This window comes from Paenibacillus sp. FSL L8-0340 (genome assembly GCF_038593145.1).
In the GTDB taxonomy this organism is placed as follows: Bacteria; Bacillota; Bacilli; order Paenibacillales; family Paenibacillaceae; genus Paenibacillus_AQ.
On the sequence record NZ_CP151967.1, the window covers coordinates 5,353,537 to 5,411,207 of the forward strand.

Sequence of the window (57,671 nt, forward strand, 5' to 3'; positions counted from 1 at the left end):
GAGTCCTTCCGGACCGCTGTCAGGGATATTGGGGAGCTGTGCTTGAGGCTTCAGTGTAACATCATAGGGGGTAGCAATGGCCTTCTTTACCTCACTGTTGAACAGCACATTACTATTATCCATACCTAAGGGTTCGAACAAGCCCTTTTTCATATAACTTTCAAAGGATGAGCCGCTTACCTGTTCGATAATGTAGCCCAGCAGAGAAAATCCATAATTGTTATATCTGTAGGCTTCACCAGGTGTATGGGTAACAGTGGGCACTGTTGCTTTTACATAGTCCTCCAAGCTGTAGGCTTTACCAGGCTCAGGGGAGCCCCCTAAATCAAAACCCGAAGTATTGGTCATCAAATGCTTAAGGGTAAGCGGGGACCCAGTTGGATTCGGAATTTGCAGATGAGGCAAATAGCCCTGGATATCCTTATTCAAATCAACCTTACCCGCCTCAGCTAACTGCATGATCCCCACAGAGGTAAGCAGCTTGGAGACGGAAGCCAGACGAAATACGGTCTTATCTGCATCGAAAGGTTTCTTGGCGGCAACATCAGCGTAACCGTAGCCTTGGTTAAGCAATACCTTGCCATCTTTAACCACAACAACTGCAGATCCAACAAGCAGTTCTTGAACTTCTTTTTGTTTAAAAAATTGATTGGTGAATTCCTTTACATCTGCCTGGTCCAATTTTACACCTTGGCGCTGAACGGGATCCGTTTTCGCCAGTGCTGTTGAGGGCAGTATAAGCAAGGTGGCAAGGGCCAGCCCGAGGATTTTTTTCATCATAAATCTCCTAATCATAGAATTGGTTAGCACTCCATAAGCAAAAGGGTCTAAATAGTTTGTCCGTAGGTTTCAACTATGATGTCATCTGGTAACTCCCTCCTTTGTCTGCATCGGTATCCTATACCCTTTTTAGTTTACGCAATCAATTCTTAACAATCTTTATCTGATTCTTAACTGTTTCTTAAAAACTCAGCTCAAAGCATTTTATGGTAGTATTTAGGGTATAGGAGGGGGGATGGATTATATTCTTTAAAAAATTCAGTTTCTGGTTGCCGCTGCTTTCTTTGATCTGTTGCTTCATTAATTTATCTGGAAATGATGATAAAAACTTGCTACTGGCTTTTACCAGTCCGTTACTTTTATGGTTTGAACCTCAGTTGACGGATTTGCATCAATCTATGAAAAGCGAGCTCCTTTGGAAGTTTGTTCTGTGTGGAATCCATTTTTTCTCATGGCTATTTATAGCGCTTATTATAGATTGGGGAATCTCACGTTACAGAGCGGCTAAAAATAACAATTAACCGAAGGTTTTTGGAGTTCGTGATGCGATATTTGGAATGTAAAAAAACCGCCGGGCACTTTGGTAAGTACCTGGCGGGTTATGTTGTCTATTCCAGAGGGATCATGGATCGAGCCGAGGCTTCATACTCTTGGGGGATGAATGGTTTGCTGGTTACTTCAGGTAGGTACCCGTGACTCCAATTCCACCGCTGCCGTTTAACACATACACTCTCGCATTTCCTTTACCGGAGCATGTCAGTGTAATTGTGCCGTTAGTAACGGTTTTGGAATCTCCGGTCACCGCATCCACGTAAGTTCCGTTCGGAATTCCGGTAAAAGTGGCATTTCCCGAAATCGTAACCAATGCAAAGCTGTCAATGCCTTTGGCGTTGTCGGTATATCTTCGCTTAAACGCCAGGTTGCCCGTTACATTCTCTGTAGAATACTGACCTTTCTGCAAAGCAGGAACCGCTCTTCTGATTAGATTGAGCTGTCTGATATGTTTGGCCAGAGGATAGTTGAGCGAGTCCGCAAGTGTGCCGGTAGCATTGGTATATCTGCCGTAATCTTGTACCGTAACACTGCCTTCAATGTGGTCGCCGTAGTAAGCGCGGCCTGTTGTGCTGAGCGGTGCGTTTGGACCTACATCGATAACAGACCCCTTTTTAAATTCGATTTCAGAGCCATAGAAAATGGCGGGGATTCCCCGGAAAGTGAACATCAGAGCGAGATTCTCAGCCCAAGTGTCCTGTGTACCGGCAAAGCGCTGATTTTCCGGAGCCTGGTCAGGAGCATAGTCATGAGAGTCGATGTAGGTTACATTCCAGGTTGCATCGTTATAGAATTGGTCGCCGCTTTTCATGCTGAATGCTTCCTGTGCTGACTTGAAGGCCCAATGCATAGGAAAATCAATTACATCCATACCCGATTTCATCGAATAGTCAGGCGCATGATAGGTATTGCCGATCAGGAAAGCATTGTTCGAGGTAGGCTGTCCTGCTGTAGTCGAGTTGTCTGCCCACTCCTGTTCAACCGACGCTTTATTGGAAGCGTAGTCATTTGTGTTATCGCCCGGATACGATTTCGAAGATTTCCAGGTATAAAATGGTGTCGAAATTGCCGGAATCCCGCTGTTCCATACATCTCTGTAGCGGGTGGCCACTTCACCAAAGATAAAGAAGTCCGAGCCGCCTCTTGTCTTCCAGGCAGGAATAAAGTATTTATTAAAAATATAGCGGCTCACATGCTTCACTGTATCGAGACGGAAAGCATCTACACCCATATCAATATATTGGTTATAGGAGTCTATCAAATACTGGTCAACTACAGGATTTTCCGTGTTGAGGTCGACGCAGTCTCCGGCAATCTGCCCTGTCTGTACGGTATAGGATTCCCAGGAAAGACTTTTCTCCGTATGGTAAATGTTATTGTTCTGCCCCTCTGTCTTCATCAAGGCAAGTCTTGCCTGATATTGCTGATCGGGTGTCATGGAATCATAGTTTGCCGGCAGCTTATCCGTTATTTTGAGCATGTTGTTAACAGTGTCCGGCTTGGTCTCATCTTTCTTGAACATGGGGAACAGATTCTCTTCACCGAAGTTACCGGTATGATTGACGACAATATCCTGAATAACCTTCAACCCTTTGGCATGGGCCGCATGGATCAGCTCCTGATAGGAAGCGCCTGCCGATTCATACCTTGGATCTACTTTGGCAAAATTGATCGGGTGATAACCATGATAATCATAACCGCTCGCATTCTCTACAACAGGTGTAATCCAGATGGCACTGAATCCGAGAGCTTTGATGTAATCGAGCTTTTGAATCAGCCCCTTGAAATCGCCTCTCCAAGCCGGGTCCGAATCCGGATTATTCGCCTTGGCATCATCCCATGCGTGCACGTTGTTGCTCGGATCGCCATCATAGAACCGCGAAGTGATCACGAAATAAATGCTGTCTTCCCGGAAATCTCCCGACTTTCCAATGTTGTAGACGAAGCTTTGCGTGGTTTGATTACCGGCGCCGTCTATCACAAGAAACTTCAAAGTAGTGGTTTTGGAGATAAGTATGGAAGGTCCAGTCAAGCCGGTCAGTGCATTGCCTGAAATATAGGCTTTAGAACTTGCGGATGGTTCCGTACCATCATCTGTGTAGTATGCCCTCGTCGTTGCTGCCTTGTTATCTTTTATCGTGAAGGATACAGTGACCTGGGACTCAGAATGCCCAACAGGCAAATTTGCTGTGATTGCCGGGGCTTGAAAATCGGCATTTAAGTCAATCACATAAGCGAAAGAGACTACATTTCCTGCTTGACCCAATGAGTTCACACCAAAAGCCTTGATGGTCAAAGAGGAAGCCACCTGAATTGGCGAGGTATACAAGGCCGATGCTGTCGTAGGTGTTGAGCCGTCTGTTGTATAGTAAATTTTATCGCCGCTATTGGTACTGGAAAGTTTCACTGTCTGGGCAGAATCATATGTTTTCGGCGCAGGAGAGACTGAAACCACTGGAATTTTGGGGATTTCCGGGTTGGCTTCATACCACACGTTATCCGTGTAATACCAGGACTCCTTCACACTGCGGGACAAATCGCCCGTCTGTTTGCCGCTGCCGTCATTAAAAATCAGACTCGCGCCCGCAGCATCAGCAATCGTATAGCTGTACCAGTCGTTCCCATCCGGCTTCATCAGAATTCCCGGCCATGCCCCGCTTGTTGGAACGGTTGCCGGGCTCAGATTCCAATAATGGATTCGCATCGCTGAATTCCAGCTTGAAGGTTTCTTAATGTGAACCGTTACCCCGGCTGCGGTAGCTGTGGGTGTCGGCGTTACGGTTGCTGTAGGTGTTGCAGTTGCTGTAGGTGTCGCAGTTGCTGTAGGTGTCGCAGTTGCTGTAGGTGTTGCAGTTGCTGTAGGTGTTGCGGTAGCTGTAGGTGTCGCAGTTGCTGTAGGTGTTACGGTAGCTGTCGGTGTTACGGTAGCTGTCGGTGTTGCTGTCGGTGTTGCTGTTGCTGTCGGTGTTACGGTAGCCGAAGGAGTAGCTCCAGGCGAGACAGTCACATAGTCGATATTAATGTTTCCAGTGTCAGTGGAGTCGTATTTGTAAGCAACGGTATTATTTCCGGCCTGCAAGGAGAGCGTTTCTGTCTGGTCGCCCCATGTATCCCAATTGGCCAAGCTTGGTAACGTTGTCTGTTTTACTTTTATTCCATTGACATAAATGGAGAGGTTTTTGGCGCTGCCCGTTGCATTCGCATAGCGGAGAGTGGTATTATAGGCGGCCTGACTGGAAGTCTGGACGCTGAAAGTTGCAACTGCTCCGGGGGCGGTGTATCCATCCAAAAACCCGGTCCCGGAATATCCGGCGTGGTTTGTATTTACTTTTGCACCTCCTGATAAGCCTGCGTTCTCTGCTTCGTATTTCCCGGTAACCGGAATGGTGACCGTCCAGTTTTTCCCGCCATTGCTATCCCAGTAATCTGTCGGGGCCGTAATATGATAACAATAAATTAGTGTGGCACCCTCCGGCACATTGATGTTCGCCGTAAATGTGGTCCCATTCCTGGCCATAGCCGTGTCCACAGTATTCGTCCAGTTATTGGTAGTCCAGTGCAATGTCACAGCTGTCGCTGTAGAGCTTGTATAGGTGACCGTATAATCGGTATCGCTGGCCGAAGCCCCTCCTGATAAGCCGAATAAGCTGAAGCAAAGCGAAAAAATAACCAACCATGAAACTAATTTCCGAGCTGTTTTTCGTGCCAAATAAACAACCTCCTGATTAATTTTAATGGGATAGGGCGCGCAAACGTTTGCATCAAAGAGAAAAAAAAGAATAGCTTTTAATTTGACAACATTGGTCCATTGATCTCCTCCTCCGCTGGTACTTTTGGAAAGATCCATCATGTGTATACGCTTACAATTAGAGTCTTCAAGAAGTATCCGCTACGCTGTTACACAGAGTTTCATATCTCCAATGAATTTTCCTGTTATGATTATAGTCTCCATACATTTCCAGGTCAATGAATCTCTTTGCCTATTAAGCTGTAGCTATAGCTACAGAATTTTCCGATATATTCGTCCTGATTGTCGATTATTAAGCTACACTGTCAACAATTGTTGGGTCAGCAGTCCCCCCTTTCCACATGCGCAAATAAAAAAACGCAAGACCACCGCCTTTGCGGGTATCTTGCGTTTTAGAGCTAGCATTACCCTCCTAATCAGCAGACGGCCGGAACTGAAACCACTGGAAGTCAAACCGGCTGCCTGGCAGGAACAAGAAGGTTACAGTCCGGCTGCCGCTTACAGGCTCAAGGATAAATTCCCGCTCTGTGTAGCCGTCTGAACCGGCAAACTCCACAAGCTGCTTGGATTCAACCCCGGGACCGCTGAACAGCAGATGAAGCGTATTGTTCTCAAGTGCAGATCGCCCGCAGATTGCAATCCGTGTACAAACCTGCTCTCCAAAGTCCATCCCGTCAAACACGAGAGAAACATTGTTCCCGATGCCTTCGATAGCTGTCTCCGTGACGTTGAAGGTATCTCCGTAAATCCGGCTGTTATCAAGAGCGGCGAGCCGTTCATAGGCTTTGTGCTTGTGGACAAACCGGAACCCCTTCAGATGTATCTTCCGCCGCAGGACAAAGGAGAGGGAAGTGATGCCCGTCAAACGTTTGGGCAGCTTGTAGGTTTCCTCCTGATATACATTCCATTGTGACGGCTTCTGGTAGGTTACGATAGACAGCAGCCCGGCCCCCGGCTCTCCGGGAATGCCTTCCCAAATTTCAACCGGGAACTCTTCGCCGTCCAGGGAGAAAATAGGAAGAATGATTTCATCCGCCCCATAGTCGCCGAAATCAATCCGTTCGAAACAGATCCGGCTCTCCCCTTCCCGTGCCGTTGCAACGCCGCGATCATTGCCGTTGGTCAGGTTAAGGCTGGCCCCGCTGTGATAGCCGGCGGAAATAAATTCATAGGGGTCCAGATAAGCTTGGCCTAGCCCGGTGAGCTTGAATTCCATATGCGAATAGAGCCGAATCCCATCAGCACCGTTGGCAGTGCCGCAGCGAATGTACACATCCCCATCTCCAAGACCGGTAATGACCGCTGCATGACCATCCGCCTTAATAGCCGCTATATTGGCATCTATCCCTCCGGCATTGGTAATGCGCCACTCTACATCCTGAAAGGTAGCATTCTCCGGATGGAGCTTCACACGAACCGGAAGCGCGGGATGCTCCGCAGTAAGGACATTGCCCTCAGGACAGATCAGTTCCAGCTTGCGCACAGGAATTTCCGCAGCCGCCCTGCTCTGAATTTCTCCCGGTTCTTCCCTTGCCTCCAAAGGACAGTCCGCATAGAGGTATAACCCGTCTTCCGCAGCAGTTCCGGGCTCCGGTGCTGCGGACTGCAGCACAAGCCCGGCGGAAGGCATTTCCGGCGAAGAAGCACGCAGGATGATTGTGCCCGTCTCCCGGGTGCCGGCAATCACAGCGAGCAGCTTGCCGCTGAACATCTTGCGGCTTACACCTTTGTATGGATCGTAGTCCGTGCTGTCGCCATTATCCAGACCAACCAAACGCCCGGGGCCTTCTATACTAAGGCTAACCCGGTTATTGGCGTTTGCCACCGGAAGACCTTCCTTGTCAGCTGCGGTAATCGTAACAAAGATCAGGTCCTCACCATCAGCCGTAATTTGCTGCTTATCGGGAGTCAGGACCAGCGAGGCGGCATCGCCAAAGGAGGATTGCTGCTCCGTAGCAATCACATTGCCCAGATCATCATAGGCAACTGCACGAAGAACACCAGGAGAATAAGGCAGCTGCCATTCTCCAAGCAGCTTGTGGCCATTGACATGATCGATGTCATAGGTGCCTTGGGATACATCATTGAAGAACAGCTCAATCCGCGGAGCATTCGAGCAAACCCGGACATCAATGAGCTGCCCCTCCGAGAAGTCCCAGTACGGGAAAATGTGGATCATCGGATGGGTTCTGTAATCCGTCCATTCCGCCTGGTAAATGTAATAAGCATCCTTCGGAAACCCTGCCGTGTCCAATTGTCCGAAGTAGGAGTTTTTGGTGAAGTACGGAGTCGGCTCTCCGATATAATCGAAGCCGGTCCACAGAAACTGTCCGAGTGAATAGGTGGCATCGCGGTCGGCCGTGATGCAGGCCTCCGTGCTTTTGGCTCCCCAGCTGGTTGAGCTGTTGCCGAGGGAGGAGCACTGCTGATCATCGTCGGCCAGCACTGGCTGGGCCAGCGGGAAATGATAAACGCCCCGGCTTTGCACCGTTGAACAGGTCTCACTGCCATAGATGATCCAGTCGGGATGCTCCTGATGCTGGCGGTCATAATATTTCTCCCCGTAGTTGTATCCCGCCACCTTGACAATATCGGCGCATTTCTGCGCGTTCTCCCAAGGCATGTAGTTGGAGCCAATCGTTACGAAGGCATTACCCCTGGGATCGTGGGCGAGCACCTCATCCTGCAGCTGCCTTGTGACCTCCTGGCCGCGGGCATCAGCATGGGTGTCGTAGATCTCATTGCCGATGCTCCACATGATGAGGCTGGGATGGTTGCGGTCCCGCCGCACCCAGCTGGCCACATCCTTCTTCCACCACTCCGGGAAGAAACGGGCGTAATCATAGGGAGTTTTGCTGCGCTCCCACATGTCGAAGGCTTCCGAGACGATAAGCATGCCCATTTCGTCCGCCAGTTCCATCAATTCAACCGCAGGCATATTATGCGCGGTGCGTATGGCGTTCACACCCATTTCCTGCAGCAGGACGAACTGCCGCCGCAGTGCAGCCTTGTTGACGGCAGCGCCCAGACAGCCAAGGTCATGGTGCTGGCACACACCGTAAATTTTGACGTGGTTTCCGTTCAGGAAGAAACCTCTCTCACTGTCCAATTCCACCCGGCGGAATCCGAAGTTTTGCCGTTCTTCTTCAGCAACTTCATCCTGATCCAGCAGCTCCGTCTGGAGTGTATACAGACAGGGATTGCCGATATCCCAGAGCACCGGCCGGTCTACGGTCAGACGGCTGTGGGCATGAACGATAAGACGGCTGCCCTGCGCCGGAAGCGCAGATTCCCCATGTGCGATTGCCGTTCCGGCGTCGTCCAAAATGGTGTGGCTGAGCTTCAGGCCCGATGTTTCTGCTCCTTCTTCCACCTGCAGCTCACAGTCCACATCGACTGTCCAGGCTTCGCCGCCCGCATGCCGGGCGGCAATATAAATGCCATCGGGTGCTATATGAGTCTTCGGATAAGTCTTCAGCCACACAGAGCGGTAGATCCCGGCACCTGAGTACCAGCGGGAATTGGGTGATTCATGAATGACACGCATATTAATCGTATTGTCTCCCTCAATCAGATATGGGGTAATATCGAATTCAAAGGTCGAGTATCCGTATTTCCATTCGCCCGCCACATGTCCGTTCACATAAAGCGTAGAATTCATATACACTCCCTCAAAACGCAGGGACAGGCGGCTGTGGGCTGGCACTTCGTCCAGGGTGAGGATTTTGCGGTACCAGCCCTCTCCGTTTTCATAGAGCCCTTGAGTGTTGTAGATCAGCCAATCATGAGGCAGCGAAACCGGCATCCAGTCCGCATCGGCGGCTACCTTCGCCAGCTCCGAATGAAGCGGCTGTTTACTGAAATGCCAGCCAGCATTCAGTTTTCTTTTGATACTCATATGGATAAGATTCCCCCCGTTTGTGGATTCGATCTCTATACGATTTGAAACACCGGCTGGTCTTTAACAAAGTGGACCGGAAGCTGTGGAAACTGCGATGACAGCCGCTCTGCCAGATAACTCATGCCGGGCGCTTCACTCTCTGCATGGCCCAGCATAATTAAGGCTTTACCCCGCCCTTGATGGGCTGCATCTCTTATATACTCTGGAGTCTCCCACTCCGGACCTTCTCCGGCTATGATTAAATCGAGGGACTCTTGTTCAAATAAAGGGATCACCGTGGCACCGTTGCCTCTGTAACCGACCAGTATTCCCACTTTGCGGCATGAAGTAGAGAGGCTGCCTGCTACACGCAAGTAAGGAATTTGAAGCTGCCGTTTCAGATATTCTGCAACCTCCGCAACCTTCATAGCAGGAATAGTCAGAATGGATGCAGAGGGCTGAAGTGACGAAACATATTTCTGCCAATCAAGCGCCAGGAGAAGGCCTTCCATGATCCCATCCGGTGTATAGCGGTGCAGGTAATCATGAAACCGGTAAATTCCCAGTCCCGAGCCTGCGATCAGATCAGCTTTTTGCTTATATACAGGGTCATGCATGAGCCAATCCCGGTGATTCTGATGGCTGAAAAAGACGCCTTCGTGCGTAATGATCAAATTGGCGCCCAAGGCAATAGCCTGTTCTATGACATACTGTGAAGCGGAGAAGGCTGTAACGATTCCCTGCACCTTCGTCTCCAGGCACCCTGGCTCCAGCTTGTCTACAGTTTCGTCCGGCGTAGCAATTCCTGCCGTTAATTTATCTATAATGCATCCGAAAGTAGGTATCATTATGTCCTCCTAATGTTTTGTGAGCATAAGCTCTATCAAGACTCAGGTCTATTCATTGGGATGTACAATAACCTTCAGGCTGCCGCTTTTGTTATGAATGGCCCGTTCGAGCGCTTCGCGGGTTTCTGCCAGCGGGTAACAGTCTGTAATTAACACACCTGCGTCCACGTCTCCCGAAGCCAAAAATTCGATTCCTTTGGGGTACGTATTGGCAAATCGGAAGATGCCGTAAATGTCTATTTCGTTATCCGCAATAAAGGGCACATTAAGCGGTATCTCATCCTGTGCAGGCAGACCTACGATAGCCAGCCTTCCCCCGCGCCGTATGGAATATAGTGCCAACTGCAGCGCCTTCGGATTACCGGCAGTCTCCCAGGCCACATCTACGCCGACTCCATCCGTTAATTGCTTGATGGTCTCTACCGCGTCCTCTTTCCTGATATTGATTGCATGCGTCGCTCCAAGGCGCAGCGCCGCCTCCAGTCTGACCTCCTCCAGATCGGTCACAATGATCCGGGAGGCCCCATGCGATTTGGCTGCCGCAACTGCCATCAGCCCGACAAGCCCCATCCCCATGATCGCCACCGTCTCACCTGCCTGCAGCCGGCTTCGTTTGGCCGCGTGGATGCCTACCGAGAAGGGTTAATTTATGCTGCTTTCATGGTCAAGGGCAGCTTATCTTGTCTTGTGACTTGTGAATGCTTGCTCATGTCCGTTCCCCCTCAGTAAATGACCCGTTTGCTGTTATCTTCGATGCCGCTCTTCCGGTAAAAGTACGTATTGATCTGGTCGCACCATTCCTTGGCATGACCGGCCTGCTCCTTCAGGCGGTCCTCCACCTGCAGGTAAAGACCTTCTGCAACCTTGTCCTTCAGACTGGTCCACATCGACAACAGCTCTGCTGCACGCTCCGCACCTTCGAAGTGGGCATCATAAATATGCTGGATCACGGTTTTCCCGGAATGAAGTATATGGGTATACGGAACATGGTGGAAGAACAGCAGCAATTCATCGGGACATTCCTCCAGAGAATCATAGCGCTCAGCATTGCTGCCTAGATATTGGGCACTGTAACCAGTGCCCGTCTTAACTGTCCGGTCTACGCCGATTCCCCGATGGTCAGCATAATGATAGGTGCCCCACTGCGAATACTCATAGCCGTCGACATTCGGTCCATAATGATGCTCCGGATTGATCATCCAGCCTACGCCCAGCGGTGCCGTGTAGGATTCATAAATCTCCCACGATTCCAGCAAAATCCGGCTAATGACGCCTGATACTACCGGGTCTGTGCCAAAGGTCAGCAAGATCCATTCACTGGCGATTTGCTCTGCCGTCAGCTCCGGATTCCAGGCCAGACGTCCGTATCCGTACAGATTCGCCTGTGCCAGCAGATGGCCGGTCCAATTCTTGTCATTGCCCACATTGGAAACTGCTGCAATTCCACTGTAACGGTTGCCCCATAGTGATCCATCCACGATATGCTTTACAGGGGAAGCCTCTCCTTTGGCATAGGTGTTGAATTCCATGATCTCTTTCCATTGGGGGACCAGATAACAAACATGGCGCTGCTGGCCGGTATATTCCTGGGCAATCTGGAATTCAATCACCTGATTGGTCCGCTCCAGAGCCCCAAACAGTGGCGATACAGGCTCTCTGACCTGGAAATCCATCGGGCCGTTCTTGATCTGCAGGATTACGTTATCGTTAAATTTGCCGTCGAGCGGTTTGAAATGGTCATAGGCTGCTCTGGCCCGGTCGGTCTTGCGGTCCCGCCAATCCTGCTTGCAGTTATAGACAAAGCAGCGCCAGATCACGATTCCGCCAAACGGTTCAAGCGCTTCGGCCAGCATGTTGGCCCCGTCGGCATGGTCCCGGCCATAGGTGAACGGACCCGGGCGGTTCTCCGAATCTGCCTTGACCACAAATCCGCCAAAATCGGGAATGGCTGTATAGATTTCGGCTGTTTTACTCTGCCACCACTTGCGTACTTCAGGGTCCAAGGGATCGGCTGTCCCTACTTCTCCTTCATGCATCGGACCGGCAAAATTAACGCTCAGGAATAGCTTGATCCCATACAGCCTGAACACATCCGCAATTCTTGAAACATCGGACAGGTACTTCGAAATAAACAGCGTTTCAAGTGCATGGACATTCACATTATTGATCGCAATGGCGTTGATACCTGCCGAGGACATCAACCGCGCATAATCGCGGATACGCTCCAGGTCGTCCGTAAAACGGTTGTTTTCATACAAAAACGATCTTCCCGAATATCCCCGCTCCACACTGCCGTCAAAATTATCCCAATGGTTAATCATCCGCAGCCCGTTTATTGGATTGACTACCTCGTCCAACCCTTCAATGCTCTGCAGGCTGCCGATCAGGCGCAGCAGGTGAAATACACCATAGAGAACACCAGCCGGTGATGAAGCGCCTACTGCAATGCAGTCATGTTCTTCACTGGACCGGATCGCAAAGCCTTCGGGGCCCACCTTTGCAAGGGTATCTTCAGCAAACACACTGGAAATCAATTCATTTCCTCCCTGGAAGGTGCCGATGGCAATACACAGCCCATCCGGTTCGGATGATACCTTTATGCCCAGCATTGATTCAATACCTCTTTGCCATTCCTGAAGCGCAGCCTGAACCGTATTGTTCATTTCGGCAACCTTCACGGCCCTGCACCATTTCACGTATTGATTATATGCGCTCCCTTGCGGCAGCACCGGATAACTTAACCAGGCATTGTATCCACTGTCAGCAAGAGTATGTTTATTATCGTTGGATGCTTTCATATGCAGATTCCTCCTTGTTCTGGCCTGAAGTAATTTGTCTTAGTGTACTGCTTCCCGGACGACGAATCCTTTTCTTGTAAAGGTGCCTTTCGTATTATCGAGGGTCAATTCAGTAAATACGGCTGGCACAATGTCATCTTTAATCGGAGCGATCTTCCACATGCTCGAAAAAGGGCAACACCTCATAACATTCTCCATCTCCCGGACTCGCGAGTGCTGAACATTATAGAATACATAGGCTTTTGTCATAAAGACTCCTTTCCGAAGCTCTGCTTAAGCTCCCTTGTTCTGCTTGTTCTAGTTCATCCTATCATGGGTCCGGCAGCCGGGAACATTGTCAAATCGAGCATTTATTTACCCAAATCAAGCAGAACTCAGATATACTGATATAGACAAACTGCATCCATTTTGATATCGATGATAAGATCCTGATTTCCCTGCTGAGCCGCCTGAATTATGTTCTCTTTGAATCCGACAGCACCATTGCCCATAAATTAGGTCCGGTTCTCTCTAAGCTGGTGGAGATTTCAAAGTCAATTGCCGGAGATATTACGATGTCCCAGCGAATGCGGCTGCAGTCCGCAGTCTTCGATCTGTTCGCCCAGCTGTGGGAGGCCTTTTCCATTGATGCTCATTTATCTTCGTCCACTCATGAAGCAAAGGTACTTTATGCAATCTTTAAAAAACGCAAAAAAAGAAATCGCCCTTTTTGGTAAAATGGAAGTTCCACCAACCATCTCAAAAAGGATCGATTTCTTTGTATATTCAATATAGGATGAGCTCGGGAAATTCAGTCTACCTTTTCTTCCTTAAATTTTCTTCTTCCGCGGCGCTGCTTTCTTGCGGGCTTTACTCTTTGCTGCAAGCTTTTCCTCAGCCAGCTTATGGATTTCTTCTATACGAAGCTGCTCTTGGCGGATCTTTTCTGCCGCCACCTGCTCCCTTTTCAGCTGTAAATCTGCCGCAGCTTGTTCCTGAAAAGAAGGATTGGCTGTTTTCAAATAGCGCTCAAAGGCTTCCGGATACAGAAAGCTTTTTTCACCAATGGCTTCCGAGAATAACACGCTTATCCGTCCGTCGATATGGCTGACGACAATTCCAGGGCCATACCCGGTATGATAGATTTGTTCATTTACCCAGTTCATTGCGGCAATGCTCCTTTCATCCACTCTACACACAACTTTTATCCAGCTCTTTTTTCAAATATTGGCCTGTATAGCTCGTTTCAACAGAAGCTACCTGCTCCGGTGTGCCTGTGCATACAATCGTTCCGCCCTCCGCTCCACCTTCAGGTCCCAGATCAATAATGTAATCTGCATTTTTGATCAAATCCAGATTATGTTCAATAACGACTACGGTATTGCCCGCATCGGTTAACGAATGCAGCACATCAATCAATTGATGCACATCTGAAAAATGCAGCCCGGTCGTCGGCTCATCCATGACATAAATAGTAGACCCGGTAGCCGGCTTCAGCAGCTCTGCTGCCAGCTTTACCCGCTGCGCTTCCCCTCCGGATAATGTGGTGGACGATTGCCCGAGCTTAATATAACCGAGTCCCACGCTGCAGAGCGCTTCGATCTTTTTGCGGATTTTTGGAATATTCTCAAAAAACTGAACTGCTTCCTGAGCCGTCATTTCCAGTACATCTGCAATACTCTTGCCTTTATAGTGGACCTCAAGCGTTTCACGGCTGTATCTTCGCCCTTTGCAAATGCTGCAGGGCACATAGACATCCGGGAGAAAGTGCATTTCCACCCTAATCAGTCCTTCGCCCGCACAAGCCTCACAGCGGCCCCCTTTTATATTGAAGGAAAACCGTCCCGGGCCATAAGCTCGAATCTTCGCTTCATTGGTGAGCGAGAACAGCGTGCGGATATTATCAAACAATCCTGTATAGGTGGCCGGATTGGATCGCGGGGTGCGTCCGATCGGTTGTTGGTCGATATTGATGATCTTGTCCAGATGCTCCATTCCTTCTATGCTCAGGTGGGCTCCGGGAACGGTATGAGCCCTGTTGAGTGATGCTGCCAGCTTTTTGTACAGGATTTCGTTGACCAGACTAGACTTACCTGAGCCTGAAACCCCTGTGACACAAGTGAATGTACCGAGTGGAATCGAAACATGAATCCCCTGCAAATTGTTGGCGGCTGCCCCTGTAATAGTTAGCTGTTGCCCAGTTCCGGCACGGCGCGTTTCAGGTACGGGGATCAGCTTTTGCCGGGAAAGATACTGGCCCGTAATGGAGCGGGACTCCGCCAGGATGTCTTCAAGTCCCCCCTGCACAACCACTTCACCGCCATTCGTACCGGCATAAGGTCCAATGTCCACGATCCAGTCCGCCTGCCGTATGGTATCCTCATCGTGTTCCACGACGATTAAGGTGTTGCCGAGATCACGCATTTTTTTCAAAGCCAGCAGCAGGCGGTCATTATCCCGTTGATGCAGCCCAATCGAAGGCTCGTCCAAAATATACAGTACACCCATCAGCCCGGAACCGAGCTGCGTCGCCAGACGAATGCGCTGGCTTTCACCGCCTGATAAAGTTCCGGCAGCTCTGGAAAGCGTTAAATAGTTCAACCCTACGTTGTTCAGGAACTGATATCTGGAATCAATCTCCTGAAGAATAGAACCGGCAATCTTGGAATGTTCCTTCGACAAGCTCAGATTTCTAATCAATTGCAGTTCCGCGTCAATGGATAACCTGCAGAATTCCGATATATTCAATCCATTAATAGTGACTGCAAGAATAACTGGAGACAGGCGGTCACCGTGACAATCCGGACAGGGCAATACGGACATGTACTCTTCAATTTCTTTCTGCATCGCCTCAGACTGTGTCTCGCGGTAACGCCGCTCCAGATTGTTCATAATGCCTTCAAAGGATTCTTTCACATACTTTCTTAGCACTTCACTGGGATGGTACACTTCAAGCTTCTCTCCACGGGTTCCATACAGCAGCCCATCCAGTGCTTCTTCCGTAAGCTCTCCTAGCGGAGTGTCGAAATTGAAGCCATACCTTGCACTTAGCGCTTCATAGTACATTTTGCAAAAAGAATTACTTTTGACATTGTTCCAGCCGTTGGCCACAATCCCGCCTGAGTTGATCGAGCGGCTTTTATCAGGAATAACCTTACCCGGATCGACCTTCAAATGCGAACCCAAACCTGAGCAGGCCGGACAAGCACCCTCATGATTGTTGAACGAGAACATACGCGGGGATAACTCCGGCAGTGAGATCGAACAGTAAGGGCAGGCATAGGTTTGTGAGAATAAGGTCTCTTCACCGCTGGCGGTTTGACGAATAATGACCAGATCGCACGAGAGCGACAATGCCGTTTCCAGAGAGTCTGACAACCTTTGAACATCTATGTCCTTCACTATCAGACGATCAATCACAATTGCGATTTGATGTTTTTTATTTTTGTCCAAGCGTATTTCACCGGATAAGTCATGAACCTCCCCATTCACCCGGACCCGGACATATCCATTTTGTTTGGCCTGTTCAAATACATGCTGATGCTCTCCTTTTTGGTCACGGACGACGGGAGCCAGTATTTCGTATTTGGTTCCGGTAGGTAGACTGCTGATCTGTTCCACAATCTGATCCACAGATTGGCGTTCAACCCTTCTCCCGCAGGAGGGGCAATGGGGAATTCCGATCTTGGACCAAAGCAAGCGCAGATAATCATAAATTTCCGTAACTGTCCCCACTGTTGAACGCGGATTGTTTGAAGTCGTCTTTTGCTCGATGGCTACCGCGGGTGAAAGTCCGTCAATTGAATCGACATCCGGCTTGCCCCTAAGCCCCAGAAATTGCCGGGCGTAGGACGAGAGCGATTCCACATAACGCATTTGTCCTTCGGCATACAGAGTATCAAAAGCCAGACTCGATTTGCCCGATCCGCTTACCCCGGTAAAAACTACGAATTGGTTGCGTGGGATGTTAAGACTGACATTCTTCAGATTATTTTCCCTGGCTCCGTGAACACTTATATATTTATGCATAAGGCCTCCTAATTCGAACAAAAAAAACACTCTTAAATAAATTCTATCATATGCATGTCAAGAGTTTTTACCATATAATGTAATTTAATCAGAATTTATTTTTTTATCCAAATAGGTTTGAACTATATTTTTCAGGGAAAACGCTTTAATTTGTTCACCTTCCGCCATGCTATACTTTGGGCAAAATCAGTTCCACTGGAGGGTGCTATGAATATTAACAATGAGGGTTCTTATTACACGCATGAATATAGAAATCTGTTCAGAGAGACTGGCTATACGGAAGAAGAGATTCAAGCAAGGCTTGAACAGGTATGGAACGATTTGTTCTACGGGGCTCCCGATGTGCGGATCTATTATCCGGCGGACAACGATAAAGCCTATATGCTGGATACCGGCAATTCCGATGTACGCTCCGAAGGCATGTCCTACGGGATGATGATGGCTGTGCAAATGGACAAGAAAGATGAATTCGACCGGCTGTGGCTTTTCTCCAAGGTGTTCATGCAGCATACGGAAGGACGCTACAAGGATTATTTTGCCTGGCACTGCAAGCCGGACGGCAGCCTCCTGTCCCAAGGACCCGCACCGGACGGTGAAGAATTCTTCGCGATGGCGTTGTTCTTCGCTTCCAGCCGCTGGGGTGACGGGCCGGAGCCGTACAACTATTCTGAACAGGCGAAGATAATTCTCCGCGCTTGCGTACATCAAGGAGAGCATGGAGAGGGAGACCCGATGTGGGACCCGGCGAACAAGCTGATCAAGTTCGTTCCCGAGTCTCCTTTCAGTGATCCTTCCTACCATCTGCCTCATTTCTACGAATTGTTTGCCCGGGAGGCAGACGAGCAGGACCGCACATTCTGGAAGGAGGCTGCGGAAGCAAGCAGAGTCTACCTGCATCAAGCCTGCCATCCGGTAACCGGCCTCTCCCCGGAATACGCAAATTTCGACGGCACACCCGCAGCTCTTCAGCCCCATGGCGATTTCCGTCATTTCTTCAGCGATGCCTACCGCGTAGCGGCCAATATCGCGCTGGACTATGAATGGTTCCGCAGCGATCCCTGGCAGATCGAGCAGTCGAACCGCATTCAGCAATTCTTTCGGGACATTGAACCTGCGGATTACCGCCGATACACCATTGACGGCCATCCGTTCGAGGAAATGGCACTGCATCCGGTCGGACTCCTGGCTACGCTGGCCATGGCCTCACTCGCTGCCGATGGACCAGATGCGGAACCGTTCGCAAGGCTCTTCTGGAATACACCTCTGCGCAGCGGGGTCCGCCGGTATTACGACAACTGCCTGTATTTCTTCAGTCTGCTGGCCTTAAGCGGAAATTACCGCATTTATCAGCAAGAATAAAGTAAATAAAGCATTAGACTAGCCCAAATACAAAACAGCGGCAGCCGTGGACGAAGTAAAGTCCTGGACTGCCGCTGTTTTATTGAGCTAACGTTTCCTGTTAGCGGAACAAGAAACTCCTTGTGCTACTCGATTTTACAAATTGTTCTGGCAATGCGTTAAGGGTTCCACTTTAACTACGAAATCCATTAAAGTGCCTTAGCCTTTGGATGAAATCATGAAGCTCAACATCTTTCCAGTCCGAAAGCCGTTCATAGTACACAGACTCTTTTTCCTTCAGCGCATCTAAAACTTTTTGTTGCCCGTAATCGGTAAGAGATAATACAATTCCCCGTCCATCATTAGCCGACGTTTCTCGTTTTACATATCCCAAAGCTTGAAGTTGTTTGACGAGGCGACTGACCGAACTTCGATCCATTGCTGTTGATTCAGCTAAAGCGGCGGCATTAGTGGCGCCATAGGAATACAACCAGCGAACAAGATGGAAGGCAGCAGGCTGTATGGAGGAATCGAATTTAGCAGCGGCTTTTACATTTAAGGCATGTGCAGAACTAATGAGAGCATTAAGCTGTTCGCCCAATTCAATCTCAAGTCTATCCCTAGGTACGTTTATCTCTTGCATTCTTAATCACCTTTCTTTAGGTTTAAATAAAACCTTTAAGTAATTGACATATATCAACTAAATCAATATAGTGGATATATGTCAACTAAATTCATAGGCGGGTTATAGTGATTATCCACTTTTTAAGTGTATCATAGGAGGGAGAAAAGACGATGGTTAATAAAGAAAATGTTGTCATTACTGGTGCTACCAGTGGACTTGGGCAGCTTGTCGCGCTCGAATTAGGAAAACGCGGATTTGATCTTATTTTGACTGCCCGGAGTAAAGAACGCGCCGAAATCACGAGAGAACAAATAAAGGAGCAGGCACCTTCAGCGAATGTTGATTTCTTTTATGGAGACTTTTCGTCAATTAAGGATATTTTACGGGTTGGGAGTGAAATAGCTGCCGAATATCCTAAAATTGATGTGCTGTTGAACAATGTGGGGATACATGCTTTTAAGCCTCGCATCACCCCCGAGGGTCTTCCTGAGATGATTACCGTCAATTATTTCGCTCCATGGATTTTAACACAGATTCTAAAACCTTCCCTGCAAAACTCGAGCCATGCCAGAGTTGTCAATGTTGCCTCTGAAGCTTCACGCCGTCACGGTATATTGAAGCTGCCAGAGGATTTAACAGATACAACTCCCTTTACCGCACGCGGCTCATCCCCTGTCTATGGAAAAACCAAATTATTAAATATTATGTTCTCGGCTGAACTTGCGCGGCGGTGGTCAGGAACGGGTATTAGCGTAAATGCACTGAATCCTGGATTTAATGTTACCGGACTCGGACGAGAACTTTGGTTCGCCCCCGTCCTCGAACGATTATTGAAAGCCCTGCACCTTGGAGATCCGCGAAGAGGAACCGATATTATTACCCGATTAATTGCTGATCCGGAATATCTAAATAAGACGGGTGGATACTTTAATGTCGGAACAGGACAATCCATTGAGCCAGTCTCTCCCGGAGGAGATGATGCCATGCAGCGCAGGTTGTGGGAATGCACAGAAAAATTATTGAGAGAAAAGGGGTTTCTGTAGGCAATTCAACAAAGACAGCCGATCGCACTGACTGGCTGTCTACATGTCGTGTTTGAACTATCGTGTCTTGTTAGTTTAACCCTAACTTTTCCATAACCCGAGTTTATAAAATCTGTTTTGGCATGGGAATACCGCAAGATCGAATTTCAAACTTGTAAGGTAGATGTAAGGCAAATCGATAGCTCAGGCCAGCCTGGCAGGATAAGATTGGAACAAACGAAAATAGATTTTTTTGAAAAGGAGAATCGGGATGAGGCTGTTTGAACTGTTGCTTTTATTGTCGAACATCGGCTTGTTTGCATTAACAGTCCTATTAAAAAAAGGACAGCGTAGAATTCCAGTATTCGTTGCAAGCGGGATCGCCACACTTTTACTGGTCATTCATTGGACGGTGGAAGGATACAGAGTTCAGTTATTCCCCCTATATTGCATAACGATCATTTTTTTAGCCATTTCAGGGTATAGCTATTTTAAAAAAAACGGCCAAAAAAAAATCCCACGATTCATGTTGGGTTCAGCTTATACCGCTATAGCGATAATGCTGGTTGTAACAGCGGGTCTCATGTATGCTTTTCCTGTATCTAAACTACCTGAACCGACAGGCGAATTTAAGGTAGGAACGCAAACTTTTCATTTCGTGGATACAAATAGGGAAGAGATATTCGACGAAGCCAGAGAGGGTAAGAGAGAATTGATGGTTCAGGTATGGTATCCGGCTCAAGCTGGCAACGGCAAGTACGCTCCCTTTATTCCCGATCCCCAGATTTTACGTTATATGGCGGCGGACTACGGCCTTCCCGGGTTTACGTTTCAACACCTGAAGTACGTATCCAGTCATGCTAATCCGGGGGCCGAAATCTCTTCGGCACAAACTTCATACCCGCTGATCCTTGCGAATCCAGGCAACGGCTCTTCCAGGTTCCTCCACACGTCACAAGCCGAACATCTCGCGAGTCACGGATATATCGTGGCAGTGATCGACCACACCTACAATACATTTGCAACCGAGTTTCCGGACGGGCGAATCACGACCAGCACAACCAACGACTTATTCTCGCCCGGCTATGATTACCGGACAGGAAGAAAAATTCGCGACAAGTTGGGAAAAGTTTTAACCGGTGATGTGGCGTTTGCGCTGGACCAATTCGAGCTCATCCAATCGGGGCAGATTCCAAGTCATCTAAAAGGGAGGATTGATCTCGGTCATGTCGGGGTATTTGGTCATTCCATCGGCGGAGCGACGGCCTATGACGCTTCTTACGATCCGCGAATCGCGGTTGGAATAGACCTTGATGGAGGGCTTTATCGTCTGCGTGACCGAGAGGGTCTGCGAAAGCCGTTTTTGTTCATCACCTCGGAAAGCTATTTCGAAAAATTAAAAATGGTGATGGATAACCGGGTCTACACGGATGCAGAGCTTAAACGTATGGGCTCAACCAGAGAGTGGGAGGATCAAGTAACGGAAGACAAAAAGTTGGAGCTCGAACGGATGCGCGAAGCAGCCGACAAAGGGGGACAAGTCCTCTATATCGACAATACGGAGCATTTGAATTTTACCGACGCACAGTTCGTTTCTCCGATTTTCAAAATACTGGGCATTACAGGAAAGATTGCGCCCGAAAGAGCGAACTCCGTTATCAATGCCTATATGCTGGATTTCTTCGATATGTATCTGAAGAATCAAAGCGGAATCTTAATGAAAGGACCGGATAGCCGCTTTCCGGAGGTGAAGTTCGTAACCTCGCTATTATAATCACGGAACAGGCTATCGATTTTGATATGCTCCCCTTCAGTTAGACAGGTTTAATAAATAAACCGCTACTTGAAGGGGAAGCGAAAGCTATGAGCAAGGGGCGGTCTATCAATTATCAGGAACGAATAGACATTGTTCTTTACTGTCTTGCCCCTCCATCCATTTATAAGATTCTATCTTTTCATCAATCATCTTCAGGTTGTTCTTCAGTTCATTAATTTGCGCAAGAACGTTTTTTTGATGGGTTTCCAACAGCTCTCGTCTTGCACTTATTGTAGCCTCTCCTTGACTTCGCAGATCAGAAAAATGCTTCATATCACTGACTTTCATTCCAGTTACCCGCAATCGGAGTAAAAAATGGACCCACGAGATATCAGTCTCTGAATACTGGCGATACCCACTTGTATCTCGATGGATCCCGTAAAGCAATCCGATTTTCTCGTAATAGCGCAATGTGTGAACAGTAAGCCCTGTCATTTCAGAGATTTGTTGAATTGAAAAAAAATTAGGTTCCATAAATATTATTATAGCACATCAAAAAAAAACCATTGCTTTAGAGTGCACTCTAAAGTGTAACATTTAATTCAAGTTACACAGAGGAGGAATAATATATGTCAAATGAACGTTATACACGTGGTTGGGAAAAACTAATGCAAATAGATGGTGAAGGAGGAAAACGTGTTATTGAGTCAATGAGGGATATTGCTCCCGACCTGGGAAAGTACGTTGTTGAATTTGCATTTGGAGAGATATACTCAAGAGAAGTGCTTGATCTCAAACAGCGTCAGCTAATAACGGTCGCGTCGCTTACAACACAAGGCGGATGTGAGCCACAGCTAAACGTGCATATCAACGCAGCTCTCAATGTAGGACTTACACCCAATGAAGTAATTGAAGCGATTATGCATTGCATTCCCTATACTGGTTTTCCAAGAGTTCTTAATGCCGTTTTTGTTGCCAAAGAAATTTTTGAGGAACGGAATTTGAAAATTGTGAACTAAATCCTGATTTTGCATCTTTTCAATGTTGGAATCAGTTCCAATAAAATTAATTCAGACAAGTCATTAGCATCTTCAATTCTTGCCTTCTCATGGGGTACGGAATCCTAATACGAAAAGAATGCTAAACTTAGGATCACCAAAAATCCCCTCGACCTGAGGGGATTTTTTCTATTGCAATGCATTACATCTATCCTAACATTTCCTACAAACGCTATTGATAGATGAAGATGACGGAGAGAACGGCGCCTTATCCCAATCAGCATATTGATGTTCGACGCCAAAGCCGTGACGGGTTAATAAAGAATGTAGCGTATCCTGATCCGTGAACCGACAAGCAATTCGGGAAGTCGTCCGCTTATCCCCCCAATCACGCATCGTGACCCAATGCATGACATGCTGTCTAGCATCGTAACATTGTGTGCCTGATACCTTGACGTTATTCCCCTCCTTATCTATGAATGATCCCCATTCTGTCTCCTCTTGATCGGATAAATCCGTTCCCTCCGGATTACGGGTCTCGAATGCAAAGATTCCCTGGGGTTGTAAATGTTTGTGAACGGTCGTGAGCAAATCAATTTGATCTTGATCACTTATGAATGCCTGAAATGCATTACCAGTCAAATAAATCATTGAAAATCGCTTGTCCGATTCGAAGGTACGGGCATCACCTTCCATAAAAGTAACAGTCAACCCTTCCGCCTTCAACCGCGCATATGCGAGCATCGCTGAAGAGATATCTACACCGGTCATCGTTATGCCGGCTTTCGACAGGGGTATCGTTGTTAAACCTGTACCACAAGCAAGCTCTAACACTTCCCCAGGACTCGATCTAGCAAGCTCAAGATAGAACTGATATTTGTCAATTTCACCGTCAAATTCAAGATCGTAATTTACCGGATCTTGATATTCTTCAAGATTGCTATGTTCAATCAACGCCATTCCCCCTTTCATATTGTAAGACCTAGACAAAATAGTCACTGATGAGAAGCAGCCGCTTAGTCAGCCTTCACACAATCAATTGCGACAACGAACGCAATCATGATTGCCTCCATCTCCTCCACAATATAAACCAAGTATATCAAAGCTAGGTTATTCAACTTTACTGCCCGCTAGCGTAATTCATTGCATTAAACTCCCCGTTCGGTTAAAAGAGGCAGCCGATCGTCGTGACCAGCTGTCTCCATGTCATTATTAGGTTATCGTTCTCCGTTAGAGTTCAATGTAATTCAAATCAAAATCGTTGCCTAGATTCCCTTAAAAACAAAGAATCGTCCTATTCACGGGAATCATCCTTCAAGTAAAATCCTCCGAAATCATCAATAATTAATTGCTTTGTCTCTAGCTATTTTTGTAAGCTCCATGAATGTATTACTGTATTGTTCTTTTTCAATTGGCTGAACCTTATAACATTCTTATTCTTTAGGTCATTAAATAACTGATAATAATCCAGCTCCAAGGTTTCCCAATCACTATATTTTCCGTTTTCATCCAATTGTCCAGTTAGAGAGCTTACATTCGTTTCGTTAAGTAGGGTTCCATTGGAAGTTTGCCAATCGGGAATTTTATCTTTCCAATCCGCATATATAAAACCTCTCCACTTGTCCCCTAAAGCTGACTCTAATAAGTTCTTATTAACTTGATTAGCTCCCCTGAACATTTCTAGCCCAGGATGATCATTATCAATGAAGAAATTCCCACAATTTGAACACTGATAAACCGTCTTAAAAAGTGTGGATATTAATGATCGAATTCTCATTGCAGCTTCTTCTTTATCTGTAGACGACGGCCCCGATTTTTCAATAGCATCGTCAATCTCGTCTAGGAGATCAAACTGATCTTGGTCAGAAATTAAATATCCCTTATAGGATAAATAATCAGTCGTGTCGTGTATTCTTTGTCCACACTCACATCTAAAATTCATTAGTTCACCTCAGGCTGACTGCCACTTATAATAGTGCTGTTAATTACAACGTATCCTGCCCGTTAGCGGAATTAAACTTTAACCTCTATCCAAGATATGTTACCAATGTTTTTAATGGATTTCCAATTTGCACATCCATTTCACGCTCAACTTTTTCAGCAGTTTCAACCATGGATAATTGAGCTACAGAAATGGTCTTGTTGGGGTCAGAGACAAGCAAACCCTTTATATAGTTTGATACTTCATTCACATATTGCTCCTTCTTTCCTTGCATTATTAGCTCGAAGGTATTCTCAATGACTTGAACATCAATATTAATTGGTTTTGCGTGTGTGGTTGCAAATTCATTAAGCCGTTTCATTGTTCCTTCGACTGTTGCTGGATTAGTAAATAGTAGAATCTGTGGCTCTGTTATATTGCAAACGTGGTGGATAAATGGCTCATCAATTTTTATTATTGGGACTGATGTCTTAAGTTGTTCTTCGTTGAGAATAGCAATGTAATTAGTACATGTAATTAAAATTGCATCGATATTCGTATTTGCTATCCATTCAATCTGCTCATTCACTTTGTTTTGGGCTTTTGTTAAATCGAAATTTTCATCTGACGCAATTCTGCTCATTAATCCAGGGTCTACAAAGTGTACTAATTCTAAATCATTTGAAGCAATAGCTTTTTGAATATACTCAATATTTGAATAGTGGGCATGCAAACAACCAATCTTCTTCATATGATAACCACCCTACTTTATTTCCTCTTACACTACCAGTTTATTGTGTTTTTCTCCAGAAACAACTTGCTATACAATCCTGCCCTATAGTTGAATAAGCGGGGGATCTTAGAGCAATTAATTCTAGCTTGCTTTTTCAGCGCTTTTGTTGAAATTAAGTGGAGAATTCATCAATAATTTCTACTACTTCGATTTCCCCATTAATCAGCAGCTCAGGAAGTTCGTTATTTATATTGCCTTTCCAATATTCTCTGGCTTGTTTGATTTTTCGGGAGAAAGGAATTCCATCTTCCTTTGGTAAAAGATTACCGTCACCTTCAAAGATATTCCCAGTAACCCGAAGTTTAACGATCTGCAAAACTTTTCGATGATAAGAATCGAAAAGTTCTTTCCATTTCAGAGCGTCTTCATAGCTCTTAGCAGCGTATAAGCAAGACAACCGTGAAGGATATTCAGGATATTCTTGCAATCTGACCATTTCAACTATTACTTCTCTAGTAGCTCTGATTGTTTGTTCCGCATATCTAATAACTACATCTGCATTCTCTTTATCCAACTTAAAGCCGTCATTTGTATAATGACGGTGTAATATTTGAATAAAGTCTTCACCTTTGGAATTCATCTGTTCCTTCTCAAAAAAGAAGTGATATAAAGTGTTTTTTTTGTTTTTGTCAAAGCTAATTATCTGCCCAATGTCCATTTTTCTTCTCGTGACAATGTGGTAAACATACAATTCGCTTCTTTCCATGGACTGCCCCCCATTAATCATTGTTAGCATAAGTAAATTCGGAATTTACCAGCATTATCCTGGCTGTTAGCTTAATTATGGGTCCCGAAAGTCCATATATTTAGGAAATACGTCTCGATTCTTTAGTCCTCTAAGATTTGCACATTCTTAGCTGTCCAACGCTGAGAATCAACCATACTCGGGAACTCGAATAGGTCGAACGCAACTTTTTGACCCTCTTTAAGAAACCGAAAGCCGTTCGGTAGCCTAATAGGGTCTGGTCGTATTTCGCTAAAGTGAACAAACACATGGTTATCGTCCTGCCCGTCTAGCATTATCCGTCCGTAACCTTTATCTTCTTTGAACCATTTGACAATACCACATCTTCTTTCCGCCATTTAAGCACCTCCTCTGTCACTTTATTAAGTATCATAAAGATTGAGTTTTTTGCCCAAGCGGTGAATGAAGCAACCACTTTTTCATTAACGTTTCCTGTTAGTGCTTCGCTGCACTATACATAATGTGTTCCCATCGCGTTGAGTGAGTTACCTCATTTTATTTTTTTCGGGAACCCATATACGAAAAGTATCATACCGAGGAACGTAAGGATTGGCACAAAGATATTATCGAAGAAGCCTGTAATATGAGTTTTAGGTAGGGCATCGAACATTTTCGCTTCGTATAACACTGCAATTTCTTGGATGCGAGCTATCAAAGAGCCCACACGTTCAATAGCATAGATTACTCCAGCGGAAATTAGAAAGGCTGCACCTAGTTTTCTGTATAAGTCGTTGCCCATGAAATATTTGTTGCCTCCTCTATTTTTTGTTGATTACTTGTACCATTATTCCACTTTACCACATTGTTCCAATTACTGAATATTAGAATATCATTACATAACCTAATACTAGTGATTTAACGCTATAGACCTACAAATTGTAACTATCCTGCGATGAGGGACTTCACTGCTTACTAGGGAATCCGTGTCTCTTCGCACTCCAAGCGATAATCAATGCAACAAGTAGCAGGATCAATAGCGCCACTGGAAAAGACTGAGCTCCAACATGCTCTAGCAACGCGCCACCAACAATTCCTCCGCCAGCGATGGCCAAATTCCATACTGTGGTATTTATCGGCATTGCGATATCTACGCCTTCTTCACCGCTTGCATTAGCTTGGGCGGTTTGCAGCAACGTGGCAGCACCGCCGAAGGTCAGTCCCCATAACACAACTGCTGTATAGACAATCGGTACTGATGTACCGCCCACCCATAGGGCAACGGACACAAGCACAAAACCAATTAGGCTGATCAATACAAGAGGGCGTAGCATACGGTCAATTAACAGTCCGACAATCCAGATAGAGATAAGTGCGGCTATTCCGAAGACCAGCAAGACGAGATCGACACGCTCTGAGAGTCCGATTGGCTCGAGAAAGGGTGAGATATACGTATATAGGATATTGTGTGCCAACATCCAGGTAAACACCACTATAAGAATTGAACGTAAGCCGGGCATAACAAACACTTGCCTAAAAGTCATTCTTTGATTTGTAGTTTGCCCTGAATAATCCGGAACTTTCCACAGCACCCAACCAATTAAAATAAGAGTGAGAAGAGACATGAGTCCAAAAACGGCACGCCAACCAATCAGGTCACCGAGCATAGTGCCCAATGGTACTCCGAACGTAAGAGCGATTGGAGTTCCCACCATCGCAACTGCCAAAGCACGTCCTTTCAAGATCTCTGGCACCATCCGGCGTGCGTACCCGGCGATCATCCCCCATGCGGCGCCGGCAGCCATACCGGCGAAGAAACGAGCGATAAGTGTCAACACATAACTGGCCGACAGGGCGGTGACGGTATTAAATACCAAGAATACCGCTATAATGGCGAGTAACAACGGACGGCGCCTAAACCCGCTGGTAAACATGGCGAACGGAATTGCGGCCACTATGGAACCAATCGCATAAGAAGTTACCAGTTGACCAGCCAACCCCTTAGAAATATTTAGCCCTTCTCCTATTAATGGGAGTAGCCCCGCCGGAATGGTTTCAGTAAGAATGCAGATGAACCCTGTCATAGCAAGCGCCAGCAGGGCAAGCCAGGGAAGCTTAATGGAAGCGTCGGCAGATTGAAGTTTACCCGCGGATGATGAACGTTGGGACAATTTTATTTCCTCCTTAAGATGCATTTGTGGATCGATCATTCCATATATTAATCATAACACATTCACTTGTCAATTATTTATGGATCGAATAGTATAGAATTAATTAAGGAGGTTATCTTATGCCACGAACGGGACGCCCCCGATCATTTAATCGAGACGAAGCGGTTGTTGCCGCAATGATACTGTTCTGGGATTATGGCTTCGAATCGACTTCACTTGCTCAGTTGCGCGCAGCAATGGGAGACATATCTGCGGCGAGTTTTTATGCAGCATTTGAATCCAAAGAAATGCTGTTCCGCGAAGTAGTGAATCATTATATCTCTACTTATGGACAGGTTTCAGAAAGTTTCAGGGATACAAGCATAACATCGAAGGAAGCCATTGAGCAGGGATTAAGGCGATCGGCACAAATGCAAACAGAGAAGTCCCACCCATTAGGCTGTCTTCTAGTCTTGTCTGATGTGTCCTGTTCTCCCGAGCATAAACACATACGAGAGATGCTCTCCAAGGAGCGTGAGAAGGTCCGCAGTTGGCTACACGATTGTATAGACAGGGCCGTAGCAAATGGTGAGTTGCCTGATTCCACGGATGTTGCCATGCTAGTCACCTTATTTGACACCTTTCTTCGAGGAATCTCGACACAAGCCCGGGACAATGTTCCATACGAGTCAATTGACTCTGCCATTAATCAACTAATGAGCGTATGGGAAATATTATCCGTTAAGCCAAGTGCTCAGGAGACTGTTTGAGCAGTGGCCGCGTCATTTCTTGTTACCTATCTCAGTGATACTTAATAAATTGGTTGATATCATACAGTCTTCAGTAGTCCATGTGTATCTCATATTGTGCAAAACAAAGACTAACAGCCTCCTGATAAATGGGTTGCTGTTAGTCTTTGTACTTGCCTATTATTAAACTAATCTGCCTTTTAGTTTAACAAACGCAGCCGATCTCGTTGATCAGCTGCCTTCTTGTTATTATTGAGCTAACGTTTCCCGTTGCTTGGAAAGCGATCGGGAAATGCAGCGAAAAAGTTAATCATTTCATCGGTTTTATTCCATCCGAACGCACTAGTTAGAGCGGGATCCCTGAAAAATGCATTTGCAACGGTATAGTTCAATTTCGCATCGTAGACACATAACAAATATCTCCACTATTACCTGCCGGCTGCTGAAGGTTCAACGCCATTGTCGTTGCGTGCGCGGAGAAATCCACCTCACTAAGCCGAAATGTTTTCAATTCAGGATAAAGGCTCGACGTAAAATGAAGTTGCATCTTTTGCAAATCATATATGAGACTGAAAGCAGTATCATTCCGCCGAACCGCTTGTAAAGTTTCCAGCATGAATTTGAGTCGGTCATTCTCGAAAGCAGGGGACCCACCAGTAAGATGAGCCGCCCCTTCCACAAAACGTTCCATGGAGTTGCATTCGTAATCGCTGTACGTGCCCCGCCAGCACTCATCTACGTCTTCCAAGTTTCTTATCGCCTCGGAATAGGGTGTGTTCGCAATAATTGGTCTGCTGAAGTGCAGCAGCAATTCTTTCTAGGCGATGCTGGGCAGCCTTCTCCTAAGAAGCTTCCGTTTTTTTCTCTATAAGGTTCAATATCTTCTTCATCAGCCCTTTCCTCTACAAGCTGTGCCACCTTTTGCTTATCTTAATAAGAGTCAAGCTGAGTTCAAATCAGGAATTAGCCATACAATATGCTTAATAAATAATGACTTAAGAGAGCTCCCAGCATAAATAACCGCATTTTTAGACAATGCGGTTATTTTCATGTCCAGAATCAACATTGTACTTAAACATAGCCAAAAATCTAAATAACCATGATTCTCTATAATCGAAGCTTGATCTATACTTCTCCCCAAAATATCTCAGTTTCATAATCGAATAGAACACTACCATCCTGATTATTCCTATCAAATAGATTTCGCAGTTCCGTCATCATCGGATTGTAATTCGGATGCCCGGGTACAGGGCTGTAGGAAGATGATAGCAACCGGCCTCTCAAGCCCTCGAAATCGAACTCCTGACTCATTCTGAATCGCGCTTCATGCATCGTACCTTCCTTGAAAAAAGAGAGAAGCATCGTCTGAGAAATGTTTTTATGATTGACTTTTTCGTAGTCTGTTCCGTATGTATGAAGCAGTTGATCGTACTCTTCACGAAATGAAGTACCGTTTGTAAGACGGGAATTCCAGATTAGTATTACTCTCCCGCCCGGCTGTAGAATTCTACGGAACTCGGTTTGCGTTGCTAAGCGATCAAACCAGTGAAACGCTTGTGCGCAGACAATAAACTCAACTGACTGATCAGGTAATCCAGTAGATTCTGCAGAACCTGATATAGTCTGAAAGTTCGGATTGCTTTCTAACATTTGCTCGGCGGCTACCCGCATTGCCTGATTCGGCTCGACCGCGATCACATTGCTTCCGCGTTCCAGAAGTAGCTTTGAAAAGATTCCTGTACCTGAACCGATGTCTGCTATTTTACTGTTCGAACGCAAACCGACGAAGTCGTACAAATAATCAACAGCCTCTTTCGGATAGCTCGGGCGGTACTTCAAATATGAATCGACCCGGTTCGAAAATCTTTCTCTATTGTTCATCTCTTGTCACTCTCCTTTAAAAATACTTTAACCCAAGAAGATGTAACAAACCCAATAAGCCCATTGGATATATAATTAATCTTGAGTATAAGTTCTTAAAATGTTGACTTATAAATGAAAACAATAAAAAAGTATATAGCGGTAGATAGAATATCAGAATTCCCCAACTTAAATTTTCCACCATGATGAAAAAGGAACGGAAAACTCTCCAATTAATGGAGTAGTTTCGCCGATTTTAGGGGTAATTAATTTAACTTTTGCTTCGTTTGCCTTTTTTAAGGCTCGTTCCACCGGTTCTGTCCAACCATGATAAGCAAGGGTAAAAGCTCCCCAATGAATTAACATCATATTCTTCCCATTTACATCTAAATGAGCCTGAATCGCTTCTTCAGGTGTCATATGTACCCAAGGCCATCGTTTATCATATTGACCACCTTCAATTAAAGTAATGTTAAATGGTCCGTATTTTTTTCCTATTTCTTTAAAATGTGAATCATATCCTCCATCTCCGCTGGTATAGAAACGTGTATTTTTTCCAAGAATAACCCACCCGCCCCATAAGGTAGTATCGCGATTAAACATTCCTCTACCAGAGAAATGTTTCGAGGGAGTTAAAGCAACAGTTAAACCTTGAAACACAACTTCGTCCCACCAATTGAGTTCTGTAATTTTTTCTTTTGTAATTCCCCATCGATTGAGGTGGGCACCTACTCCATAAGGAACAAAAAAATGACCGGCCTTACTTTTTAGTCTTTTAATGGATTGATAATCTAAATGGTCATAATGGTCATGTGTAATAAAAACAGCGTCCAAAAATGGCATTTCATCAATAATATGCAGCATATCTTTACCGTATCGCTTGCTGCCCGCGAAGGAAACCGGTGAAGCAACAGGTCCTAACATAGGGTCTACCAATAGCTTTTTATTATCAATACTCATTAGGAAAGCAGAGTGCCCGAACCACGTTAAACTATCTTCTTCACTTTTTATTTGTTTCCAATCAATGTTTGGCACCTGAATAGGACCCCTAGGTTTACGATCTTTTCTTCCAGAAATAGAATCCTTAATCATAGAGAGGATATCCATAGCACTCATCTTCATCTTTGTTGGAACCTGATTGACAAATTTCCCATTAGAAAAATTATCAAACCCGTTATACACCAGTTTTTGTTTTTTAGTTGAGTTTCCGCCAAACGTTGGGTGTATACCTATAAACAATGAAACTAAAAGGATTGATACGACTAAAAAAAGGAAAACATAAAACATTATTTTTTCATCCCTTCCTGAAGATTGATAAGCATTCAGTTCACCAAATCATGTCCATCGTTAACGATGAACTTCACATTGAAGCCTCACCGCTCAGCCTCAAGCAATGCTGCCCATGCTGCCAATCTAATCAACATGTTATTGTTGTCCAACATTAACGATCTTCCTGACCCATGCTGGCTCACTCGTAGCCGCCCGCACAAGGCAGTCGGCACAGTCTGCGAAGGACAGCGGCCGGAACGGAGCGATGCGTGCTGATGGTCCTGCTGTATAGTTCAGAGTGGCAGCCGCGTCATTCAGTCCCGCCGGTCGTACAATGACCCAATCCAGGTCACTCCGTTGCACCGCATGCTCGGCAATGCCCTTATCCTTGATCGCCTTCGAGAAGATGCGGCGATTCATGCCTATCGCCCACCGATTGCCTGCGGAAAGCTCCTTCCCGTCGCCGCTCCATCACTTTCCTTCCAGTTCCCCCTGTTGCTCCAATAATAGCAATTTTCATTGAAATATTCCCCTCCGACTTAAATGCACATTAGTGTATTAAGAAGCAACTATGTATGTATAATTGTAAACAGAAATAAAAAGTCTACAATTCTTAAAAAGGCAGGTTCCGTGCATTAGTTCACATATCCTTTATAATTGTGTATTTATTTATAAGAAAGCTGGTGATTCTCAAGTGTTAAAGATAGATAGAAGGATACGTAAATCCCAAGAAGCAATAAAAGTGGCTGTTATTGAACTGATGATTGAAAAAAAATTCGATCAGATTACGATACAAGATATTTCCGACAGGGCAGATATTAGCCGAAGAACCATCTATCTTCACTACACGGACAAATTTGATCTTCTGGACAAGCTCATCGAAGAACATATTGACGATATTAGGGAACTCTGCGATTCGACAGACGATGACGCCGATTATGTAGATGCGGGATTGTTATGGTTCGAATATTTCGAGAGTCATTTTTTATTCTTCTCCGCGTTGCTAGCGAGTAAAGGAAGCCCTTTTTTCCGCAATCGATTCCTTGAGTTTTTTCTCCAAGAATTAGAGAACAAAGAGCCCGAAGGGAGCAATCAAGGATTAACCGACGGTGAGAATGTTGAGATTCAATTTTTAGGAGCAGCAATCGTAGGGGTAGTGGAATGGTGGTTCAAGAATGGAATGCCTCTCCCTCCATCCTTTATGGCTCAACGAGTGGGGTCATTGCTTGAACGGAATCTTGAAGTTTCTGGACAAACTGAACATTAAGTAGCCCCCGCCCAGTAGTGCAGACAGGAGCTGTAAGACGCTATAAACGGACCTGTTACGGCATGCGACAATCAGCAGGAAATATGATACGGTTTACCGCGCTGTCTGTAACGGCATATTTTCATCAAGTTCTACTCATCCTTCAACCGTCGTTGATACAAAACAACAGACACAATCGTTAATACAACGGTCCATACCAAAATAATGAGGAGGGGTTTTAATATATCTCCCGTTGTAAAGCCTGTATTGCTTATCCCTAGAAAATGCACCAGTTGACTGCTTGGCATGTAATCCAGCACTTGGAAGACCGGGTAATCCTTCTCTAGTACTGCTCCCCACGGTGCACCCATAAATATGAACGCCACAGGGAGTATGGATAATGAGGCTTCAAGCAGCGTCTTGGAGAATAAACCGCAGATGGTCCCGGCTGCTGTGTACAGGATAATCGAAAGAATGATCACTGCCACAAACGCCCATATATTAGCTGGCTCATAGCCAAATAATAATGTAGAAATAGCGAGAACAACAACAGACATCACAAAGACTAAAGAGCTTTTACCGGTTAGAACATCCAGGCTCGTGGCCGGAGTCATCATTAATGACCGTAAAGTGTTACGCTCCTTTTCTTCCGCAATCAAGCAAGCTTGTGCGAAGCATGTTAGTAATACAAACGAAGTATTAAAAAGAAAACCGCTGGCTCCAGGCAAAGACGCGCCAGCCTTCCGAAAAAGAAGTGCAAGAATAATTGGGAAAATCAGCATAATGGACAGCGCATAGTTACGTGAAAACTCCTTGTAGTCCTTTACAAATATCGCCCGCACACGTTTCAATGAGATACTCATAGTAGCTCACTTCCTGTCATTTTAATAAAAATATCACCCAGACTGGGCTCTTTCGTTTCTAACCGGTCAATTAGCCCCTGTCTCATCCAATCCGCGATTTGATCAGCCGTTCCCTCACCGATCGGGAGCTCGTAAGTTTCCCCATTAATTAATTCAACACAAATTACGTTTTCCCGGTGTTGCCGTTTAAGTTCCTTCGGTGAGCCGATGGCTTGAATTTGTCCCTGATACAGAATCGCTACACGATTGCATATCAATTCTGCTTCAGCCATATCATGCGTAGTCAGAAAAATCGTTGTCCCCTTCTCATTTAAGTAGCGCAAGCCTTTATAAATATGTGCGGTGTTAACCGGGTCCAAAGCCGAAGTAGGCTCATCTAAGAATAACAATTCGGGCTCATGGATAATCGCGCAGGCCAGCAAAACACGCTGACGCATTCCCTTCGATAAGAGATTGGCTTTCTTTTTGCGCTCTCCGCTTAAGTTCACAAACTGCAGCACCTTATCGACCGCAGATCGGGGAAGATCATACAACTTACGATACAGCTCCAGATTTTCCTCAACCGATAATCGTTCATATAGACCACTGTTATCCGTCAAAATGCCAAAGCGCATCTTCTGTGAAGACTGCTGCATCATCTCCGCCGGCTGGTTAAATACACTTGCCTGTCCACTTGTCGGATTTAACTGCGCCGTTAAAATCTTGATTAATGTTGTTTTTCCTGAACCACTCGGACCGAGGAACCCGAAAATTTCTCCCTTAGGAATTGAAAAAGACACATCTGCTAACGCATCCTTATTTCCAAATCTCTTGCGGATACGTTCTACTTGGATAACATCCATTCACACCACTTCCTTAGCGTTGATGGCTTAAACATATACAGATTGCATGCTTCCAGCCATCAAAACCCGCCGAAATGTAGCTATTATCGTCTGAATGGTACCACCCAATGCTTGATTGGTTCGACATTTCCCCGGAAATTAAATGTTAAGAAGTGCTTTTAATTCATGCAATTTTGAACGGGATAACGGAACCACCGCATCTTGGCCTGTATTTAACCGCAAGCTGTAGCTATTCTTCGTCCATGTAATAATCTCTCTTACTTTTTGCAGATTAACGATGTAGGATCGATGACACCTAAAAAACCCGAAATTCAACAATCTCTGCTCCAGCTCGTTTAGCGTCAAAGTACAGTCATAATTTTCCCCGCCCACATGAACAAGGATCGAACCCTCTACATTTTCTATAAAATCGATTTCAGGCGGATTAAATAAAATTACCTTGTCATTTCTTTTGGTAGAGATCTTCTGCAAGGTTATATTGGCCTCGTCTTGTTTCTGTACTTCCTGCTTATCCTCTTCGGAATCCCGAATATCAAGTGGATGAAATCCGGACTCGTTCAACCGGTAAATGGCATCACAGGAAATAAGTGCATCCTCTAAATTCGAAGTTAAAATTAATACTTGCTTCTCTTTCAAAAGGTCATCTAGAATCCGTCTAAATTGACGGCGATCTTGCTCTTCTAAGTAAAAATAGGGTTCTTCCAGTACAAGTGAAGGCTGATGCGCAAAAAAAACACGCAGCAAGGTCACATACATCCTTCTTGATGAGCTTAGGTCCTTGATTTTTACCTTCCTTTCCTCTTTTAAAGCAAAATAATCGATCAACGAAGCGGCACGCTCATTCCTCTCCGTTACTCTGATTAGAAAAGTGATTAGCTCTTCCACCGTTAAACGCATATACTCGTTCTGCCCAGCCCGAAATAAATAATATCGGGAATGATCAACTAATTGATCCATTAAAAGCTGCTTTCGCTTCAAGTCGGTTATAATGCCAATCGATTGGTACGTTGTCATATCTAATTCGATCTTCGGTAGAAGTAATTCCCCATCATAATACATTGGTTGAAATTGCATGCCGTCCTCCCGGTTAGTGCTGCTATAGGATATATAAAACAATTATAAAGTTGGGCTGCTTTTTTGTCAGTTTCTATTAGAATATATAACAGCATACCATGGGTCGGGAAAATACGATGACAACTAAAGTACCATAACAAAGAGAACAGCCTGCGGCTGTTCTCTTTGTTATCTGCCTTAGAAGCAGGTGAACGAGCTAATCCGATTCAAATCAATGCCGAAGTACGCCCAGAAGAAACCAGTCCATCTGAACCCTGCAATAGAATTACGCCCGACGAATACCGGGAAGAACCAGAATTGCTCGCCGTTGTTCAGCCAAATGTATGTGTTGCGGAACAGGCATCGTCTGATTCCCCCGGGGTCGATGGCAAAAGCGGTAGCCGGCATTTGCGGTACGAATTGCGGTGGAGGAGCCGTCGGCGCTTGAACGCCTCCCGGTGCACCCCCCGGAAGTCCCGGAGTCCCCGGAAATCCTCCGGGACTTCCACCTGGAAACCCCGGTCCTCCCGGGACCCCAGGAAATCCTCCGCCGGTTCCCGGCGTTGGAAAAAATCCCATATATGATCGCTCCTTTCAATGATTAGGCATAATCATCATATGCATTCGCGGAAAGGACGCTTGGGCGGATGCCCAACAATAAGATTTAACATAGACCGACTATGCACAACACGGATGGTTTCGACGCAGATCCAAGATTTACAAAAAAAGAGAGTTGCACCATCATCTGGTGCAACTCTTTATCCGTAATTTAGTCTTCAATTTCAGTATAAATTTGAAAAGTCACGCCGAATTTATCCGTTACATCCCCAAACCCTGGACTGAATGGTTCCTCTTTAAACGGCATATTGACCTGACCCTCTTGCCGCAAGGCTTCATACATCCGTTTTGATTCTTCTACTTCATTCGTTGTAATGCAGATGGTGACCCGTTTTCCGTTTTCACTAGGCGAACCCCCTGGAGCATCCGATAACATGAGCTCCGTTACTCCGACCTTTAACTTGGCGTGCGCTACAAGATTACTCAGATCGTCAATGAACGTACCAGGCATGTCCGGCATTTCACCGTAAGTCACCATGGAGAGAATTTCTGCACCGATGGCTTGTTCATAAAATTGAATTGCTTCCTTTACCCGGCCCTCCAAAGTAATATAAGGGGTAAGTTTTACCGTCATAAGATTGTTCCTCCTTAAATTTTGATTGGATTCAATGTGGTTCATTAGTATAGACGATCCGGGCACCATAAACTCATCGGTCTATTGAAAAATCCTGCTTCGCGTCCAAACCTGTCGGCAATCCAAATCGAACAAATAAATCGGAGTCAATAAAATAATGGATATGAGCGATCTTACCCTGTTCCATCTCTGGAATATGAATGCTCCACGGAGCCAGCAGCCCATCCGGTCCGGCGGGTACATACTGAGCAAAAGCGGGACTATCCCCGTTAGCACGAATTGGCAGCAATCTGGAACCCAAACAATGGCTGCGTGTAATATTGTAGAATGACGACAGATTAGAGCTGCCACGAACCCACATCTTAAATGGCGGCATCGACAAGCTGCCGTTCTCGTGGAATAATGCTAACAATGCATTGATGTCGTACTGTTCGAAAGCTTCCATATAATTTGCAAGCACTTGTTGATCTGCCGGGACATCTCCCCCTTGTAATTCTTCGGACCGAAGATTCGAGCGAGCGAGTGTCGAGCGAGCCCGCTGCAAAGCACTGTTGACGGCTGCCGTGGTCATCCCCATCGCATTCGCTGCCTCATTAGCCGTCCATCGGAAGACATCAAGCAAGATCAGTACGGCACGTTGCCGTGGCGGCAATATTTGCAGCATCGCAATAAAAGATAATCGAATGGTTTCTCTGCTAACCACGATATTGGCCGGGTCACCAACGTTATCGGGGGCCGGCCAGATCCAAGAGCTCCGGGGCAAGCTGTCCCTTGGTTCCATAATAATAGCCGCTGGTTCTGAGAGATCCATCGGAAGTGCCCGACGCTTTGCATTCCTTAACCTGTCCAAACAAACATTAGTGGCAATCCGATACATCCAAGCTTTACGGGAGGAATCCTGCCTAATCTGGTCCCAGTTCTGCCAGGCGCGGAGCAGCGTATCCTGCACCGCATCTTCCGCTTCAAAAATGGACCCCGTCATCCGATAACAATATCCGATTAGTTCAGAACGCAATTCCTCGAACATGTCTATTCCATGCTTTTGGCTCATTTTACGTTTCCTCCTTTTTGACGTCCAAAAAGCTTATATCTCACTATTCATATTAACATTTCATAAGCGAGAAAACTTGATCAACAGCTTGTCAAAAAACCCAAGGTCTTTACAGGACCTTGGGTTTCTTGGGTGTGCGCCCGGCATGGGCGATAACTTGACGGTGAGAGAATCGCTATCTCTCCTTTAACCTCAATAATGTTAGCACTGGCACACTAACTGCAAGTGCTCAAAATTATATTACACCCTATACTTCTTATGCCGGTTTCAAAGCAATTGTAGTTCAATAAAATGATATTTTCCGATATTTGTATTATTGCATTATTTGAAAGGAGAGAGGGTATTGTCTTATATAGCCGCAAGTAATGGAAGAGCCACAGCAGAATGGTCAGCTTATGCCCATTTGGTCATCGGAAATCGGGTGCAAAATGAAGAACGGGGCATTAAAACAAGTGATACCAGCAATTCGATGAGTTTTGATGATTTTATGGGAGCAATTCAGAAGGACGAACAATTAAATTCGTACAATGCGCGCCAGATTTCTAATGATGAAATTTCAAACAATCGTATATATGAACAGCACAATGGTGTTTCTGCTGAGAGTAGGTTTCGTTTCTCCACGTTGCAAAAAGCTTATGAGCTAGGCCTTGTGGATAGCACCGGTGTGTTAACTTCTTCCTATCGCAGTAAAGCCTGATTAGAAGTCATTCTGTCCTGTCCATTATATTTGAACAAAATCACCCTAACGGGTGAATAAGCTTTCTAGCCAGCGGTCATTTATCCGCTGGCTCCTCTTTCTCACTAAGGTTCCATTACAAGCTTTATGCGCTCTGGCTTGGTTTCTTACGTATGCTTGTGAGTTCAAAAGCCTCTTTAGGAATCCCCAGTTCATGAGCCTTCTTCTTTTTAATCACCATGGCTTGTTGTAAGCTAGTGGCTTGAAATTCAACTTTGGTGCCAAGCGGATCCTCAAATGCATAGTAACTTTTTTTATTGGACATTAGAACTTAGCGCCTCCTCATCTTATTCTCGAATGATTCTGCCTTGCAACGCCACAAGCATATAAGCTCAATGCAGATATGGCAAATCACCCTAATATTGTGCGTCTCATCTTAGAGAACTATGCGCGAAGGCTGACCTCATAAATCAACAACGAACTCCAACAACGTTAAATAGAAGGTATTTTCGTCCACCTTAGCTTCTGTTCTGACATAGTCTACAAATGCGATCCGCCGGTCGCATCGATCATTTGTCCCGTTATCCATCGGCCGTCAGGTGACGCCGTGAAGGCGACGATGTCTGCGATATCCGAAGGCTCGCCGACGCGTCCAAGTGCCGACATCTCTACCGCAGACTTACGGCCATTGGGCGTGTGTAGCCACGACGCGTTTACGTCGGTATCGATTATGCCGGGCATGACAGCGTTCACTGTAATACCCCGCGGACCCAGAAGCTGAGCCAGGTGTAGGGTGAATGTATTTAGTGCGCCTTTGGTTAGGCTGTAGGTCATGATATGCGGATAGGCAATTCGTGTCACTCCAGATGAGATATTGATAATGCGACCTCCGTCTCGAAGACGTCCGATCGATTGCTGGACGAGGAAGAACGGCGCCTTGACGTTGACCGCGAACAGCCGATCAAAGTCCTCTTCGCTCGTCTCTTCAAATGATGGGGATGTGCCGATGCCGGCATTGTTAACCAAGATATCAAAATGGTTGATGCCCGTTCTGCGGATAAGTTCCTCATCCAAGACCTGAAGAAGTCGATCGACTCCCTCCAGAGAATCCAACTTGGCACCGATGGCAAAAGCTGTACCTCCCGCTGCTTCGATCGCAGAAACCGTCTCTGCCGCCGAATCCCTCCGTGTGCGATAATGTACTGCGACTAGCGCACCTTCAGCGGCGAGACGCAGCGCGATCGCTCTCCCTATCCCTCGGCTGGCTCCTGTAACGACTGCGATTCGGCCTTCCAAACGCTTCAAATTCATGTAGATCCACTCCTTATAATGGGTTGATACCATGATAAACCCTCCTCATAAGGGGAGAGTCAAGGAATGTACTCCAATCTTTTTTCAGACTCGTTCAACCGGCACGATCGCCTCTGCCAAACGTAGCTGACCATAAATATCTTTATCCGACGTCAGATAAATCTCCCGAACCGGTATCGCCTCGAGTGGCCGGTAGCCCGTGCCAGCAATCCAAGCCCGTAGCGTCTCGCTCGCCTTGCAATTATCCTTATACGGGTCACATCGATGAGTAAAAGAGGCAGCTTCCTTTATGCCGGGCAATTGGTGAATCTTCACCCTGCCGCTATTAGGAATCGGTTTTGAGACAGGAATAGCGACCTCGATGTCCGAAGGCTCTTCATCGCAATCGCTCCTCCGATGCCAGACGATTGTCATCTCACGGTCCGGCTCTTCCCCATGTGAGCAGACATACTGCTTCAGTTCGTCGAGCAACAGACACAGTTGGTTTTTTGGCAAAGTCTCGCGGACGTAAGCGACGAGAACCGGATCCACGCTTCGAAGCAAGAACTTCCCTTCCTCCCCAACCGCCTCATTCCGTTTAATCCGCACGAGTCGCTCATCAATCACCGTAATTTGCTGCTGAGCCTCTTGTATCTGGCGCTCCAGCTCCTTTCGTTTCTCAAGCAACGTGCGCTCCGCTTTCGTTAGAGAGGTGGTTCCGGTGAGCATCGGTCGCATCTTCTCAAGGGTTAAGCCCTGCTCTTTGAAACCTGCGATACGGCGGATCGTTAGCAGTTGCTCCGCAGTATAAAAACGATATCCCGATTCTTCGTCCACATGCGCGGGCTTTAACAAGCCGAGTTCATCATAGTGGCGCAATGTCTTCACCGTCACGCCGCTCAGTTTCGCGAACGCCCCAATTTTGAACATCCTAATCCCCCCTTTTGTGAATTCTTAGTATCGGTCTGTTCCCCTATTTATTCAGAAATATATCATTATACTATTAATTTCTAATATACTCATGACGTTTATTCGGATCCCCTTTAATAAAATATTCTTCGTTTACATCACATCACAATCTTCTTTTCAAAATTCCAGATCGTTCTTAGCTAAATCCAAAGCTACGGCAATTTTAAGCTGATTTATCTTACTACGTCCCTTGAACAAACATCAACTATAGGTGCTGTTTTTAAATCGTAGCGATCCAATTCAATCTTAATAACTGAGTGTATGTCCACAAGAAAAGTAATAATGTCTTCCCCCTGCTCTGGTGTCCAATATAAGATGTATGCTGTTTTCATTGCAGGGAAGGCCTCTCTAATAATATTTAGAAATCTTCGCATGGATATATCATTGAAAAGAATAGTTCTTGAGGTGCTTAATTCTTCTCTAAATGCTTGTTCTGTCATTGTCCCTCTAAGTTTCATGACTTGCCCTACTCTCCGATAAAAACATACTTTTTTTTACAACTTCCCCCAGATGCGAGGTCATCGAGTGGTTTGTATATCCGTTTTTCGTCCATATATCTCATCCAATTTATTAAGCTTCAAATTATAAAATAGTTCTTAACTATTTCTGCTTTACCGCCCGGTGGGTGCCTCCTTCGTGTAAATTATAAGGTATACTTCATACTTATCCTCGTTTCTATATTTATTTTGCAAACAGTGTTGCTTGTTGTCTCATCTGTTATTTTGAACAAGCATACTATTAAAGAGCCAGCGAAAGTTCCATCTGAAATACTGGGGCAGATGCCAATCCTCATAGCCTTTTAATACCCCTTGTTCCAGCCAATAAGACTCTGATTTCCCGCTTTTTACAGCTCCAGAAACATAAGTGATCGTTTTCTCCAAAAAACGTATGACATCCGTGATTCGATCTGAATTAGATACATCTCCGTGTCCAGGAATGACAGTATCGACCTTGAGGTCTTTTTGAATTCGTTTAAGGATGCGTATCCAAGCGTATGGATTACCGTATGGTATGACCGGAATGGTCTTAGTCGATATTAAATCACCAGCAATCAAAGTTTGCTCTTCTGGAACGTACACAACAGCATCACTTAAAGAATGACCGCCTCCATAAGATAAAACTTCGATTGTTCGCTTTGTTCCTTGAATAACGAGTTTATCGTCAAAAGTTATCGTGGGTATCACCCTGCAAAGGGAAGGGATGGCATCATAAAGGGCTCGCTGTACGGAAAGATCATAGTCGATTTCAGTTAGCATGTGGGGATCTCTTTGCGTTGAACGTACATGATTTAGGCTAGTTATTAACTTTTGAATGTTTTGCTGCATGAGATCAATATTCACTTCACCCATATCAGAAAGCAAATCTCTTGTCCAAACGGTAGATATAAATTCGCTTTTCATAAATTCCTGATTGCCGTTGACATGATCTCCATGAAAATGTGTATTCACTACATATTTAACCGGTTTGTTTGTTAATTGTTCAGCAGTATGACGTAACAAAGCACCAGAATGCGGCAGGTTGGTTGTATCCACTACAACGGTTAAATCCCCAAGATCAATAATTGCTGCATTCCCCAGAGAACCGCTGCCTGGAACCGAAATAGCACCCCAGATACCTTCCGATGCTTGTTGAATCGTGAAATATTCGTTGTTCATTGTTACACCCCTTTATCAATTAGTAAAGTTAACTTACAAGTTAGAGTCAACTGGAAGTCAAGAGATTTTTCAGGGTGAAGTTAGGGGCAATTGTAAACATTGGCTTTGAGTTAACTGAAAGCTGTATAATATTTTTCAATATCAGCATTAAAAAGGAGGGACAGAAATCGGATGCTTACAATAAGTCAAGTGTCAGAAAAAACGGGATTAACTCCTTATACAATTCGTTATTATGAAAAAATCGGGGTACTACATGAACCCAAGCGTAGTAATGGAGGGGCACGTGTCTACAAAGAAAGCGAGGTTTCCTACATTCAATGTCTAAATAAACTAAAAAAATTGGGCTTATCGCTTGAGGAGATTACGGAATTTACTCGTGAGGGCTGTGTAATGGATAAAATTCAACAAGGGGAGAATCCTTCTAATTATAATCCTACCTTAAAAAAGCGGATTGAAATCCTTGAGAAGCATCTGATGGGACTGGAATCCAGGCGACAAGAAATTGATTACATGATTTCTCTCGCCGAAGAGAAACTTACCTTATACCAAGAACTTACGAAAGAAGACATAGTAAATACTAGATAATCGCGGCGTAATCCTACGTGAACACCGCAGGGTGTCTGATGTAGAAATCAGACACCCTGTGCCAGTTCATTGAAAGCAAGCCCCTCCGGGACGAGCTAGCCGATCCCGCAGTGCAAAACCCTGAGCTTCCGCAGTCGCAAGTTCTGGATTTAAGAGAAATCATCGGCATTGAGGAGCAGCAGGTCTGCAGCCTGACGCTGGTGCAGCGGCCTAATCTGGCAATGACGCTGTTGTCTCTCGATAAAGGATCCTCGATTGGAGGGCACTCTTCACCCGGTGATGCACTCGTTCAAATCCTGTCCGGACAAGCCCAAATCACGATTGGCAGTGAGCAGTTCCTGCTGCAGCACAATGAGAGCATCCTCATGCCGGCCAATATTCCCAATGCCCTGCAAGCCGTTGAAGCCTTCCAGATGCTGCTGATTGTAGTCAAGCCGGAGCAGAAGGTGAGGATTGGAGGATGAAGAAGGTGGTAGGCCATAATTTCCTTGCCAAGCTGGAAAAAAAGCGTCTGCGCCCAGGCGGTGTGGTTGCCACCAACTGGCTGCTGGGTCAGGCGGAGCTGGGCAGTGAGAGCAAGGTGCTGGAGGTAGCCTGCAACATGTGCACCACCTCAATCCAGCGCGCCCGAATATTACCGGGTACTGAAGCCCGGAGGCATTCTGCTGACCCATGATATCAGCTATACGAAGGAAAATACGGCCGATGAGCTTGCAGAGCTGCGGCAGACCATCCATGTGAACGTCGAGCCGCTGCCTGCCGCCAATTGGCAGCAGCTGTTCTACTCGGCAGGCTTCTCGCAGGTAGGCACCGCTACAGGTCGCTTTAACCAGATAAAGCAGCGGCTTGTGGATGTACTTATAAGCGTAGAGAGAATACATTACAATAATCATCACGGATAACGCCGCGAGCAGCAGGAACCAGTTCTTGAACTTGTCCAGCGGCGCAAAGACCGCGTTTACCGGAACATATTTGCTAAGCACTGCGTCAAAAAACGGGGAATAGGCATATACCGCCAAATAGCGGGCATTCGCGAAGTTCATCGTTCTGACCAGATTTTGTTCTGAATGTTTGGACAAAATATCCGCAATCATGGGATCGGGTCTGACCCCGGCGCTTGTGGAGATCATATATTCCGGATTGATCAGCATGAGCAGCTCGTCGGATGAGTTCACAATTTTCTTGAGTTCTCATTCAGCTTGTTTTGGAAAATTCAACAGACAGGATGAATTGAGGTTTTCTGCTGCCCCCCGGTGAAGTTGTGGGATAGGCTGCACTTATGAAGAGCCTGCCGTTCATATCCCGGAGCTGCGATCCCGTTGAATCCATCGCAAGCTTCAGCCCGTCCATTTCCTCCTGATTAAAGGAGGACACGGTCAAAAGCCGAGATCTTTTTCTGAACCGACTGAATGTAAGCGTACACATCAATGATGTAAGTGCTGCTGTTCCGTATCGCATTGAGCCGCTGCTGCAATCTCAGGATGCTTTCCATCAGTCTTCGAAACACATTTTTCTTCCATGGAAATTTCCTTATATTCATTTCGCCCTCCACTCTGGTGCTGTTTTTCTTCACTTTGTTTTTTAATACATCGAAGCTTCAGAAGGCAATGTAAAATAAAAAAAGCTTACTAGAACGTTAGGTGTTTCCTATACGACTATCAAGCCTTTTCTAGATACCATTCACGAAAAAAAGCAAAGGGAGCAGCGCCTTCTTTGGCGCTCCCTTTGCTTCAACCTGCTGTATAAATACATACTGATTTACTATAAATCCGGGCTTGGAAGAACCAGTTCATCCAATGAAGTCGGCTGAACAAAAATGCTTAGACTAATTGATTCTCATCATAGGAGAACGTATCAAAAATATCCTTTAAATTTATCCTATTTGCTTATCCCATACTCCGTAATCTTCCGGTACATGGTCGATTTCCCTATGCCCAGCATTTTGGCTGCGGTCACAACATTGCCGCTGCAGGTTTGAAGCGCACTACAAATACTCTCGATCTCTATCTGCTCCATTTTTTTGCCGGACGCCTCCCTTACAGGCTGCTGTGACACTGCCACACTACCGCTGTTGCTGTGCTGCACAGGTGTAATCCTTACGGGGGGCAAATCCAGATGGGTAATGCAAGCGAAGCTACACACATAATAAGCCCGCTGCACGGCATTCTGAAGCTCACGTGCATTTCCCTGCCACTCATAGCTCTGCAAGGCTTCCAGAAAGGAGGGGCTGAACTGCTTTGCCGGGCCGGGATGATCACGGTTGCACTTCGTCAGGAAGAGTCTCGCCAGCGGTGCAATATCCTCCGTGCGTTCCCTTAGCGGTGACAGCTTGATATTGATCACATTCAAACGGTAATAAAGGTCGCTGCGATAAGATTTCAGGCTTACTTCCTCCACCAAATCGCGGTTGGTGGCCGCTATGACTCTTACATCCAGCGTCCGCTCATGCTTGCCGCCGATTCTGCGGACCTTATGGTTATCCAGAACACGGAGCAGCTTCGCCTGAATTTCCAGCGGCAGTTCCCCGATTTCATCCAGAAAAATAGTTCCCCCGTGCGCCAGCTCGAACTTCCCCGGATTGCCTTCCCGCAGCGCTCCCGTGAAGGAGCCCTTCTCGTAGCCGAACAGTTCGCTCTCCACAAGATCTTTAGGCAGCGCCGCGCAGTTAATCGCAATAAAGGGGCCTCCGGCCCGCAGGCTGGCATTATGAATGGATTGGGCAAACAGCTCCTTTCCTGTTCCGCTCTCCCCTTCGATCAGCACAGTACAATTTGTCTTCGCAATTCTCTTGGCAAAAGCAATTTGTCCCTGCATATAGGAATTGTCCGTGATGATTTCCTCGAACCGGTAGTTCGCCTTGAAGCCGGCCAATTGATTGACCTCTTTGCGCACCTGCCCGGCTTCCCTGATCGTGAGCGAAGCGCCAAGAATCTTGTCATCGAAGGTGAAGGGATAAATGTTCACCATGCAATCGATCTTGTTGCTGCCGACGGTAAGTGTACAGTCCGCGTAGCTTAAATGCCTCTCACCGGCAAATACACTGTCCAAATCGACCTCTTCCAGCAGTTCTTTGATGCATAAAGCTTCCATCTGTTGCAGGCTGAGCATAAAGATTGAGGCCAGTCTTTCATTAAAATGCCGTACGTGGTATTCGGTGTCAATGACAAGCAGCCCGTCCTGCATCGACTGAAATACGGCATGCATCATCTGGCTCGTCTCCAGCATATGCAGCTGCTTCTCGATACTGCTGACCGCCGACACCACAACGCCGAACGTATGGGCATGCACATCTTCGGCCTTGCCCGACAGATCCAGACAGCCAATCACGTTGCCCCGGCTATCATGAATTGGTGCGGCCGAGCAGGTCCAAGCATGGTGCGTTGTGCAATAATGCTCGCCGCCGAGCACCTGAACTTCATCATTGATAGCCAGTGCAGTGCCGACCGCATTGGTGCCCACACTGAGCTCATCCCACTTAGCCCCTTCCACGAAATTCACCTTGACACATTCTGGTTCAAGCTCCTTATTGAGCATCGTGTGCAGAAGCACCCCATCCTGATCGGTCAAGACAATTGCGTATACAGTATCCTTAATGATCTGAAAGATACTGTTCATGACCGGCCCTGCAATGGAAAGAAGCTGCTTCTTCTCCAGTAAGCGGGAAGCCAGTTCCTCTTCTGACACCTGCATTCCCTTGCCGCGCATCGGATCGACTCCGGATTGGCGGCATCTTCTCCATGAAGCGGCTATTTCCGGCTTGGTCCCGGCGGCAATCTCCCCGCTGGATATGAAATGTTCCCAGTTCCCAAGCGATTGTGCGTAGCTGATTCGCATGTCTACTGCTCCTTTCCGTTGCGTGCAGCATTTAAATCGGATAATCACGTCTGCCCGGGGCGGAGGCAATCCGCATGGATTCCCTATACTTGGCGACCGTCCGGCGGGAGAGGACCGCACCTTGCTCAAGCAGAAGCTCGGTGATTTTGCGGTCGCTATAGGCTGCCCGCTTATCTTCGCCCTCTATAATGTCACGGATGATTCTCTTCAAGGCATCCGGTGTCCAATCGGTATCTTCTCCCGTAATTCCGGAAGGAAAAAAATACTTTAACTCAAAGGTTCCCCATGTACACTGCACATATTTGCCCCGGATCGCCCGGCTCACCGTAGACTCATGAAGATCCAGTTCTTCAGCTATTCTGCCAAGGGTTAAGGGCATCAGATAATCCTGCCCTCTTTCGAAAAAAGGCCGCTGCAGCTTCAAAATGGCGCCAACCACGCTGCATAAAGTCACCTTTCGTTCTTCGATGCATTTCATGATCCAGTTGGCCTGTTCGTTCTTCTCCCGCAGATAGTTGCGTGTTTCTTCGTCTCCGCTCAGGCTGAACAAACGTTGATAGCTTTCGGCAAAGGTAATCTGCGGGCACGACAAAGGATGCGGGGCGGCTTCGTACAAGCCGTTCTTCAACACAACGGATACATCCGGCACAATGTACACCGTTGATTCCCCATGATCAAAGGTATTGCCGGGGCGGGGATTCAAGGATTTAATCACATTGCATGATTCCTTAATACTCTTTAGTGAAGTCTTCAATTCTTTGGCCACACGGACTAACTGATTACTGCCCAACTGCTCAAGATGGCGTTCAATCAGCTTCCGTAATAAGGGTGTTATTCTGCCGGTGTGTTCCAGTTGCAGCACCAGACATTCCTGCAAATTCCTGGCGCCGACTCCGTAAGGCTCCAAGGACTGAACGAATCTCAGTCCGGTTTCGATATCCTGACAGCCGACTCCCAGTCCGGCGGCCGTCTCCTCTACCCGTTCAACAAAATATCCCTTATCATCCAGGCAGCCGATCAGATAGGCCGCAAGAGACCGTTCCGTCTCAGGCAGCGAGAGCAGATTTAATTGCGACAACAGATGATCCTGCAGATTCTGCCGGGGACCGGCCACATATTGCAGCAAATGCTGGGTACTCTTTCCGCTTCTGACCCTGCTGCCGCCTAATGAATATTGAACCTCAATCAGCGGATTTCCCTCTGACAACCGGTCCACATATTGCCCCAGCTCTTGCAAGTCCATTTGTAGTACCTCAAGGGATTGCCGCAGCCCCGGCGACAAACCCATTCGTTGCTTAGTATCCAAAGCAAGCCTCATTTGCTCACCCCTCGTCGTGTATACGCTTACATTATCTCTCTCTATTATAAATCGCCATAACGTCCAAAAAAGACAAATACGATGAACTTAGTATGACAATCCGCAGGGATATAAGGGATCGGCATAGTCTGTTCATCGTATTTGACATCTCTCTGGTGAATTGAAGGCTATACGTTAAACGTGAAGATGAATGGCACGGTTATGAACGGCGTGCGCAGCTTCGTGCAACGATTCCGCAACTGTCGGATGGGCATGAATGGTGGTAACGACCTCATCCAGCGTTGCTTCAAGGCGAATAGCCAGCGCCCCTTCCACAATGATGTCCGTTGCCCGCGGTCCCGCAATATGCAGCCCCAGAATTTCATCATTGCCGGCGTCAACAACATACTTCACCAGCCCGTTGCTCTCACCCATGATCATGGATTTGGCATTGGCCTGAAGCGGAAATACCCCGGTCTTCACCTGAAATCCCTGCTGTATGGCCTCTGCCTCCGTCATTCCCACGGATGCCAGTTCGGGCCGTGTGTAGACACAGGAAGGGACCGTTCTGAAATCTATCAGCGATGGCTCACCCATAATCGCTTCCGCAGCAATAACCCCTTCTGCGGAGGCTACATGTGCCAGCATGATTCCTCCGTTGCAATCCCCGATAGCATAGATGCCCGGTATGCTGGTCTCCATATTCCGGTTGACCTGAATTGCACCGCGTTTAATCTCCACCCCGATGTCCTCCAGTCCCAGGCCCGTAGTCACCGGCCGCCGGCCAATGGACAGCAGCACTTTGTCCGCCTCTATGACATGATGGCCGTAACCGGTGGAAGTGACTACCCGCAATCCTGCCGCCGTCTGCTCGATTCTCTCCACTTTCGTCTCTGTATGCATCTCTATGCCGGTGCTTGCGAATTCCTTTCGCAGGCACTGCACAATATCACGGTCCATGACCGCGATCAGTTCGGGCAGCATCTCGATAATCGTAACCTTGCAGCCCAAGCTGCTATAGACACTAGCGAACTCACAGCCGATTACCCCGCCGCCAATAATGCAGAGGCGCTCCGGTACCGCAGGGAGCGATAGTGCTTCATCGCTTGTTATAACCCCTTCCAGTTCTGCACCGGGAATAGGCACGATCGAGGGCTCTGAGCCGGTAGCGATAATCGCCCGGTCAAAGCCCAGCGCCCGGACACTGCCATCGGCTGCAGTCACTTCCAGTTCGCTGCTACTTGTAAATTTGCCTGAGCCGCTCAGCTTGGCAATCTTGTTTTTTTTGAGCAGTGTCTCGATGCCTCCAGTGTTTATTCTGATGATCTTATCTTTGTGTTTCTGCAACTGGCCCCAGTTCACTGAGACCTCGCCCGCTTCAATACCAAGCTCCTTGGCATCCCGCTTCAGGTGTGTATACAGCTCCGAGGTATGAAGCAGCACCTTGGTGGGTATACAGCCGACATTAAGGCAGGTCCCTCCCAGCGCCTTCTTCTCCACAAGTGTAACTTCCGCCCCCAACTGCGCAGCCCTAATTGCGGCCACGTATCCGCCTGGGCCGCCTCCAAGCACAACGATCCTCATTGTTGTCCTCCTAAAAGTTTTGATAGCATAGGCTTTCTTATTTCACTTCGCAAAACTCACTTCGGAAGCATACACCTAAGTTTTGATAGCTTAGGCTTTCTTATTTCACTTCGCAAAACTGACTTCGGAAGCATACGCTTCTCACAGCAGCAGCAGTGCCGGTTTCTCTACATAGGCTTTGATTTTTTGCATAAATTGCGCTGCAACCGTTCCATCCACTGCTCTATGGTCAGCGGTCAGGCTGATGTTCATCAAGGGTCGGATGACAACTTCTCCATTGACTGCGACCGGAGTATTCACTATGGCATTGACGCCCAGAATAGCAACCTCAGGTTGATTGATAATCGGTGTGAAGGACTCCATTCCATACATTCCCAGATTGGTAATGGTAAAGGTGCCTCCCGTCATCTGCTCGGAGGTCAAGCTGTTATTTCTGGCTCCTGCCGCCAGCCGTTTCACTTCCTGCGATATTTCTGCCAGCCCTTTTTGCGCGGGATTCTTGACCACAGGAACAACTAGTCCTTCATCCAGTCCCACGGCTACGCCGATGTTGGCATAATTTCTCATGACAAGCTCGGTTCCCTCAATGGAGCAGTTCAGAAGTGGAAACTCCAGCAGGGACCTGGCTACAATACTGACCAGCAAATCTGTATAAGTAACCTTGAGCGTCTCCTTCAGCTGCTGTCTCAGCGCACCCAGAGCCGTTGTATCCAGCTTCATATTGTAGGTCACAGTCGGAGAAACCGCCTGGCTTTCCAGCATTCGTTTGGCGATGATTTTGCGCATGCTGTTCATCGGCACACGTTTGACTTCCTGCACGGCGGCCTGTACTGCGGTCTGTACCGCTGTCTGATTGGAGGCTGCTGCGAAGGAGCGGATGTCTTCCTTCATAATTCTCCCTTCTTTATGGAGCCCGGAAAGATCAATTCCAAGCGCCGCCGCTTCCTTAGCCGCCGCTGGAGATATTTTCAATTTATCTACGGATCTGCTGCCGCCTTCTGCGGCATACTTACGTACATCCCCTTCGGTAATTCTGCCCTGCGGCCCGCTCCCTTTCACCTGCTGCAGATCAACGGACAACAACCCGGCTGTCTTCTTCGCATACGGCGAAGCCTTGATTCTGCCCCCGGCAGCATGAAGCGACGTTTCACTGGAATCTGACGTAGCTACTCCGGTATCAGCCAGAGCTCTGCCCTGTTCAGGAGCGGGAACTGCCGGCATCCCGCCCCCACCGAGCAGAGCGGAAATATCCTCACTGGCATTGCCTATGACAGCAACCGGCTGGAAGATCTCAACAGTGCCTTCCTCTACAATGATTTTCCGCAGTACACCGCCAACCTTTGCTTCAACTTCATTGGAGATTTTGTCGGTCTCCACATCAAACAGGATTTCCCCTTGGGCCACGGTGTCCCCTTCAGCTTTTCGCCAATTGGAGATTGTCCCCTCGGTCATAGTGAGCCCTAATTTGGGCATAACGATAAGTTCAGCCATTGTGCACCTCCGCAAGTTTGCTTACTGACATTTCCTGAGCCTGATCAGAACATGCTCTTGATGCCCTGAATAATATCATCCGTATTTGGCAGCACATAGGCTTCCAGCGCCGGAGAATAAGGGACGGGAGTATTAAGTGCACCGATTCGCACAACAGGAGCATCCAGCTCGTCAAAACACAGCTCGGAGATCATGGCGGACAGTTCACCCCCGAACCCGCCCCGCTTCACTTCTTCGGTTACAACAAGCGCCCGGTGAGTTTTGGCGACTGAGGCGAAGATCGCTTCCTGGTCAAGCGGATAAAGCGAGCGCAGATCAATTACCTCTGCTTCGATTCCCTCTTTCGCCAGAGCTTTTGCGGCACTAAGCGCATCATCCACTTGCTTGCCATACGTAATAATGGAAACGTCGCTTCCTTCCCGCTTGATGCTGGCTACGCCAAAAGGAATCGCGGCAACCTTGTCGTCCACCTCATATTTCTTGGAATACAGAACCTTGCTCTCGATATACACCACCGGATTGTCATCTTCAATCGCAGTCAGCATCATCCCCCAGGCATCCTGAGCGTTGGAAGGATAGACCACCTTAAGTCCCGGAACATGCGTCACCCAGGCCTCCAGTGATCCGGAGTGCTGTGCCCCCGCACTGATTCCACCGCCTGCCGGCAGCCGCAGTACGAGCGGCACGGAGATTTTGCCGCCGAACATGTATCGCATCTTCGCAGCCTGATTCACCAGTCCGTCCATGCCGAAGGTCAGAAAGTCAATGAACATCAGCTCGGCAACAGGTCTCAGCCCTGTTGCTGCTGCCCCTACGGAAGCCCCAACAATAATTCCTTCGGAAATCGGAGTATCCCGTACCCGCTCTTCACCGAATTGCTCCCAGAGCCCCTTCGTTACCCCGAAGGTTCCTCCGTACGGCCCGACATCCTCCCCAAGCAATACCACATTCGGGTCCTCCAGCATTTTGCTGCGCATACCTTCACGGATTCCTTCACCATAGGTCATTTTTCTCATCTGCTGCGCGCCTCCTCAACGATATCGGAATAAATACCTTGAACCGAAGATTCCAGAGCCGGATAATCGCTGGCAAAAGCGAAATCAAGCGCCTCCTGAATCTCCCCGTCAACCTCATCCCCGATCTGCTTCAACTCGTCTGCCGTCATTAGCTTGTGCTCCATAAGGTACTCCTCAAATCTGGGAATTGGGTCCTTTAGCAGCCAGGCCTCTACTTCTTCCTTCGGTCGGTATGCTCCCGGATCACCTTCGAAGTGTCCGTGCTGTCTGTATGTTTTGAATTCCAGCAAGGTAGGACCTTCACCATTTCTCGCCCGCTGTACCGCCTCTTGCACATGTTCATACACCGTAACCACATCGTTGCCGTCGGCCGTAAGGGAAGGCATGCAATAGCCCTCGGCACGTTTGGCAATATCCTTGATCGTCTGATGTCTGGCCTGGCTGACCGATATCCCATACAGATTGTTCTCACATATAAAAATTACTGGCAGCTTCCATAAACTCGCTAAATTCATCGCTTCATGAAATGTGCTCTGATTCGTGGAAGCATCTCCGAAAAAGCACACGCTGACCTGATCGCTTCCTCTATAATGAGCGCTCCAAGCCGCCCCGGTTGCAATCAGATGGCCCGCACCAACAATTCCGTTGGCGCCCAAAATGCCCAGCTCCGCATCTGCAATATGCATAGAACCGCCTTTGCCTTTACAGTATCCGGTTTCTTTGCCGAACAGCTCTGCCATCATATATTTCAGATTCCCGCCCTTGGCCACGATATGTCCATGCCCCCGGTGGGTACTCGTAATATAATCGTCATCCCGCAGATTGGCGCATGCCCCGACGGCTATTGCTTCTTCCCCGATGTACAGATGGACAAAGCCCGGTATTTTCCCTTCAGCAAAAAAGGTGGATGCAGTCTTTTCAAATTTCCGGATACTCAACATCTTCCGGTACATCCCGCCAAGCAATTCTTTTGAAATATGCAAGTGAATCCCTCCTCTTGATTTGGCCTTCACCTATATACAGAGCAAATTTCGTGCCAACTTTGCAGGATTCTCTATTTTTATTTTTCCAGGCCGGTTTCCTTGAATTATAGCTGTCAGACGGGTTATCCGGTCGAATGAACGGCGGCAGCAAAAAAACACCCTTTCCCAAAAAGGGAAAAAGGAGTGTTTGAGATTTTCCCTTTTTGGGAAGTTTCCCGGAATGGGAATATAGATGAGTTAACCAAAAGCTTCCGCTTATAACATCAAACGAGTATATACTATGAAACATGGACTTGTTTTTGTAGTTAGATCAGGATTTTATTTGACTCACATATGCTCCGATAACAACATCTTGCGAAAGATCCAATAGCCTGCCATTTATCGTTACATTCTCAAACCTCACGTTCTCTACCCTGCGGATTTCATCATAGCCTGCTATATGGGATGGATTAGTGCTGCTGCCGGAATAGCATATATTTCGGAATAGAATATTCCGGATGATCTTACCGGGAGCTGGATTGTATTTGAGGTTCTGAAGCACTCTCACGTTAAACAACTCTCCGAGTTCAAAAGGTTCAATGCGTATATCCTCGTAAGTAACATTCTGTACCGTGTTATTGTCACCCGCATTGATCGCCAGACATCCCCAATAGTCCGGCTGAGGCTCGTGATGTTCAAGGATATCAATAACGTGGAATAGAATATCTTCAATCACATCCCCATTGCCTTCATGGTTGCCGTGCGTCCCAATATTGGCCGGATGGGCAACATCCGCCCAAAGAATCGAACGGGTAACGGCAACTCTGCGGGTATCGCCCTGGTAATCGCCGCGCGAAGCATAGATGGCGATACAATCATCTGAGGTGCGGAGAAATACACTGTCGATCTTCACATCCGTGCAAGCCATCATATCTATGCCGTCAGACCAGCCGCGGGTACTGAAGGTTTTGATATTCCGGATGTCGATTCGCTCTGATTGTCCCAGCAGAACCGTATAATGGGGCGGATCAATAACCGTAATGCCTTCAATGGAGATGTTCCGGGAATAGCTGATTTCCACACCGCGGTAATAGGTCGTCTTCTCGAAATCCGACATATACAGAACCCCCCTGCCGCAAATCTGCACATCATGGACATGACTGCAAATAAAACCGCCATAAACCACGGCCCCGCCCGCGATATAAATCACTGTATTGGAAGGTAATTCAAGCCGGGCTGAATCCAGGCGGTGAATGCCGGGTGCAAAATAAACCACCTTGGGTTTCTCATCTGCAGGCAAACTGGCCAGGGTCTCCTGGATTTCTGCCGTGACATGGGTTCCCGGTTCCAGAGTAAGCACTTCCGAACCGGCGATAGCCGGGATATTCTCATCCAATGGATTGGCGAAAATATGCAGGTTGTGGAACCGTTCCCCGTCCGCTTCCAAGGATAGCTGCCGCGGGCCATCCAGCCGGAGCAGTATCACATTCCTTTCGCATTCACAGTTTATATCCGCTGATAGAGGACGTACAACAGCTTCCTTAACGATCCCGTCATTCTTCACAATCTCCAGTTCCACCGGCCCGGAACAATCAAACGAGACCATGGAGGCATTGCGCACTTCATGCATATCGACCTTCACATTGTGGCAGAACAAGGGCTGCCATTCCCCCTGCGGCCTGCGGACCTTCACCGAGAAATCCGGGTTTCCAGCGGCACCTTCCGGCACCGGATATACTACCAGCTCTGTATTTGCTTCCTGCATGATGTTAGACTCCCTCCGGCATAATGAGGAGACCGGCATAGAAGCGGGCACGTTCTCCGTGTACCGCTTAAGCCGGTCTTCCGTTGCTCACACTATATAGATTGAACTGAGAGGTTTAGAGTAAAGGGTCAGTCGCAACTGCGGGGAATGTTTGGACTTCCGGCCGCTGTTGTCTTCGGATTTCTTGATTTAGACTGCTGTTCGCGGTTGAAATCCGAAGACAAAGGCGGTCGCTATCGCTCCTCCAGTTCCAAACTTCCCCTCCGTCGCTCCGCTCCCTTTCCTCAAGTTTTAAGTTCAATCTATATAAGTTCATTTTATTTACTGCGTTCCTCATAAATCTTTTGTGCTTCATCAAGTTCCGTCTGGCCGCCGGAATTGAGCCACTGGGACCGGAAATCATCAAAGTCTTTATCCGTATTGGATTCGCCGGAGATGGCCTTGATATAATACTGCGCCTGAAGTGTATTCAGGATGGCCTCATACTGCGCTTTTGTTGTCATCACCGTTGACTGCATCAGATCGGTTAGGACCGTCAGTCCCTCCACATTTGTCAGTTTTTCCTTGTAAGTAAGCTTTTCCGGGGAATAGTGGTGCTTCATCATCGAATTGACCTTGCCGCCAAAAGGATTGTAGAAGCCGGTACCTAACTCACCCATTAATTCCGTTCCCGTTGCCGCTTCTGTAATTACTGCCAGATCACCTTCCAGATTATAAGAGTTTCCTTTTTCTCCAAAGGCTGTGGTCAGATAACCTTCATCATCGCTAGTGACATATTCAAGAATCTGCAAAATTCTGATCCGTTTGGCTTCATCCTTCTCAAGCTGTGCGCCGAATAACAGCGGCGGCTGCAATGCTCCGTTTGCCATGGCATATTTCTTGCCATCCGGACCGGTGAACGGGACCCCTGGAACCAGTTCAATGCCCTTATCCTTAGAGACCAGGCCAAAGTAACCGTCATCATATAAATGATGCCACATTCCGGTCTCGATAAGTCCGGTGCGCAGGCTGATGAATTTGGTTTGAATTTCGCCGTTGCCGTCCGTAATAAACTCGGGGTCGATAATCCCTGCTTTATACCATTTATACAGCAGCTTCAGCGCATTGCGTGCTTCCTCCGTAACCGCACCATAGGTCACTTTGCCATCGGCGTCCAGTTTAAACTGGTAAGGAGCTACACCGTAAGCCGCGAACACTGTATTGAACAGCTGTGCCTGGGCATCCTTGCCGCGTCCTGTTAGGCCATACGTGTCTTTTTTGCCGTTTCCGTCAGGATCATTATTCGTGAATTTGGTCAGAACATCTTCAAGCTCCGTAAGATCTTTGGGCGGCTCGTTGTATCCTACGGCCTTCAGCCATTGTCCGTTGAAGGCGGGAACAAAGCCCGTTGCACCTTCGCCCCATACCTTTGGCACACCCCAGTTTTTCCCGTTGTAACTGCCAGGGTCCCAGGCGTTGGGATCAACGCTCTCCACATCCGCCGTATATTTAGGCATGTATTGCTTAATCTCCTCTTTGGAAATGCTGGCAAGGATGCCCTGATCCGCCCATTGCACCATATCGCCTACAGTGCCGTCCACGGATATAATGTCGGGGATTTCACCGGAGGCCAGCATTACGTTAAATTGTTCTTTCCAGGTTGCCGTCTCAAAGGTAACATTCTTAAACTTGACATTAAATTTCTGCTCCAGAAACTTCTGGACATAATTGTTGTCCGCTTTCGGTTTGTTCCAGTTGTTGGCGAGTGTAATTTCAATCGGTGCTTCTTTGCCGGCATTTGCGGCTTCTCCTGCATTGTTTTCTTTAGCCGCCTTGTTGTTCCCATTGCTGCTGCAACCGCTCACAATCAGCGATACTGACATTGCCAGCCCCAGCATACCGGTGACAAGCTTCTTTTTATTCATTTCTAATAGCCTCCCTTTTGATCGTTAGCAATTTTATAATTTCATCAAACCGCCGTGAAAGACAGCTTCAGCAAACACCGGTTAACCTTTAAGCGATCCCACCATGGTTCCTTTGACAAAATACTTTTGCAGGAACGGATAGACAATAATGATCGGCAGCGCCGTGAACATCAGGGTGGCCGCTTTAATCGGCTCTCCATAACCCAGTTCAGAGCCCTTAACATCGTTCGCAAACAGGGAGAGATTCTCTCCCGTGATAACCACCCGTCTCAGGAAGGTCTGCAGCACCTGCTTGGAGGGGTCCTGTATGTAGAGAACCGCGTCAAACCAGGCGTTCCAATGTCCCACCGCCGACCATAGCGACAATGTCGCAATGACGGGCAGCGATAACGGCAGCACAAGCTGAAACAGAATGCGCAGATCATTGGCACCATCAATTTTAGCCGAATCCTCAAGCTCGTCGGGAATCTCCTGAAAGAAATTGCGCAGAATGAGCATGGAGAAGGTACTGATGAGACCAGGAATAATATAGACCAGGCGCGAATCCAGCAGTCCCAGGGACTTGATCAGGAAATACGAAGGAATCATCCCTCCGCTGAAAAACATCGTGAACACAATA

General features: G+C 47.0%; 52 protein-coding genes and 3 pseudogenes (2 of these 55 only partly in view). 11 read left to right on the plus strand and 44 right to left on the minus strand.

Annotated elements, in window-relative coordinates:
* From NST07_RS24505 to uvrA, 9 genes and pseudogenes are all read right to left on the minus strand, one after another.
* A protein-coding gene (locus NST07_RS24505) for a serine hydrolase (RefSeq protein WP_342480306.1) crosses the window boundary here: on the minus strand, window positions 1-777 show its 5' portion. 1,185 nt of this gene lie to the left of the window's left edge; the window shows 777 of its 1,962 coding nt (coding positions 1-777); it begins with the start codon at window positions 775-777; its stop codon lies off the left edge, out of view.
* 676 nt (window positions 778-1,453) lie between these two features.
* Entirely contained in the window at window positions 1,454-5,041 is a 3,588-nt protein-coding gene (locus NST07_RS24510; RefSeq protein ID WP_342480307.1) for an alpha-amylase family glycosyl hydrolase, read from the minus strand.
* 451 nt (window positions 5,042-5,492) lie between these two features.
* The gene (locus NST07_RS24515) at window positions 5,493-8,978 is read right to left on the minus strand and encodes a glycoside hydrolase family 2 TIM barrel-domain containing protein (RefSeq protein WP_342480308.1); all 3,486 of its coding nucleotides are present in this window, start codon (window positions 8,976-8,978) and stop codon (window positions 5,493-5,495) included.
* 35 nt (window positions 8,979-9,013) lie between these two features.
* Window positions 9,014-9,808 (minus strand): Nif3-like dinuclear metal center hexameric protein, encoded by a 795-nt coding sequence (locus NST07_RS24520; protein ID WP_341095019.1) that lies wholly within the window; start codon window positions 9,806-9,808, stop codon window positions 9,014-9,016.
* 48 nt (window positions 9,809-9,856) lie between these two features.
* Window positions 9,857-10,468 (minus strand): annotated as a pseudogene (locus tag NST07_RS24525) (zinc-binding dehydrogenase); the annotation flags it as partial.
* Window positions 10,469-10,530: 62 nt separating this feature from the next.
* Window positions 10,531-12,606, minus strand: coding sequence for an alpha-glucuronidase family glycosyl hydrolase (locus NST07_RS24530; protein ID WP_342480309.1), 2,076 nt, complete (start codon window positions 12,604-12,606; stop codon window positions 10,531-10,533).
* Between the two features lie 39 nt (window positions 12,607-12,645).
* Entirely contained in the window at window positions 12,646-12,768 is a 123-nt protein-coding gene (locus NST07_RS24535; protein WP_341379298.1) for a hypothetical protein, read from the minus strand.
* Between the two features lie 647 nt (window positions 12,769-13,415).
* Window positions 13,416-13,751 carry a hypothetical protein gene (locus NST07_RS24540; RefSeq protein WP_038595233.1) on the minus strand — a complete coding sequence of 112 codons (336 nt, stop codon included), beginning with the start codon at window positions 13,749-13,751 and terminating at the stop codon, window positions 13,416-13,418.
* A 25-nt stretch (window positions 13,752-13,776) separates the two neighbouring features.
* Window positions 13,777-16,614: an excinuclease ABC subunit UvrA gene (gene uvrA, locus NST07_RS24545; protein ID WP_341379299.1), complete on the minus strand. Its 2,838-nt coding sequence runs from the start codon at window positions 16,612-16,614 to the stop codon at window positions 13,777-13,779.
* A gap of 207 nt (window positions 16,615-16,821) precedes the next feature.
* Between uvrA and NST07_RS24550 the strand changes: the two genes are divergently transcribed.
* Window positions 16,822-17,973, plus strand: a complete 1,152-nt coding sequence (locus NST07_RS24550) for a glycosyl hydrolase family 8 (RefSeq protein ID WP_341095026.1) — start codon at window positions 16,822-16,824, stop codon at window positions 17,971-17,973.
* A gap of 172 nt (window positions 17,974-18,145) precedes the next feature.
* Here NST07_RS24550 and NST07_RS24555 read toward each other — a convergent pair whose 3' ends face one another.
* Window positions 18,146-18,595, minus strand: a complete 450-nt coding sequence (locus tag NST07_RS24555; protein ID WP_341095028.1) for a MarR family winged helix-turn-helix transcriptional regulator — start codon at window positions 18,593-18,595, stop codon at window positions 18,146-18,148.
* A 152-nt stretch (window positions 18,596-18,747) separates the two neighbouring features.
* Between NST07_RS24555 and NST07_RS24560 the strand changes: the two genes are divergently transcribed.
* Together NST07_RS24560 and NST07_RS24565 are read left to right on the plus strand one after the other, a co-directional pair.
* Window positions 18,748-19,620 (plus strand): SDR family NAD(P)-dependent oxidoreductase, encoded by an 873-nt coding sequence (locus tag NST07_RS24560; protein ID WP_341095031.1) that lies wholly within the window; start codon window positions 18,748-18,750, stop codon window positions 19,618-19,620.
* Between the two features lie 250 nt (window positions 19,621-19,870).
* Window positions 19,871-21,373 carry a dienelactone hydrolase gene (locus NST07_RS24565; protein ID WP_342480310.1) on the plus strand — a complete coding sequence of 501 codons (1,503 nt, stop codon included), beginning with the start codon at window positions 19,871-19,873 and terminating at the stop codon, window positions 21,371-21,373.
* Between the two features lie 108 nt (window positions 21,374-21,481).
* On the opposite strand, the gene NST07_RS24570 is transcribed toward NST07_RS24565, so the two are convergent.
* Complete coding sequence (locus tag NST07_RS24570) at window positions 21,482-21,889, minus strand: MerR family transcriptional regulator (protein WP_342480311.1); 408 nt, start codon at window positions 21,887-21,889, stop codon at window positions 21,482-21,484.
* A gap of 95 nt (window positions 21,890-21,984) precedes the next feature.
* Between NST07_RS24570 and NST07_RS24575 the strand changes: the two genes are divergently transcribed.
* Entirely contained in the window at window positions 21,985-22,374 is a 390-nt protein-coding gene (locus tag NST07_RS24575) for a carboxymuconolactone decarboxylase family protein (RefSeq protein WP_038595249.1), read from the plus strand.
* A 192-nt stretch (window positions 22,375-22,566) separates the two neighbouring features.
* Here NST07_RS24575 and NST07_RS24580 read toward each other — a convergent pair whose 3' ends face one another.
* The 7 genes from NST07_RS24580 to NST07_RS24610 all read right to left on the minus strand — a co-directional run bounded on the left by NST07_RS24580 (window position 22,567) and on the right by NST07_RS24610 (window position 27,959).
* Window positions 22,567-23,313 carry a class I SAM-dependent methyltransferase gene (locus NST07_RS24580; protein WP_342480312.1) on the minus strand — a complete coding sequence of 249 codons (747 nt, stop codon included), beginning with the start codon at window positions 23,311-23,313 and terminating at the stop codon, window positions 22,567-22,569.
* 403 nt (window positions 23,314-23,716) lie between these two features.
* Window positions 23,717-24,295, minus strand: coding sequence for a hypothetical protein (locus NST07_RS24585; RefSeq protein WP_341095041.1), 579 nt, complete (start codon window positions 24,293-24,295; stop codon window positions 23,717-23,719).
* 85 nt (window positions 24,296-24,380) lie between these two features.
* The gene (locus NST07_RS24590) at window positions 24,381-25,025 is read right to left on the minus strand and encodes an aspartate/glutamate racemase family protein (protein ID WP_341095042.1); all 645 of its coding nucleotides are present in this window, start codon (window positions 25,023-25,025) and stop codon (window positions 24,381-24,383) included.
* 154 nt (window positions 25,026-25,179) lie between these two features.
* The gene (locus NST07_RS24595; protein WP_342480313.1) at window positions 25,180-25,773 is read right to left on the minus strand and encodes a DUF2441 domain-containing protein; all 594 of its coding nucleotides are present in this window, start codon (window positions 25,771-25,773) and stop codon (window positions 25,180-25,182) included.
* Between the two features lie 122 nt (window positions 25,774-25,895).
* Complete coding sequence (locus NST07_RS24600; protein WP_038595257.1) at window positions 25,896-26,150, minus strand: cold shock domain-containing protein; 255 nt, start codon at window positions 26,148-26,150, stop codon at window positions 25,896-25,898.
* Between the two features lie 152 nt (window positions 26,151-26,302).
* Window positions 26,303-26,551: a hypothetical protein gene (locus tag NST07_RS24605; protein WP_341095044.1), complete on the minus strand. Its 249-nt coding sequence runs from the start codon at window positions 26,549-26,551 to the stop codon at window positions 26,303-26,305.
* Between the two features lie 163 nt (window positions 26,552-26,714).
* On the minus strand, window positions 26,715-27,959 hold the full coding sequence (locus NST07_RS24610; RefSeq protein WP_342480314.1) for an MFS transporter: 1,245 nt from the start codon (window positions 27,957-27,959) through the stop codon (window positions 26,715-26,717).
* An 80-nt stretch (window positions 27,960-28,039) separates the two neighbouring features.
* On the opposite strand from NST07_RS24610, the gene NST07_RS24615 reads away from it, so the two are divergent.
* Complete coding sequence (locus tag NST07_RS24615) at window positions 28,040-28,669, plus strand: TetR/AcrR family transcriptional regulator (RefSeq protein WP_342480315.1); 630 nt, start codon at window positions 28,040-28,042, stop codon at window positions 28,667-28,669.
* 367 nt (window positions 28,670-29,036) lie between these two features.
* Here the strand turns inward: NST07_RS24615 and NST07_RS24620 are convergent, their stop codons facing one another.
* The 4 genes from NST07_RS24620 to NST07_RS24635 form a co-directional block, all read right to left on the minus strand.
* Window positions 29,037-29,396, minus strand: a complete 360-nt coding sequence (locus NST07_RS24620) for a hypothetical protein (RefSeq protein ID WP_342480316.1) — start codon at window positions 29,394-29,396, stop codon at window positions 29,037-29,039.
* Between the two features lie 377 nt (window positions 29,397-29,773).
* Window positions 29,774-30,529, minus strand: coding sequence for a class I SAM-dependent methyltransferase (locus NST07_RS24625; RefSeq protein ID WP_342480317.1), 756 nt, complete (start codon window positions 30,527-30,529; stop codon window positions 29,774-29,776).
* A gap of 168 nt (window positions 30,530-30,697) precedes the next feature.
* Window positions 30,698-31,795, minus strand: a complete 1,098-nt coding sequence (locus tag NST07_RS24630; RefSeq protein ID WP_342480318.1) for an MBL fold metallo-hydrolase — start codon at window positions 31,793-31,795, stop codon at window positions 30,698-30,700.
* Window positions 31,796-31,933: 138 nt separating this feature from the next.
* Window positions 31,934-32,197 (minus strand): NAD(P)H-binding protein, encoded by a 264-nt coding sequence (locus NST07_RS24635; RefSeq protein ID WP_342480319.1) that lies wholly within the window; start codon window positions 32,195-32,197, stop codon window positions 31,934-31,936.
* A gap of 274 nt (window positions 32,198-32,471) precedes the next feature.
* Here NST07_RS24635 and NST07_RS24640 point away from each other — a divergent pair, with 274 nt between their 5' ends.
* Window positions 32,472-33,044, plus strand: coding sequence for a TetR/AcrR family transcriptional regulator (locus tag NST07_RS24640; RefSeq protein ID WP_342480320.1), 573 nt, complete (start codon window positions 32,472-32,474; stop codon window positions 33,042-33,044).
* 131 nt (window positions 33,045-33,175) lie between these two features.
* Here the strand turns inward: NST07_RS24640 and NST07_RS24645 are convergent, their stop codons facing one another.
* The 6 genes and pseudogenes from NST07_RS24645 to NST07_RS24670 form a co-directional block, all read right to left on the minus strand.
* The gene (locus NST07_RS24645; protein ID WP_341095046.1) at window positions 33,176-33,886 is read right to left on the minus strand and encodes an ABC transporter permease; all 711 of its coding nucleotides are present in this window, start codon (window positions 33,884-33,886) and stop codon (window positions 33,176-33,178) included.
* A complete protein-coding gene (locus NST07_RS24650; protein ID WP_341095048.1) occupies window positions 33,883-34,728 on the minus strand; it encodes an ABC transporter ATP-binding protein in 846 nt (281 codons plus the stop codon). The genes NST07_RS24645 and NST07_RS24650 overlap by 4 nt, the downstream gene beginning before the upstream one ends.
* A gap of 138 nt (window positions 34,729-34,866) precedes the next feature.
* Window positions 34,867-35,802, minus strand: a complete 936-nt coding sequence (locus NST07_RS24655; RefSeq protein WP_342480321.1) for a LytTR family transcriptional regulator DNA-binding domain-containing protein — start codon at window positions 35,800-35,802, stop codon at window positions 34,867-34,869.
* A 177-nt stretch (window positions 35,803-35,979) separates the two neighbouring features.
* Entirely contained in the window at window positions 35,980-36,360 is a 381-nt protein-coding gene (locus NST07_RS24660; RefSeq protein ID WP_341095052.1) for a collagen-like protein, read from the minus strand.
* 190 nt (window positions 36,361-36,550) lie between these two features.
* Window positions 36,551-36,973, minus strand: a complete 423-nt coding sequence (locus NST07_RS24665) for a VOC family protein (protein ID WP_341095055.1) — start codon at window positions 36,971-36,973, stop codon at window positions 36,551-36,553.
* Window positions 36,974-37,046: 73 nt separating this feature from the next.
* Window positions 37,047-38,030 (minus strand): annotated as a pseudogene (locus NST07_RS24670) (sigma-70 family RNA polymerase sigma factor); the annotation flags it as partial.
* 337 nt (window positions 38,031-38,367) lie between these two features.
* Here NST07_RS24670 and NST07_RS24675 point away from each other — a divergent pair.
* On the plus strand, window positions 38,368-38,721 hold the full coding sequence (locus tag NST07_RS24675; RefSeq protein ID WP_341095056.1) for a hypothetical protein: 354 nt from the start codon (window positions 38,368-38,370) through the stop codon (window positions 38,719-38,721).
* A 124-nt stretch (window positions 38,722-38,845) separates the two neighbouring features.
* Here NST07_RS24675 and NST07_RS24680 read toward each other — a convergent pair whose 3' ends face one another.
* The 5 genes from NST07_RS24680 to NST07_RS24700 all read right to left on the minus strand — a co-directional run bounded on the left by NST07_RS24680 (window position 38,846) and on the right by NST07_RS24700 (window position 42,614).
* Complete coding sequence (locus NST07_RS24680) at window positions 38,846-39,025, minus strand: hypothetical protein (protein ID WP_341095057.1); 180 nt, start codon at window positions 39,023-39,025, stop codon at window positions 38,846-38,848.
* A gap of 215 nt (window positions 39,026-39,240) precedes the next feature.
* The gene (locus NST07_RS24685; RefSeq protein WP_341097742.1) at window positions 39,241-40,011 is read right to left on the minus strand and encodes an SDR family oxidoreductase; all 771 of its coding nucleotides are present in this window, start codon (window positions 40,009-40,011) and stop codon (window positions 39,241-39,243) included.
* 84 nt (window positions 40,012-40,095) lie between these two features.
* Complete coding sequence (locus NST07_RS24690) at window positions 40,096-40,920, minus strand: MerR family transcriptional regulator (protein WP_342480322.1); 825 nt, start codon at window positions 40,918-40,920, stop codon at window positions 40,096-40,098.
* Window positions 40,921-41,132: 212 nt separating this feature from the next.
* Complete coding sequence (locus tag NST07_RS24695) at window positions 41,133-41,417, minus strand: hypothetical protein (protein WP_342480323.1); 285 nt, start codon at window positions 41,415-41,417, stop codon at window positions 41,133-41,135.
* A 252-nt stretch (window positions 41,418-41,669) separates the two neighbouring features.
* Complete coding sequence (locus tag NST07_RS24700) at window positions 41,670-42,614, minus strand: MBL fold metallo-hydrolase (protein WP_342480324.1); 945 nt, start codon at window positions 42,612-42,614, stop codon at window positions 41,670-41,672.
* Window positions 42,615-42,785: 171 nt separating this feature from the next.
* Here NST07_RS24700 and NST07_RS24705 point away from each other — a divergent pair, with 171 nt between their 5' ends.
* The 4 genes and pseudogenes from NST07_RS24705 (at window position 42,786) to NST07_RS24720 (ending at window position 44,101) form a co-directional block, all read left to right on the plus strand.
* Complete coding sequence (locus tag NST07_RS24705; protein ID WP_039310460.1) at window positions 42,786-43,199, plus strand: MerR family transcriptional regulator; 414 nt, start codon at window positions 42,786-42,788, stop codon at window positions 43,197-43,199.
* A gap of 110 nt (window positions 43,200-43,309) precedes the next feature.
* Entirely contained in the window at window positions 43,310-43,663 is a 354-nt protein-coding gene (locus NST07_RS24710) for a cupin domain-containing protein (RefSeq protein ID WP_341095063.1), read from the plus strand.
* A pseudogene (locus NST07_RS24715) lies at window positions 43,660-43,879 on the plus strand (hypothetical protein); the annotation flags it as partial. The gene NST07_RS24710 and the pseudogene NST07_RS24715, both read left to right, overlap by 4 nt.
* A 57-nt stretch (window positions 43,880-43,936) precedes the next feature.
* Entirely contained in the window at window positions 43,937-44,101 is a 165-nt protein-coding gene (locus NST07_RS24720; RefSeq protein WP_341097839.1) for a hypothetical protein, read from the plus strand.
* 292 nt (window positions 44,102-44,393) lie between these two features.
* Here NST07_RS24720 and NST07_RS24725 read toward each other — a convergent pair whose 3' ends face one another.
* The 11 genes from NST07_RS24725 to NST07_RS24775 form a co-directional block, all read right to left on the minus strand.
* The gene (locus NST07_RS24725) at window positions 44,394-44,549 is read right to left on the minus strand and encodes a hypothetical protein (RefSeq protein ID WP_341095064.1); all 156 of its coding nucleotides are present in this window, start codon (window positions 44,547-44,549) and stop codon (window positions 44,394-44,396) included.
* A gap of 10 nt (window positions 44,550-44,559) precedes the next feature.
* On the minus strand, window positions 44,560-44,739 hold the full coding sequence (locus NST07_RS24730; RefSeq protein ID WP_341379311.1) for a hypothetical protein: 180 nt from the start codon (window positions 44,737-44,739) through the stop codon (window positions 44,560-44,562).
* Window positions 44,740-45,077: 338 nt separating this feature from the next.
* Entirely contained in the window at window positions 45,078-47,033 is a 1,956-nt protein-coding gene (locus tag NST07_RS24735; protein ID WP_341379312.1) for a sigma 54-interacting transcriptional regulator, read from the minus strand.
* 31 nt (window positions 47,034-47,064) lie between these two features.
* Complete coding sequence (gene rpoN, locus NST07_RS24740; RefSeq protein ID WP_342480325.1) at window positions 47,065-48,339, minus strand: RNA polymerase factor sigma-54; 1,275 nt, start codon at window positions 48,337-48,339, stop codon at window positions 47,065-47,067.
* A 186-nt stretch (window positions 48,340-48,525) separates the two neighbouring features.
* Entirely contained in the window at window positions 48,526-49,914 is a 1,389-nt protein-coding gene (gene lpdA / locus NST07_RS24745) for a dihydrolipoyl dehydrogenase (protein WP_342480326.1), read from the minus strand.
* A gap of 141 nt (window positions 49,915-50,055) precedes the next feature.
* Entirely contained in the window at window positions 50,056-51,405 is a 1,350-nt protein-coding gene (locus NST07_RS24750; RefSeq protein ID WP_341095073.1) for a dihydrolipoamide acetyltransferase family protein, read from the minus strand.
* Between the two features lie 44 nt (window positions 51,406-51,449).
* Window positions 51,450-52,421, minus strand: a complete 972-nt coding sequence (locus tag NST07_RS24755) for an alpha-ketoacid dehydrogenase subunit beta (protein WP_341379314.1) — start codon at window positions 52,419-52,421, stop codon at window positions 51,450-51,452.
* Window positions 52,418-53,374 (minus strand): thiamine pyrophosphate-dependent dehydrogenase E1 component subunit alpha, encoded by a 957-nt coding sequence (locus tag NST07_RS24760; protein ID WP_342481973.1) that lies wholly within the window; start codon window positions 53,372-53,374, stop codon window positions 52,418-52,420. The genes NST07_RS24755 and NST07_RS24760 overlap by 4 nt, the downstream gene beginning before the upstream one ends.
* Before the next feature lie 340 nt (window positions 53,375-53,714).
* Window positions 53,715-55,148: a glycosyl hydrolase family 28 protein gene (locus NST07_RS24765; RefSeq protein ID WP_342480327.1), complete on the minus strand. Its 1,434-nt coding sequence runs from the start codon at window positions 55,146-55,148 to the stop codon at window positions 53,715-53,717.
* 317 nt (window positions 55,149-55,465) lie between these two features.
* A complete protein-coding gene (locus NST07_RS24770; protein WP_342480328.1) occupies window positions 55,466-57,052 on the minus strand; it encodes an extracellular solute-binding protein in 1,587 nt (528 codons plus the stop codon).
* Between the two features lie 81 nt (window positions 57,053-57,133).
* Window positions 57,134-57,671, minus strand: the 3' portion of a protein-coding gene (locus NST07_RS24775; protein ID WP_341095082.1) for a carbohydrate ABC transporter permease. The gene runs 335 nt beyond the window's last position; the window shows 538 of its 873 coding nt (coding positions 336-873); its start codon lies off the right edge, out of view — the gene reads right to left on this strand; it ends in the stop codon at window positions 57,134-57,136.

Bases quoted from the DNA above. Each gene is read 5' to 3' on its own strand.
- NST07_RS24515 (WP_342480308.1), bottom strand. From the start codon at position 8,978: ATGAGTATCAAAAGAAAACTGAATGCTGGCTGGCATTTCAGTAAACAG.
- NST07_RS24520 (WP_341095019.1), bottom strand. From the start codon at position 9,808: ATGATACCTACTTTCGGATGCATTATAGATAAATTAACGGCAGGAATT.
- NST07_RS24530 (WP_342480309.1), bottom strand. From the start codon at position 12,606: ATGAAAGCATCCAACGATAATAAACATACTCTTGCTGACAGTGGATAC.
- NST07_RS24535 (WP_341379298.1), bottom strand. From the start codon at position 12,768: ATGTGGAAGATCGCTCCGATTAAAGATGACATTGTGCCAGCCGTATTT.
- NST07_RS24540 (WP_038595233.1), bottom strand. From the start codon at position 13,751: ATGAACTGGGTAAATGAACAAATCTATCATACCGGGTATGGCCCTGGA.
- uvrA (WP_341379299.1), bottom strand. From the start codon at position 16,614: ATGCATAAATATATAAGTGTTCACGGAGCCAGGGAAAATAATCTGAAG.
- NST07_RS24550 (WP_341095026.1), top strand. From the start codon at position 16,822: ATGAATATTAACAATGAGGGTTCTTATTACACGCATGAATATAGAAAT.
- NST07_RS24555 (WP_341095028.1), bottom strand. From the start codon at position 18,595: ATGCAAGAGATAAACGTACCTAGGGATAGACTTGAGATTGAATTGGGC.
- NST07_RS24560 (WP_341095031.1), top strand. From the start codon at position 18,748: ATGGTTAATAAAGAAAATGTTGTCATTACTGGTGCTACCAGTGGACTT.
- NST07_RS24565 (WP_342480310.1), top strand. From the start codon at position 19,871: ATGAGGCTGTTTGAACTGTTGCTTTTATTGTCGAACATCGGCTTGTTT.
- NST07_RS24570 (WP_342480311.1), bottom strand. From the start codon at position 21,889: ATGGAACCTAATTTTTTTTCAATTCAACAAATCTCTGAAATGACAGGG.
- NST07_RS24575 (WP_038595249.1), top strand. From the start codon at position 21,985: ATGTCAAATGAACGTTATACACGTGGTTGGGAAAAACTAATGCAAATA.
- NST07_RS24580 (WP_342480312.1), bottom strand. From the start codon at position 23,313: ATGGCGTTGATTGAACATAGCAATCTTGAAGAATATCAAGATCCGGTA.
- NST07_RS24585 (WP_341095041.1), bottom strand. From the start codon at position 24,295: ATGAATTTTAGATGTGAGTGTGGACAAAGAATACACGACACGACTGAT.
- NST07_RS24590 (WP_341095042.1), bottom strand. From the start codon at position 25,025: ATGAAGAAGATTGGTTGTTTGCATGCCCACTATTCAAATATTGAGTAT.
- NST07_RS24595 (WP_342480313.1), bottom strand. From the start codon at position 25,773: ATGGAAAGAAGCGAATTGTATGTTTACCACATTGTCACGAGAAGAAAA.
- NST07_RS24600 (WP_038595257.1), bottom strand. From the start codon at position 26,150: ATGGCGGAAAGAAGATGTGGTATTGTCAAATGGTTCAAAGAAGATAAA.
- NST07_RS24605 (WP_341095044.1), bottom strand. From the start codon at position 26,551: ATGGGCAACGACTTATACAGAAAACTAGGTGCAGCCTTTCTAATTTCC.
- NST07_RS24610 (WP_342480314.1), bottom strand. From the start codon at position 27,959: ATGATCGATCCACAAATGCATCTTAAGGAGGAAATAAAATTGTCCCAA.
- NST07_RS24615 (WP_342480315.1), top strand. From the start codon at position 28,040: ATGCCACGAACGGGACGCCCCCGATCATTTAATCGAGACGAAGCGGTT.
- NST07_RS24625 (WP_342480317.1), bottom strand. From the start codon at position 30,529: ATGAACAATAGAGAAAGATTTTCGAACCGGGTCGATTCATATTTGAAG.
- NST07_RS24630 (WP_342480318.1), bottom strand. From the start codon at position 31,795: ATGTTTTATGTTTTCCTTTTTTTAGTCGTATCAATCCTTTTAGTTTCA.
- NST07_RS24635 (WP_342480319.1), bottom strand. From the start codon at position 32,197: ATGAATCGCCGCATCTTCTCGAAGGCGATCAAGGATAAGGGCATTGCC.
- NST07_RS24645 (WP_341095046.1), bottom strand. From the start codon at position 33,886: ATGAGTATCTCATTGAAACGTGTGCGGGCGATATTTGTAAAGGACTAC.
- NST07_RS24650 (WP_341095048.1), bottom strand. From the start codon at position 34,728: ATGGATGTTATCCAAGTAGAACGTATCCGCAAGAGATTTGGAAATAAG.
- NST07_RS24655 (WP_342480321.1), bottom strand. From the start codon at position 35,802: ATGCAATTTCAACCAATGTATTATGATGGGGAATTACTTCTACCGAAG.
- NST07_RS24660 (WP_341095052.1), bottom strand. From the start codon at position 36,360: ATGGGATTTTTTCCAACGCCGGGAACCGGCGGAGGATTTCCTGGGGTC.
- NST07_RS24665 (WP_341095055.1), bottom strand. From the start codon at position 36,973: ATGACGGTAAAACTTACCCCTTATATTACTTTGGAGGGCCGGGTAAAG.
- NST07_RS24680 (WP_341095057.1), bottom strand. From the start codon at position 39,025: ATGTCCAATAAAAAAAGTTACTATGCATTTGAGGATCCGCTTGGCACC.
- NST07_RS24685 (WP_341097742.1), bottom strand. From the start codon at position 40,011: ATGAATTTGAAGCGTTTGGAAGGCCGAATCGCAGTCGTTACAGGAGCC.
- NST07_RS24690 (WP_342480322.1), bottom strand. From the start codon at position 40,920: ATGTTCAAAATTGGGGCGTTCGCGAAACTGAGCGGCGTGACGGTGAAG.
- NST07_RS24695 (WP_342480323.1), bottom strand. From the start codon at position 41,417: ATGAAACTTAGAGGGACAATGACAGAACAAGCATTTAGAGAAGAATTA.
- NST07_RS24700 (WP_342480324.1), bottom strand. From the start codon at position 42,614: ATGAACAACGAATATTTCACGATTCAACAAGCATCGGAAGGTATCTGG.
- NST07_RS24705 (WP_039310460.1), top strand. From the start codon at position 42,786: ATGCTTACAATAAGTCAAGTGTCAGAAAAAACGGGATTAACTCCTTAT.
- NST07_RS24725 (WP_341095064.1), bottom strand. From the start codon at position 44,549: ATGGACGGGCTGAAGCTTGCGATGGATTCAACGGGATCGCAGCTCCGG.
- NST07_RS24730 (WP_341379311.1), bottom strand. From the start codon at position 44,739: ATGAATATAAGGAAATTTCCATGGAAGAAAAATGTGTTTCGAAGACTG.
- NST07_RS24735 (WP_341379312.1), bottom strand. From the start codon at position 47,033: ATGCGAATCAGCTACGCACAATCGCTTGGGAACTGGGAACATTTCATA.
- lpdA (WP_342480326.1), bottom strand. From the start codon at position 49,914: ATGAGGATCGTTGTGCTTGGAGGCGGCCCAGGCGGATACGTGGCCGCA.
- NST07_RS24750 (WP_341095073.1), bottom strand. From the start codon at position 51,405: ATGGCTGAACTTATCGTTATGCCCAAATTAGGGCTCACTATGACCGAG.
- NST07_RS24755 (WP_341379314.1), bottom strand. From the start codon at position 52,421: ATGAGAAAAATGACCTATGGTGAAGGAATCCGTGAAGGTATGCGCAGC.
- NST07_RS24760 (WP_342481973.1), bottom strand. From the start codon at position 53,374: ATGTACCGGAAGATGTTGAGTATCCGGAAATTTGAAAAGACTGCATCC.
- NST07_RS24765 (WP_342480327.1), bottom strand. From the start codon at position 55,148: ATGCAGGAAGCAAATACAGAGCTGGTAGTATATCCGGTGCCGGAAGGT.
- NST07_RS24770 (WP_342480328.1), bottom strand. From the start codon at position 57,052: ATGAATAAAAAGAAGCTTGTCACCGGTATGCTGGGGCTGGCAATGTCA.